Genomic DNA, 55,314 nt, shown 5'->3' with positions numbered 1-55,314 from the left:
CGGTGGCGCCTGTGGGCAATGGGGCCTTGCGCACGGACCCGGCACACCACACACGGTGCGGGGCCCGGACGGCACACCCTGCCACCGAGGACTTGAGACACACATGGCATTGCAGATCAGCGCCACCAACCCCGAGCATCCGACCCTGCTTCTCGACCTCCCCTGGCACCTCCCCCTCGAACAGTGGCCGGAGAAGCACCTGGTGCCACTGCCCCGCGGCCTGTCCCGCCACGTGGTGCGCTACGCGCGCGCCGGGAGCGAGGTGGTCGCCGTGAAGGAGCTCGCCGAGCGGCCCGCGCTGCGGGAGTACGAGATGCTGCGCGCCCTCGACCGGCTGGCGATCCCCGCGGTGGACCCGCTGGCCGTGGTCACCGGCCGCACGGACGCCGAAGGGCAGCCCCTGGAACCGGTGCTGATCACCCGTCACCTGCGGGGCTCGCAGCCCTACCGCTCCATGTTCGAGACCACCCTGCGGCCCAGCACGGTGCACCGGCTGATGGACGCCCTCGCGGTCCTGCTGGTGCGGCTGCACCTGGCCGGCTTCGCCTGGGGCGACTGCTCGCTGTCGAACACCCTCTTCCGGCGGGACGCGGGCGCCTACGCCGCCTACCTCGTGGACGCCGAGACCGGTGACGCACACCCGAGCCTGAGCGACGGGCAGCGCGAGTACGACATCGAGCTGGCGCAGCTGAACATCAGCGGCGAGATGTTCGACCTGGAGGCGTCGGGCGCGCTCCACCCGTCCCTCGACCCGATCACCTTCGGCGCCGAGATCGGCCGGCGCTACGGCGAGCTGTGGAACGAGCTGACCCGGGCGTCGGTGTATCCCAAGGGCAAGCGGCACTACATCGAGCGCCGCATCCGCCGCCTGAACGACCTCGGCTTCGACGTCGCCGAGATGCAGATCGGGCAGGCCTCGAACGGCGAGACGGTCACGTTCGTGCCCAAGGTCGTCGACGCCGGCCACCACCAGCGCCAGCTGCTGCGGCTGACCGGCCTGGACACCGAGGAGAACCAGGCACGCCGGCTGCTGGGCGACCTGGAGAGCTGGATCGCCACGCAGAAGGACTACGCGCCCGACGGTCTCGGGGCACGGCCCGAGGTGCTGGCCCACCGCTGGGTCCGCGAGGTCTTCCGGCCCACCGTCCGCACCGTCCCGGAGCACATCCGCGGCACCCTCGACCCGGCCGAGCTGTACCACGAGCTGCTCGAACACCGCTGGTACCTGTCCCAGCGCGCCCAGCACGACGTGGGCCTGGACGCCGCGGCGGCGGACTACGTGCGCGCCGCCGAGGCCGAGCAGGCCGCTCCGCCCGAGCCGGAGGCGAGCGCGCCGGCCGGTTCCTGAGCCCGCGGTGCCCGGCCGGCCGACGGCCTGGGATGCGATCTGCGCCGGCCGGGAGTGCCATGGTCGTGAGGACCGCGCCGGGATACGGCTTCCCGCGGCGCTCCCCCCGGCACCGATGAGTTCCGGGCGGAGCCGGAGTCACCCCTCAGGCCGAACCACCGCAGACCGAGAGCCGCGAGGAGAGCGACATGCCGACGATCACCCCCAACCTCTGGTTCGACACTCAGGGCGAGGAGGCAGCCCGGTTCTACGTGTCGATCTTCCCCAACTCCAGGATCACCAACGTCACCCACTACGGCGAGGCGGGCCCGCGCGAGGCGGGCTCGGTGCTGACGGTCGACTTCGAACTCGACGGCCAGCCGTACACCGCGATCAACGGCGGACCCGAGTTCACCTTCGACGAGGCGATCTCGCTGCTGATCAACTGCGCGGACCAGGAGGAGGTGGACTACTACTGGTCACGGCTGCTGGCGGACGGTGGCCAGGAGAGCCAGTGCGGCTGGCTCAAGGACAGGTTCGGCATGTCCTGGCAGGTCGTGCCCGCCGAGCTGGGGGAACTGATCAGCGACCCCGACGGGGGCCGTGCCCAGCGGGCCATGAAGGCCATGCTCGGCATGGTGAAGATCGACGTGGCGGCGCTGCGCGCGGCGGCCGACGGCGGGTGACGCCGCAGGCGGTCCGGATGCGGCCCCGTCCGTCCCCGCCGGGCGGGACCGCGACCCCCGTTCGGCCGGTCCCGCGGTGGGTAGCCGTGCCGGGACCGCGAGGAGAGGGTGCCAATGGCGGATCTGCTGGAGAAGAGCCCGGACGGGCCGCGACGGCTGCGGGAGCTGCTGTCGGGGGACGCACCGGTGGTCGCGCCGGGAGCGTACGACGCGATGAGCGCGCTGCTGATCGAGCAGGCGGGCTTCCCGGCGGTGTACATGACAGGGTTCGGGACGGCGGCGTCGCTGCTCGGGCGGCCGGACGTCGGGCTGCTCACGATGACCGAGATGACGGGTGCCGCGCGGCGGATCGTGTCCGCGGTGGGCCTGCCCGTGATCGCCGACGCCGACGACGGCTACGGCAACCCCGTCAACGTCGTGCGGACGGTGCGCGAGTACGAGGCCGCCGGCGTGGCCGCGATCCATCTGGAGGACCAGGTCGCGCCCAAGCGCTGCGGGCACCTGGACGGCAAGGAGGTCATCCCCGCCGAGGCCATGGTGGGCAAGATCGAGGCGGCGGTGGCGGCACGCCGGAACCCGGACTTCACGATCATCGCGCGGACCGACGCGGGCGCCGTCGAGGGCTTCGACGCGGCCGTGCGGCGGGCCCGCAGGTACCGCGAGGCGGGGGCGGACATGCTGTTCGTCGAGGCGCTGCGCACCGAGGCCGAGATCGGGGCCGCGGCGCGGGCCTTCCCCGACGTGCCGCTGCTGTTCAACTGGGCGGAGGGCGGCAGGACCCCGCCGATCGGCCTGGACCGGCTCGCCGAGCTGGGCTACCGGCTCGTCATCCTCCCCCTCACCACCCTGCTGGCGGCGGCCCAGGCGGTCACGGACGTGCTGGCGGGCGTGCGGCAGGTCGGTACCCCCGAGGAGGCGGTGAAGCACCTGCCGGGCCTCCGGGACGTCGTCGGAACCCTCGGCCTGCCGGACGTGCTGGCCCTGGGCGAGAGGTTCGACCACGGCTGAGTCCCACCCGCAAGCAGAGCGCGGCATCCCCCGCCGAGCGGCGCCGGGACCGCGGAGCGTGGAGCACGCCGCTGCGGGGCGTAGACCGCGCCACCGGGGAACCCGGGGTGCGGGATGCGGCCCCGGCCGGGCGTGCCGAGACTGGAAGCGGCGCGGCCGGCCACGGCCGCGGTCCCGCGACATCCGCCAGTGACGCAGGGAGCGACCCCATGCGATTCCAGGACCGCCGCCAGGCCGGCAGAGACCTCGCCGCCTGGTTCCTCGAATGGCCGGAGACCGAGCGCCTCACCGACGTCGTGGTGCTCGCGCTGCCGCGCGGCGGTGTGCCGGTCGCGGCGGAAGTGGCGCGGGCCCTGCATGTGCCGCTGGATGTCGAGATGGCCCAGAAGATCGGCATGCCGGGCCGCCCCAAGCTGGGTGTCGGCGCCGTGGTGCACGACGAGCCGCCGTCCTTCGACCACGAGATGCTGAACTACCTCGGCATCACGGAGGACGAGCTCCTGCCCGTCATCGACGACGAGCGCAGGGACATGCACCGCCGCGAGCGCCGCTACCGGATGGGGCGGCCTGCCCTGCACGTGCGGCACCGTACGGTCATCCTCGTCGACGACGGGCTCGCCACCGGGGCCACGGCTCGCGCGGCGCTGCGCCATCTGCGCACCCGGAACCCGAGGCGGCTGATCCTCGCGGCACCGGTCGGCAGCCCGGACGCCGTGGTGGACATGCGGGACTACGCGGACAACGTGATCTGCCTGCACATGCCCGAGCACTTCCGGGCGGTGGGCCAGTGGTACGCGAACTTCGACAAGGTCTCCGACGACGAGGTCGTGGACACCCTGCGGTCGTTCTACGCCGCAGCCTGACCGCGCACTGGACTCCGCACAGCCTGACCGGGCACCGCACTCGTGGCGTCGTTGCGCTCGTGACGAGGCACCTGCTGCCGGCCAGCGCGGAGAGGCTCGACGCCGGCGCGGAGATCGTGGTCGTACGCCGCGACAGCCTCGGCATCCGCCCCGGCACCCGGGCACGCCGTGGCGCGCCCCCGGGCTGTCCGGCGGCGCGCCACGGCGTGCTCCGAAAAGGGCGTACCTGGGCCGGTGGCGGAGGTCGCGCCCCGCGGGATCCTCCCCGCCCCTCACGGGGAGCGGGTCACTGCTGCTCGGCCTGGAACATCCAGTAGTGCTTCTCGAGCTCGCTGGTCAGCTGGATGAGGATGTCCTGCGTCACCAGGTCGCTCTTGTCCGTCAGGTCGATGCGCTCCCGCATGTTCCTGATCGTGGTGCCCAGCGCCTCGACCAGCACGGCGACGGCGTCGGCGTCCTTGACCCAGCCGTCCCCGATGCCGCTGAGCGCCGAGGTCTCGGCGACGGTGCTCGCCCTGCCGTCGGGCGAGACCCCGATCGCGGCGGCGCGCTCGGCCACGGTGTCGGCGTAGGTGCGGGCGGTCGAGACGACCTCGTCCAGCTGAAGGTGGATCGAGCGGAACCGCGGGCCCACGATGTTCCAATGTGCCTGCTTGGCGATCAGCGAGATGTCCAGGAGCTCCACCAGGGATCCCTGGAGCGCTTCTCCGGTGGCCTTTCGGTCCTCGTCGTGCAGCGGGCTCTGCATGGCGGCCATGCTCGTGCCTTCCTTCCTCGTGATCGAAATGCCTGTGATGGCGTTCCGGGACGCGGGTGCCCCGAAGCGGGCTGAGCATGCCCCGGGGCGTGCGCGCACGGCGCGGCCCCGGGGGCATGCGAGCCCACGTCACCGGTGGCCGGAGCCTCCGCTGCCGAAGGAGCCGCTCGCACCCGGGTGCCAGCGCCTGCGTCGCTGGTTTCTGCTGGTGGTGGAGCCGTGGCCGCGCAGGTCGTGCGGGAGCAGCCGGTCCTCACGACGTGACAGCTCGTACGGCTCCCGGCGCTCCTGCTGCTCGCGCACCGGACCGCCCTCCGGGAGGCGTGGCTGGTCCTCCTCCGACGGAGGCGGCGGCTCGTTGCGGCGGATCTTGATCCCGAGCGACACCGCCCAGATCAGGCCCCCCACCACGGGCAGCCCGACAATCAGGATGAGACCGGCGGCGAGGCCGCCGGAGAGCGCCAGGTTCTCCATGCTCAGTGCCATCATTGGACCGCGAGTACCCGGAAACCCGGTGTCTACCATCCTTCACCTGAGCGGTGCGTGCGTTCGCCGAACGCGATCCACCACTCACCGTCCGGAGCGGCCCGCGGTCACAGAGCAGTGGCTCCGGCGCCGCCCCAGAATGGTGGTAGGGACCCCAGAATGGACCGACGCCCCCACACGACCGGCCCCGACCGCGCCACCCGGCGCGCCGCCGCGCGCGTTCCGGAACGTCGCCGCCGTGTCCTGACGTACGAGCGGAACCAGCCTGCGATGGACAAGCACACGACAGAGCCGTCCGCACGCCCGACGACGTCGGACGAGGTGTTCGGCGCGCCCAGCTGGGTCAGCCTGATGGCCCGGGACCTCAACGCCTCGCAGGACTTCTACGGCGCGGTCATGGGGTGGGAGTTCCGGCCCGGGCAGCTGGGCGAGGACTTCCTGCTGGCGCTCGACCGCGGCTCCCCCGTCGCTGGCCTGGGCGCGCTGGCCACCGCGCTCCAGGTGTCGGTGACATGGATCCCGTACTTCGCCGTCACCGACCTCGACCAGACCGCGGCACGCGTGCGGGAGCGCAGCGGGACGATGGCGGTGGGGCCGCTCTCGTTCGTGCTGGGCCGCGGCGCGCTGGCCGCGGACCGCGACGGCGCCGCCTTCGGCCTCTGGGAGGGGCAGCTCCTTCCGGAGTGGGTGGAGTGGCGCGACCACGCCCCCGCCTGGGCGGGGCTGCACACCCGGGACGCGTTCGAGGCGGCGATCTTCTACGGGGAGGTCCTGGAGTGGGGGACGGAGCGCCCCGGCGCCTGCGAGGTCGAGTACGTCGACGGGGAGGTCGTGCTGCGCAGCGACGGGCACGTGGTCGCCCGGCTCTCCTCGGGCGCCCTGGAGAACGCGCCCGACCCGCTGGTGCGGCCCCACTGGGTGGTGCACTTCCGGGTGCCGGACGTGGCGCGCTGCATCGCCGCGTGCCACGCCCACGGCGGCTCGGTGACCGAGGAGCGGACGACGCCGCTCGGCCCCGAAGCCACCCTCCGGGACCCGGACGGCGGGATCTTCACCGTCAACGAGGTCATCCCGCCCGCGGGCCCGAGCTGACGGACGGCCGGTTCCTCGCCGGCACCGGCTCCGGGGCCCTGCCCGCCCGGACTGCACGGGCCCGGTCCTGGGTACTCGCACTTCCCCGGCCCCGCCTGCGGCCGACCCCGCCCGGGCGCCGGCCCGGCCCGGGCGGAAGCGGCCCCGGAGGAAGGAGACAACCGTGGCCGAGCAGCGGAAACGGGAAAGCACCGGCAGCGGCGGCACGCTGCGGACCTACCGCGCCAAACGGCACTTCGACCGGACCGCCGAACCCCGTGGCAGTGCCGAGGAGGGCGGCGAGCATCCCCTCTTCGTCGTGCAGATCCACGATGCCAGCACCATGCACTTCGACTTCCGCCTGGAGGTCGACGGCGTGCTGAAGTCGTGGTCGGTGCCGAAGGGCCCCTCGTCCGACCCGCACGACAAGCGGCTGGCCATGCCCACGGAGGACCACCCGCTGGAGTACCGCGACTTCGAGGGTGTGATCCCAGCGGGCGAGTACGGCGGCGGAACCGTGATCGTCTGGGACGACGGCACCTACCGCCCGCTCAGCCACGACCGCCGGGGCCGCCCGGTGCCCTTCGGCGAGGCCCTGCGGAAGGGGCACGCCAGTTTCCGGCTGGAGGGGTCCAAGCTGCGCGGCGGGTACGCGCTCACCCGGATCCGCGGCGGCGACGGGTCGGAGCGCGAGGCGTGGCTGCTGGTCAAGGAGGACGACCGGCTGGCCAGGCAGCACGGCGGACCGCCCGACCCGCGCCGGGCCCGCTCGGCGCGCAGCGGGCGCACCCTGCGGCAGGTCGCCGAGCACCCCGAGGCCGAGTGGCGGAGCGACCGGTCATGAGCTCCCTGGGCAACCCCTCGGAAAGCGGCGCCGCGGGTCCCGGCGCCGACCTGCTGACGCGGCTGCCCGAGGACCTGCGGGGCAGGCTGCGCGCCGCGCCCTCCGGAGTGGAGCTGGCCGCACAGCCCATGCTCGCCACCCTCTCGCAGCGCCGGGAGCTGTCCGCCGACTGGCTCCTGGAGCGGAAGCTGGACGGCGAGCGGGTCCTCGCCGTCCGCGAGGGCGGCCGGGTACGGCTGTTCTCGCGCACCGGCCGCCGCCTGAACGCCACCTACCCGGAGCTGGTGGAGGCCCTTGAGGCCCAGGAGTGCGAGGACTTCACCGCCGACGGCGAGGTGGTGGCGTTCTCCCACGGCCGTACGGACTTCTCCCGGCTCCAGCAGCGCATGGGGCTCACCAGGCCGGCGGAGGTGCGGGCCAGCCCCGTCTCCGTGTACTACTACCTCTTCGACCTGCTGCGGCTGGAGGGCGTGGAGACCACGCAGTTGCCGCTGCGCGCCCGCAAGGGCCTGCTGCGCGACGCGCTCGCCTTCGGGCGGCCGCTGCGCTGGACCGCCCACCGCAACGCCGACCCCGAGCACGGCGCCACCGCCGACCGGCTCCTGGAGGAGGCCTGCGCGCGGGACTGGGAGGGCCTGATCGCCAAGCGCGCGGCGGGCCGGTACCAGCGCCGCCGCTCCACGGACTGGCTGAAGCTCAAGTGCTCCCGCGGCCAGGAGTTCGTGATCGGCGGCTTCACCGAACCCTCGGGCAGCCGGGTCGGCTTCGGGGCGCTGCTGCTCGGCTACTACGACCACGGGCGGCTGCGGTACGCGGGCAAGGTCGGCACGGGCTTCGACCAGCGGACGCTGCTGAGGCTCAGCCGGACGTTCGGCGAACTGCGCCGAACGGGCTCGCCGTTCGCCGATCCGGTGCGCGAGCGCGGCGCCCACTGGGTGGAACCGCGGCTCGTGGCCCAGATCGCGTTCACCGAGTGGACCCGGGACGGCATGCTGCGCCACCCGCGGTACCTGGGGCTGCGCGACGACAAGGCGGCGGCCGACGTCGTGCGGGAGCGGCCCGCGGGTTAGGGCCGTCGAACGCCGGTTACCCGATGCCGCGAACGAGAGTTGAGGAGGCATCGATGACGGAGTTCGGCTACTTCCTGGCGTGCGAGGAGCACGGGCCCGGTGAGCTCGTCGAGCAAGCGCGCATGGCCGAACAGGCGGGGTTCACGGCGCTGTGGATCTCGGACCACTTCCACCCGTGGAACGACCGCCAGGGGCAGAGCCCGTTCGTGTGGTCGGTGATCGGGGCGCTCTCCGAGGCGGTGTCGCTGCCGGTGCAGACCGCAGTGACCTGCCCGACCGTACGGCTGCACCCGGTGCTCGCCGCGCAGGCCGCGGCGACCAGTGCGGTGCTGCTCGACGGGCGGTTCCGGCTGGGCGTGGGCAGCGGTGAGGCGCTGAACGAGAGCATCCTGGGCGGCGCGTGGCCGGAGGCCACGGTCCGCCTGGAGATGCTGGAGGAGGCCGTGGGGATCATCCGGCGGCTCTTCACGGGCGAGCAGGTCAGCCACCACGGCCGCTACTACACCGTGCGGAACGCCCGCCTCTACACCGTCCCCGAGGAGCCGGTGCCCATCGATGTCTCGGCGTTCGGGCCCCAGGCCGCCGAGGTGGCCGGGCGGATCGGCGACGGATTCATCACCATGGAACCCGACCCGGAGCCCATCGAGCGGTTCCGCCGCAGCGGGGGCGGCGCGAAGCCGGTGGCCGCGGGACTGAAGGTGTGCTGGGGGCCTGACCGCGACGAGGCCGTGCGCACCGCGCACCGGCTCTGGCCGAACGAGCAGCTCCCGGGCGAGCTGCCGCAGATCCTGCCCACCCCGCAGCACATGGACCAGGCGTCACAGCTGGTCGCGCCCGACCGGGTGGCCGAGAACGTGACGTGCGGCGGCGACGTGGACGCGCACGCGTCCACGCTCCGTGCCTACGTCGACGCCGGCTTCGACACCGTGTACGTCAACCAGATCGGCCCCGATCAGCAGGGCTTCTTCGACTTCTACCGCACGAAGGTGCTGCCGGAGCTGGCCGGGTGACCCGCGCTGACCGCCGGCCGGGGGACTTGAGCTGACCGGGCGGGCCGCGGGAGCGGAGCCGGGGGGACGGCAGCGTCCCCCCGGCTCCGGGCGCCCCTGCCGGGGCGGGCCGTCCCGGCTATCCGGTGCGCAGCCGCAACTGCACCTCGTTCTCCTGGTCTCCCGCCGCGGTGCCCAGGATCTCGACGGCGAACGCCGCCGACAGGGTGTCCCTGAGCTGGTCCACCGCGTGGTAGCCGCCCTGCACGTCCACCGTGACGGGCGCCGTCAGCCGGCGCGGGGCGGCGGAGCCGGGGCCGCCCCGGACGTCGAAGGTGCCCGCCCAGATGGTGGGCTGGGTGTCGGAGGCCGCGTGCGGGACGTCCGCCGCGCCGCGGTCGGAGGGGAAGAAGTCCCGCAGCGTCTCGAACACCGCGTGTGCGTCGCTCTCGGAGCAGCCGCTGACCTCCACCAGCACCTGCGTTCCCGACTGCCGCTCGGGCAGCGTGCCGTCGCCCATGGTCACCGCTCCTCTCGTTCCTGGCGAAGCCTCATGTTCCTTCGCTCCCTTCGGGTGCGTCGTGGCCGTCCCGGCCGCCCGTGCGACCGGCGCCGTCGGGGCCGGGCTCGCCTTCCGCGGCGAGCCGGGCGCGTTGCGGACCGACCGTGTAGACGGGGTCCTCGGCGGAAGCCACCCCGGCCGCGAAGACGCCGAACCGCGTGCAGGCCGAGCCCGCCAGCAGGGCGAGGCCGCTCAGCGCGGCCACCGGGCGGCTCCGGCCGGCCAGCAGGGCGCCGGCCGCGCCGGTCGTCACCAGCACCCGGGCGCAGCGCAGCAGCAGCCCTGCGCGACCGGTGCGGTAGGTCTCCGCGACCGGGCCGAGGCGCCGTTCGATCGCCTGGGTGAGGGCGTGTTCGGCGCCCGTGGCGAGCGCGGCGGCGTAGCGGGCCGGGCCCGTCTGGGCGGGCGGAGCGAGCACCAGCGCCATGCCGGAGGCGGCGGCCGTCGCGGACGCGGTGAACAGGTAGGGCAGTTCGCGGTGGGCGCCGTGCCAGGCCGGTACGGCGGTGTCCGCCGCCAGCACGCCCGTGTAGGCGGCGACGGCCGGGCCGAGCAGGCCCGCGACCGCGGTGGCCGCGGCGCCCGCGCGGGGCAGCCGGCCGGTGACCGCGGACAGTGCGGACGCTGCCGCCGCGGGCCCGTAGCCGGCGAGCAGCCAGGAGCCCACGCTCATCGGCGAGGTGGGCTTGAAGACGCGCAGCATGCCGGCGAACCGCTCGGGCCTGCCCAGGTCGTGCACGAGCGCGGCCGCCGAGAGCGAGACGGCGGCGGTGGAGGAGACCTTCATCGCGGTCGCCGTGCGGGTGCGCCCGGTGAGGTGGGCACCGGCGGCCAGCACGGATCCGGCGCCGGCGAGGCCGCCGAGGAAGAAGTAGCCGGCGATGTCGCGGGCGGCCCAGGAGGGAGCCTTGATGACGGGGCGCCCGTAGTACGAGGTGAAGTCCGCCCGCGGCACCATCGGCTCCTCGCCGCCGCGCCGGCGGCGGCCGCGGCGCCCGGTCCCCGCGCCGTCCGGGTCCGCCCGCGGTCCCTGCCGCAGGGCGCCGGGCGTCGCCTGGCGGCCGGGGCGCTCGCCCTCGATGCCGTGCCGGGTCACGTCGGAGTTGCTCATCGCCGTCCTCCCCTGGGCCCGCGGCGCCCGGAACCGGTCCTCCCGGCCAGCGCGTCGAGGGTGAACGACAGCGCGAAGGAGCCCAGCAGGCTCAGCGCCGCAACGCCCGCGTGCCGCCACATGGCCGGCAGGTCCCGCGTGGTGACGACCGGGTCCGGCGGCAGGCCGTAGACCTCGGGCTCGTCCAGCAGCAGGAAGAACGCGCCGTCGCCGCCGACGCCGTCCTCGGGATCGTGCCCGTACAGCCGGGCCCCTTCGACGCCAGCCGCCCGGAGCTGCCCGACCCGCTGTCCGGCGCGCTCGCGCAATTCGTCGAGCGGGCCGAACTGGATGGACTGCGTCGGGCATGCCTTGGCACAGGCGGGCTCCTGGCCCGCGGAGAGCCGGTCGTAGCAGAGCGTGCACTTGAACGCGCGGCCGTCCGAGGGGCGCTGCTCGATGACGCCGTAGGGGCAGGCGGGCACGCAGTAGCCGCAGCCGTTGCAGATGTCCTCCTGGACCACGACGGTGCCGAACTCCGTGCGGAACAGCGAGCCGGTGGGGCAGACGTCAAGGCAGGCGGCGTGGGTGCAGTGCTTGCACACGTCCGAGGACATCAGCCAGCGCATGTCGCCGTCCGCGGTGGGGGGCTCGGCTGCCGCCGCGCCTGCCGTGCCGTGCTGCGCCGCGTCGGCGAGCGGCAGTTCGGTGCGGCCGTCCGGGGCGGGCGGGCTCGCCGGGGCGGGCGGGCCCTGCTCGACGAAGGCGACATGACGCCATGTCGATGCGCCGAGGCCGCCGGTGTTGTCGTAGGACATCCCGCTCAGCGTCAGCCCGTCCTCGGGGACCGCGTTCCACTCCTTGCAGGCCACCTCGCAGGCCTTGCAGCCGATGCACACGGAGGTGTCGGTGAAGAATCCGACGCGCTCGGGCGGATCGGGGTGGCCGGCGTCCCGGGCCGGGTCGGGCTCGGGTCCGCTGAGCAGGTTCTGCGCCGCGCGCAGGGCGTCGACCGCCTGGGGCGCGTGGGTGCCGGTCACCGGTGGGCCTCCGTTCGCGAGGACGTGCCCGTCGTCTCGGTGATGCCGGCGCGGCGGCGGTAGCCGGCCACCAGCGCGGGCAGGGCCGGGCCGCGGGGCCGGCGTCCGGGGCGGATGTCGGCGGAGAGTGCCTTGTCCTCCTGGATGTGGGCGTTGGGGTCGAGGGTGATCGACGTCAGCTCGTTGGCGGCGTCGCCGGTGACCGTGCCGTTGGGGCCCCAGTGGTAGGGCAGCCCGATCTGGTGGACGGTGCGGCCCTGCACCCTCAGCGGCCTGAGGCGCCGCGTCACCATCACCCGTGCCTCGACGGCGTTGCGCGCGGTGACGATGGTGGCCCAGCCGGCGTGCACCAGGCCGCGCTCGGCGGCCAGCTCCGGGGAGACCTCGCAGAAGAACTCCGGCTGGAGTTCGGAGAGATGGGACGACCAGCGGCTCATTCCGCCCGCGGTGAAGTGCTCGGTGAGCCGGTGGGTGGTGACCACGTACGGGAAGACGTCCGCTCCGGGCTCGTCGCCGCTCGGGTGGTAGCGGTTGCCCTGGCGAGGCAGCAGCTGCCGTACCGGGTTGCGCGACTGGCGGGGGTAGAGGGCGTTGGGGAAGGGCGAGTCCTGCGGTTCGTAGTGGGTGGGCAGCGGCCCGTCCTCCAGGCCCGCCGGCGTGTACAGCCAGCCCTTGCCGTCGGCCTGCATGATGAACGGGTCGTCGCCGCGCAGCGCGTCCGGGCCCTTCGCGTCCTGCGGGGGGACGAAGCCGGGGGCGCGGTCGGGCACGAAGTCCGGTACGTCGTGACCGGTCCAGCGCCCGGCCTCGGCGTCCCACCAGACCAAGGCCTTGCGTTCGCTCCACGGGGTGCCGTCCGGTGCGGCGGAGGCGCGGTTGTAGAGGATGCGCCGGTTGGCGGGCCACGCCCAGGCCCACTCGTGGGCCATCCAGTCCTGTTCCGTGCCCGGTTTGCGGCGGGCCGCGTGGTTGACGCCGTCCGCGAACACCCCGCAGTAGATCCAGCAGCCGCACCGCGTCGAGCCGTCGTCCTTCAGCTCGGTGTACGCGGAGAGCGGGGCGCCGGTCGGGCCGTGGCCGTTGATCTCGGCGAGCACCTGCGCGGCGACGGGTTCCGCGAGATCGCCGTCGACCGGGTAGTCCCAGGTCAGGTCCTGGACGGGACGGTCCATGGGGTCGGTGGAGGCGGCGAGTGCCTCCTTGATGCGGCGGCCGAGGTGGTACATGAACCACAGGTCGCTGCGGGCGTCGCCCTCGGGCTCCACCGCGGCCTCGTGCCACTGGAGCCAGCGGTTGGTGTTGGTGAACGAGCCGGACTTCTCGGTGTGGGCGGCGGCCGGGAAGAAGAACACCTCGGTCCTGATGTCCTCGGTGCGCAGCTCGCCGGTCTCGATCTCGGGGCCGTCCTTCCACCAGGTCGCGGACTCGATCAGGGAGAAGTCGCGGACCACCAGCCAGTCCAGGTTGGCCATGCCGAGCCGTTGCAGGCGGGTGTTGGCGGAGCCGACGGCCGGGTTCTCGCCCATCAGGAAGTAGCCCTTGCAGGTCCCGTCGAGCTGCGCCATGACGGTGTCGTACGTGGAGTGGGAGCCGGTCAGGCGCGGCAGGTGGTCGAAGCAGTAGTCGTTGTCCCCGGTGGCCGCGTCCCCGTAGTAGGCCTTGAGCAGGCTGACGAAGTAGGCCCGCATGTTGCCCCAGAACCCCTTGTCGGTGCGGCTGGCCTCGATGAACCTGTCGAGGTTCTCGTGGGCGTGCGCGTGCGGCATCGGAAGGTAGCCGGGCAGCAGGTTGAACAGGGTGGGGATGTCGCTGGAGCCCTGGATGGAGGCGTGGCCGCGCAGCGCCTGGATTCCGCCGCCGGGGCGCCCGATGTTGCCCAGCAGCAGCTGGAGCACGCTGGCGGCGCGGATGTACTGGGAGCCCACCGAGTGCTGGGTCCAGCCGACCGCGTAGGCGAAGGCGCTGGTGCGCTCCGGTCCCGAGTTGGCGGTGAGCGCGTCGCAGACCTTGCGGAAGGTGGCGCGCGGGATGCCGCACACCTCCTCGACCATCTCGGGGGTGTAGCGGGCGTAGTGCCGCTTGAGGATCTGGAAGACGCTGCGCGGGTGCCGCAGGGTGGGGTCGCCCGGCGCGGCCGAGTCGGCGTGGGCGCCGCCGGAGCCGTGCGTCTCCGCGCCGCCGGCCTCGTGGATGAGGTCGTGCCGGCCGGTGCGCAGCTCGTCCTCCTGCTCGCGTGGGTGCCGGTCGAGCTGCTGCTCGTGCTGCTCGTCGACCTCGCCCGTCGGCTGCTGGACCTGGGCGTCCTCGTACTGCCAGCTGCGCGGGTCGTAGTGCCGGCGGTCGTCGTCGAGGCCGGAGAAGACGCCGACGCCGCCGTCGGGGTCATCGGTGTCCCTGAAGTCCTCGCCGACCAGGGTGGCGGCGTTGGTGTAGGCGACGAGGTAGTCGCGGAAGTACTTCTCCTCGGTGAGGACGTGGTTGATGATCCCGCCGAGGAAGGCGATGTCGGTGCCCGCGCGGATCGGCACGTGCAGGTCGGCCAGGGCGCTGGTGCGGGTGAAGCGGGGGTCGACGTGGATGATGGTGGCGCCGCGCGCCTTGGCCTCCATCACCCACTGGAAGCCGACGGGGTGGGCCTCCGCGAAGTTGGAGCCCTCGATGACGATGCAGTCGCTGTTCTGCAGGTCCTGCATGAACGTGGTGGCGCCGCCGCGGCCGAAGGAGGTGCCGAGGCCGGCGACGGTGGCGCTGTGGCAGACCCGGGCCTGGTTCTCCACCTGGACCACGCCGAGGCCGGTCAGCAGCTTCTTGATGAGGTAGTTCTCCTCGTTGTCGAGGGTCGCCCCGCCGAGGCTGGCGATGCCGAGGGTGCGGGCGGTGCGCACGCCGTCCTGCTCCCACTCCCAGGTGTCGCGGCGGGTGGCGATCACGCGCTCGGCGACCATGTCCATCGCCGTCTCGAGGTCGAGGGGCTCCCAGTCGGTGCCGCCCGGGCGGCGGTAGAGGACCTGGTGGCGGCGGGCGTCGGAGGTGGTGAGCTCCAGGGTGGCCGAGCCCTTGGGGCAGAGCCTGCCCCGGCTGACCGGCGAGTCGGGGTCGCCCTCGATCTGGACGACCTTCCCGTCCTCGACGTACACCTGCTGGCCGCATCCCACCGCGCAGTACGGGCAGACCGACTTGACCACGCGCTCCGCGCTCTCGGTGCGGGGCCGCAGGCTCCGGGTGTGCGCGGACATCACCGCACTGCCTCTGCCGAGCGGGTCCCCGTCGGCGAACTGCCGGTACAGAGGCCACTCGCGAACGCGTTCGCGGATGCCCATCGCATTCCTCCCGCACATTGGCTGTCTGTGACTGTGGCCGTGTGCCTCTTGCCAGGGTGGCCCGCGGCAGTGGCGCCGGCGAGGTGGCGGCGCGGCGGTCGGATTCCGGATCCGGCCCGGCCGTGCTGATCCGTCCGCCGCGCTGTCGTCACGCGGTTACCACGAACGGAGTAACCGAAACGGGCGGTTCCCGCCGTAGGTCCGCGCGGCTGGTGCGGTCCTCGGGCGGCCGTGCCGGGCCGGAGGCCGGTGGCGTCCTCGGCGTGGGGCGTGCCGCCGATCGGGCGGGCGACGGCCGGACGGCATACCCTTGCCCACCGGCGGTGCGCCTCAGCCGGAGAGCACTCCGGGCAGGGCCAGCGCCCCCAGCAGCACCGTGCCCGCGAGCAGCCAGGCGACGTAGTCGCCGACGTGGCCCGAGTGCAGTCGCCGCAGCGGCCTGGTCCAGTAGAGCCCCTCGCGCAGCGACCCGGTGCGCACCGCCAGGGCCGCAAGGCCGACGGCGAGCGCGGTCGACGTCAGGCCGAGCCCGACGCCCGCGGCCGACCAGTGCGGGAGCAGCGCGGGCGGCGTCCCGAGCGCCCGGCCGACGGCGGCCGCGCACCCCGGCACGGCTCCGACCAGCAGCGCGGCGGTCAGCAGTACCGCGGGCACGGTCAGCATGGTGAGCGGGACCCGGCCGAGCGGGGCGCCGGTCTCGGGTTCCTCGCCGGTGCCGCTCGTCTCGTACGGCCGGTCCGAGGCGGGCCGCGGCCCCCAGCCGAGGAAGACCCGGGCCGCGACCCGGAGCGCCGCTCCCCCGGTCGCCGCGGAGACCACCACGAAGAGCACGGTCAGCGGGCCGCCCGCGGCCTCCTCGGTGACCGCCTTGCCGAGGCCGCTGCCGAACGGCGGCAGCCCGGCGAGCGCGAGGCCGCCCACCGCGAACAGGCAGGCCACCGAGCGCAGTCCCCGCGCGCGGCCGTGCAGTTCGTGCTCGTCGACGCTGCCGTAGCGGTCGAGCAGGATCCCGGTGGCGGCGAACAGGGCCGCCTTCACACCGCTGTGCCCGAGAAGGTAGATCGCGACGCCGTCCCTGCCCTCGGGGGTGAGCAGCCCGACGCCGACCAGGAACAGGCCGGTGTGCGCGACGGTGGAGAACGCCAGCAGGCGCTTGAGGTGCCGCTGCTGCCAGCACATCACCGCCCCGACCGCCGCGGAGAGCGCCCCGAGGGTGACCAGGGCCCGGGTCACGGACGGCGCCGGGATGCCGCCCGTGCCGGCGAAGACGGTGTCGTGTACCCGCCACACCCCGTAGACGCCGAGCTCGACCATCACCCCGGACAGCAGCATGCACACGGGGGTGGGCGCGACCGCGTGGGCGTCGGGCAGCCAGAAGTGGAACGGCGCCGCCGCGGCCTTCACCAGCAGGCCGGTGAGGACCAGCACGAAGGCCGAGAGCACCAGGGCGTCGGGGCCGCCCTGCTGGTCCAGCCGGGCGCCGATCTGCCGCATGCCGAGCTCGCCGGTGCGGGCGTACAGCAGCACGATGCCCATCAGCGTGGCGTAGGCGCCCAGTGAGGTGACGACGCCGAACGTGAGCGCGCCCTGCACCGCCTTGGGGTCCTCCACGCGGTAGCCGGTCAGCGCGTAGGCGACCACGCTCATCAGCTCGAAGAAGACGAAGGCGTTGAAGAGGTCGCCGGTGATCGCGAAGCCGCACATGCCGGCCTGGAAGAGCAGGACGAGGGCGGGGAAGGTGCCCGCGTGGCGGCGCGGCGGCTCCTCGAAGTACCGCCAGGAGTAGACGAGCACGGCGACCACGAGCAGCGAGACCAGCGCGACGAGGCCGACGCCCGCGCGGTCCCCGATCAGGACGATGCCGACGCTCTCGCCGTGCCGGGGCGTCCAGCCGCCCACCCAGACGAGAAAGTCCCCGGGCGTGGCGAACAGCAGGGCGAGCGCGAGGCCCGCGGTGCCCGCGGAGGCGGCGAGAGCCAGCACCTCGGCGAGGGTGCGCGGCAGCCGGCGGCCGACGGCGACCAGCAGGGCGGCTCCGAACAGCGGGACGGCGACGAGCAGCGGCAGCAGACGGCTCATCCGCGCAGCTCGGAGAGCTCGTCCGGATTGACCGTGCCGTGCCGCTTGGCGGTCTGGATCACCAGGGCGAGGAGCAGCGCGGTGACGGTGGCGCCGACCACCACGTCCGTCAGGGTGAGCGCCTGGACCACCGGATCGACCACCGGCCGGGAGCCCGGGGCGATGTCGGAGAAGACGGCGGCGGTGCCGCCGCTGCGGTAGCCGACGGCGAGCAGCAGGACGTAGGTCGAGGACTGGCAGACCGCCAGGCATCCGACGGCATGGACCAGATGCCTGCTGGTGGCCAGCCCGTAGCAGCCGGCGAGGAACATCCAGCCGGCGACGAGGTACGGCAGTACGGACATCAGTCTCGGCTCTCCTCCACGATCTCCACGGCCTGGTCGAGGAAGCCGGCGAGCAGCACCACGACGGCGCAGCCGACCTCCATGCCGATGGCGGCGTTCAGCAGCGGCACCGTGCCCCCGGAGGGGATGGTGTTGAAGGTGCCGTAGGGCAGCAGGGTGTTGGCGAGGAAGGCGGATCCGCCGGCCAGGCCGGCGACGCCGATCAGCAGGTAGGCGGCCTCGCCGGCCGCGTCGCCCACCGCGTAGACCCCGATCGGGCGGATCCGCTCCAGCGCCCGGTAGTCGACCCCGATGTACAGCAGGTGCAGGGCCGTCGCCACCACCACGCCGCCCTGGAAGCCGCCGCCGGGGCTGAGCTGTCCGTGGGCGACGATGTAGAGGCCGGCGAGCGCGGCGACGGGCAGCATGACGAGGGAGTAGCGCCGCACCGGCCGGGCCACGGTCGCCGGCACCGGGCTGACGTGCCGTTCGCCGCGGGTCTGGCGGAGCAGGACCATGGTGCCGAGCACGGCGGCGAAGAGGATGCTCTCCTCGCCCAGGGTGTCGAAGGCCCGCTGGTCGAAGTTGATGGACGAGATGACGTTGGCGGTGTGCCGGGCGAGGGAGGCGTGCACCGCGCGCTCGCCGTAGGGGTGCCGCGCGGTGCCGAAGTGAGGCAGCCGCAGGCAGGCCGCGGTGAAGAGCGCGGCGAAGCCGGCTCCGCCGACGGCCAGCAGGAGCATCCGCAGCCGCCGGATCATCCGCCCGCCCCCTCGGACCGCCCGCCCGGCCGGCCTGAGCCCCGCCCGCCGGTACCGCGGCGCCCCGGGTCTCCGCAGGAGTCGGGCCCTCGGGAGGAGCCCCGCTCCGGGCCCGGCCGGGGCTCGCCGGGCCTGCGCCGCACCTTGCGGACGGACAGCAGGATCAGCAGCGGCGTGAGCACGGAGCCGACGGCCAGCTGGGACAGCGCGACGTCGGGAGCCTGCAGGACCGTGAACAGCACGGCGAGGGTCAGGCCCAGCACGGCCAGCACCATGGCCTGGCGTTCCGGGTCGCGGACGGCCACCGCCGCGGTGCCCGACGCGGCGACCAGCAAGAGGGAGATGACGACGAGTGCGTCGTTCACGGCGTGCCCCTTCCCGATTCCGGGCGAGCCCCTTCCTGGAGGCCGCCGGCCAGGGCGCGCGAGGCGACCACGTTGCCGGCGATCAGCAGTCCCCCGATCAGCAGCAGTTTCACGGTGGCCCGGCCTCCCCCGGCGGCCACCGCGAGCGCGATCACCGCGACGGCCGTGCCGGCGGCCGTGGCCGCGGTGAGGCGGGGCGCGCGCGGGCCCCTGTGCCGCAGTTCGTCGGCGAGCAGCCGGGCGAAGACGAGGGTGCCCACGGGACCGAGGATCGCGAGTTCGAGGCCCGCGTCGACGTAGGCGGAGCGCCCGTAGCCCTGGGCCAGCAGCAGGAGGGCCACGCACACCAGCGAGGTGGAGAGGTTCTGGGCGATGAGCCTGCGGCGCAGCGGGCCGGTCGCGACGCACGTGACGGCCACGCCCCCACCCCCGGCGAGCAGGATCGCGGCGGCCAGCAGCCAGCCGTTCACCGGCGGCTCACCGCCCGGCGGGCGCGGCGGGCCGCTTCGCCCGAGAGCAGCGCGGCCGCCGATCCGACGACGAGCTCCCACCGGTCGACGGTGGAGATCAGCAGCAGCCAGAGCACCAGCAGGGCGGCCGTCCACGCCGCCGTCTCGGCGACGGCCGCGGCCCATACGGGTCCTCGTGCCATGCGTCACCTCCGCCGGCCCTGGTGGCCGGGCCGCCGGGACGGCGGCACCGTCCCCCTCGGGCCGTGCTCCTCGTCGCGTCAACCTCGTCATCCAAGCACCGCGGATGTCCGGCCCGCGCGAGACGCGCGGGCGCCGGCACCGGCGGTGTGCCGCGTAGGGCGGGCATCCCCGCGCACCTCAGAATGGTGCGGTGGACGCCCGGGTCCGCGGCCCAACCCCTCCCGTTCCCCCTGCGCCGCCTCGCATGCCCCCGCGCCCGGCAGGAGCAGCCGTACCACCTCGCGCTGACCGCCCGTCACGTCCCCACGACGGCGCACAGGTGTCCCGACCAGGGCGAAAGGGAAGTGACCAAAGATGCGCGTGGTAACGGACCGCCTCGCCCCCGTGTGGAGGTGGGTGAAGAAACCCCTCCGGAATCCCGCGGTGGCCCAGGCCGTGCGGTCGACGGTGGCGGCGACCATCGCGTACGTCATCGCCAAGCAGTTCAGCAACCAGCCGGCCCCGCTGACCGCACCGCTCACGGCACTGCTGGTCGTCCAGGTCACGCTGTACGCGACCCTGAAGACCGGGGTGCGGCGGGTGAACTCGGTGGTGGCGGGCGTGGTCATCGCCATCGGGTTCAGCTCGCTGATCGGCCTCACCTGGTGGAGCCTCGCCCTCATCATCATCGCGTCGCTGGCCATCGGGCGCTACGTGCGGGCCGGGGAGTTCGAGGTCGAGGTGGCGATCAGCGCCATGCTCGTCCTGGGCGTGACCCAGGTGGCCTCCAACGCCTGGGACCGGGTGCTGGAGACTCTGATCGGCGCGCTGACGGGTCTGTTCTTCAACCTCTTCTTCGCGCCGCCGGTCTGGGTGGAGACGGCGGGCGACTCCCTGCTGGACCTGGCCCGGCGGATGCGCAGGCTGCTGCTCCACCTGGGCGAGCAGCTCGGCTCCCACACCCCCGTCGAGCATGCCGCGGCCCGGCTCGACGAAGCACGCCAGCTCGACCACGACATCTCGGACGTCGACGCGTCGCTGCGGCAGGCCGAGGACAGCCTGCGTCTCAACCCCCGGGTGAAGGAGGGGCGGCTGCACCGGGTGGTGCTGCGCACCGGCCTCGACACCCTGGAGATCTGCACCGTGGTGCTGCGCGTCATCGCCCGCACCCTCACCGACCTGGCACGCGAGCGCGAGGAGCAGTGGCTGCTGGAGCCGAACGTGTCGCTCGCGGTGCGCGAGCTGCTGGCGCACATCGCCGACGCGATCGTCAGCTTCGCGGTGCTGGTGACCACCCGCACCAGCGAGGACGCGGAGACCGCCGAGGCAAGGCTGCGCTCCGAGCTGGCCGCGGCCTCCGCCCGCCGGGACTCCGTCGCGCAGATGCTGCTGGAGCTCGTGCAGGGCAATCCCGAGCAGTGGCAGCTGCACGGCGCGCTGCTCACCGAGGTCAACCGCATCCTCGACGAGCTGGACATGGAGCACCGCTCGCGCAGGTTGATGGAGGAGCTGGACCGCAGTGCCCGGGTCCTGCACGAGCGCCATCCGCGCCTGATGCGCATGCGCCGGGTGGCGGACCGGCGCCTCGGCCGGCTGCGCAAGCGGTGGCTGGGCATCCGGGGCGCGTAGGGGTACGGACGCTCAGGGGTACGGAGAGGGCGGCGTCGGGTGCCGTCGGCGGGGCGTCACGTGCATGCCGGAGCACGCGGCGAGCCGGCGGGCTCAGCCGGGTGGCTCGTCCGGCACCGGATGCTCGGGGTGCACGGCACCGGAGTGGGGCGCGCCCCGCTTGCCGGTGCCGGACTCGTCGGTGTCGGGCAGGTCCTCGTCCGGCTCGTCCGGCTCCTCCGCCTCGCCGCCGGTACCCGCTTCGCCCGCCTCGTCTGCCTCGACTGCCTCGTTCGTCTCATCCGTGTCGCCGGGCCGCCCCTCGTCCTGCTGCCGGTCGCGGCGCAGGTCCCATGGGTCCTCCCGGCCGTGGAACTGCTGGTCGGGCAGGTCGCGGGGGATCGGCGCCGGCTTCTTGGGCCGTCCGCCGTCCGTCCGGCGGTCGGTGCCTTCCCTGCGCTGATCGGCCACGGTCCCGTCCTCCTTCGCGGCGGCGGCCCGCCGGCCGCCGCGTGGGCGTGTCGGTTCGGCCGCGGGTACCTCGGGAGGGGGAACGTGAAACAGCCCGCGGCGCGGCGATCGGGGAAGGCTCTTGCCGTCACCAGCAGAGGCAGAAGGGGTGCCCGGCCGGGTCCGCGTACACCCGGAACCTGCGCTCCCCGCCCTGATCGTCGAGATCCAGGGGCTCGGCGCCGAGGGCGAGCACCTCGCGCTGGGCCGCCTCGATGTCGGTCACGTCGAAGTCCAGGTGGAGCTGCTGGGAGTTGTCGTCGGCCTGCGGCCAGTCGGGCGCGCGGTGCCCGTCGGCGCGCTGGAAGGCCAGCCGGGCGCCGCCGGGCAGGTGGAGGTCGAACCAGTCCGCGTCGTACTGGCTGATCCGGCCGCCGAGGACCCGGGCGTAGAAGTCGGCGAGTGCCGCCGGCTCGCGGCAGTCCAGGGCGGTGAGGGTGTAGGTCGCGATGGGCATGGCGGTTGCTCCTCCGGGTTCTTCTCGCACGGCGGTCACCGGGCTTCTCCCCCTGTACCGGGCCGGACCGCGCTCCCCGGTCCGGCCCGGTACGGACGGAAGGCCCCTGGCGCACAGCGCCGGCAGGAACTCGCCGCCCGCCCGCTCGGCAAACGGTGTCGGCGGTCGCGGTGGCTCGGCGCCGACGCGATCCCGGTGAAGCCCGCCTCGGCGTCCGGCGCGGCCGTCCCCACGGGGGCTGACGCCGTCCCCACGGGGGCTGACGCCGTCCCCACGGGGGCTGACGCCGTCGCCGGGAGCTATGCCCTCCCCGATGTCCCCATGCTTGCGATGCGCGCCATGAGCACTGGGTTGCCCTCCGCAGCCGCGCGAAACGTCCCATCCAGGCCACCCGGAACCGGAGCACCCGGCTCCCCCGGCGGCCCCGGAAGGCCTCGCCCGAACAGCGGGAAGGCCCAGGGTGGGCCGGTGTACGTGTCCGAAACTTTTTGCCGAGCCACGGAGGTCAGCGGCCCAGGCACCTGGTGGAACAGGCCGTTCCGATGCGGAAACCCTGGCCAGGGCGGGTGATGCGGGGCAGGATGTGCCCAGTCCCCCAGCACCGGAGTGCAGCACAGAGGCAGGAGCGCATGGCCGACGACCTACCCCCCGCGGTCGGGCGGGCATCCGGCGGCGCGTCCCGCGGAGCCCTGCTACGGCCGAACGGAATCGTCCTGGGGCCCTCCTCTGACCAGGCCGCGTCGGACGGCGTGGCCGCCTCCGAGGGTGCCGAGCCGGGGCCGTACCCGGGGCCGTTAGCCCCGTCCCTGGTCACCGTGGCCGTGCTGACCGGGCCCGCGGCGGGCGCCGAGCTCACCTTCGCCGAGCGCGCCTGGTGGCTGGCGGGCCGCGCCGCGGAGTGCCGGCTGCGGCTGCCCCGGACCGACACGCGCGCCGACCGGTTCCACTGCCTCTTCGACGTGAGCCCACCGCATGTGCGGGTGCGGGACCTCGGCACGGCGCACGGCACCTTCGTCAACGGCGAGCGGATCGGGGCCGGCACGGACGGGACGCCCCTGCCGGAACCCGCGCGGTGGGCCCCGGCTGAGCGGGATCTCGCCGACGGGGACGAGGTGCGGCTGGGCACCACACTGCTGCGGGTGGCGATTCAGGCGCCGGACACGGGTCCGGCGGCCGGCACTGCGGTCGCCCCGGCTCCTGCCCCTGCTTCGGCTCCGGCAGCGGACACGGTCCCGGCAGCGGCTGCGCCTCCGAGGGCCGGCGCGGTGATCGCCCCTGTTCCGGCGTCCGGCGCGGTGGTCACCGCCGCCCCCGTTCCGGCGCCCGGCCCACTGCCCGCGTCCGGAGCGGGGGCCGGTTCCGGCCCCTGCGTCCACTGCCCGCCGGACTCCGACCTGCCCCCCGATCCCCTCCCGGACGCGAGGGCATGCGAGCGGTGCCGGGAGCGGGCGCCGGCCCTGCTGCGGGAACTGCTGGCCCGCGCGTCCGGCGACGGCGGGCTCGCCGAGCTGCGCGGCTACCAGGTGCTGCGGGAGCTGGGACGCGGCCGGCACGGCGTCGTCTGCCTCGCCCGGCACCGTGACACCGGCACGCGCGTCGCGCTGAAGCTGCTGCTGGCAGGGCCCACGGTCACGCCGCGCGCCCGTGCCGCCTTCCTGGCCCGGCTGGAGCGGCTGCGCGGCCTGCGGCACCCGGGCATCCTCAGCCTGTACGGGTCCGGGGCGCACGGCTCGGCGTTCTGCGTGGCCGTCGAGTACGCGGCGGGCGGCACGCTGGAGGAGCTGCTCTCGGCGCGCGGCGGGACGCTGCCGCCCGGCGAGGCGGTCGGCATCGCCGTCCAGGTGCTGGACGCCCTCGCGTCCGCCCACGCGACACCGCCGTGGTGGGACACCGGCGCCACGGGGCACGCGCATCTGGACGTCAGGCCCTCCAACATCCTCCTGACCGGGACCGCCGGCCCGCTCGGCGCGGGCGAAGGACCGGCAGCGCCCGCCGTCAAGCTCGCCGACTTCGGGCTCGCCGCGGCCTTCGACCGGGCCGGCCTGGCGGGCCTGACACGGACGGGTCCCCCGGCCGAACCGGTCGGCTACCTGCCCCGGGTCCGTCTGGTGGACGACGTCGGCGCCGGTCCCGAGTGCGACGTGTGGGCCACCGCGGCCGTGCTGTACCGCTTGCTCACGGGCGCCGCCCCGCGGGAGGTGCCACCCGGCGCCGACCCGCTGGCGGTGCTGCTGCGGGATCCGCCGATCCCGCTGAGGCGGCGCAACCCCGCGGTGCCGCGGCGGCTCGCCCAGGTGATCGACGCGGCGCTGATCGACAGCCCCCGGATCGTCACGGCCAGGGCGGGCGAGTTCCGCGAAGCGCTCAGCGCGAGCGTGGGCTGACGCCCCGGCCCCGACCGCCCGGCAGCATCTCCTGGACCTTGGCCTTGAGGCCCTGTTTGACCATGGCCGCCCGGTCGCTGTCGCCCTTCAGCACGGAGGCTGCGGCCGCCTCGATCTGGTCGAGCGAGGCGTGCGGCGGGATCGGCGGGACGGCCGGGTCCGTGCAGAAGTCCAGGACGAAGGGGCGCTCGCTGGCGAGCGCCTCCCGCCAGGCCTCCTCGACGCCGCCGGGCTCCTCCACCCGCACCCCGCCCAGGCCGACGGAGCGCGCGAAGTCGGCGTAGCGCACGTCGGGGATCGCTTGCGAGGGCAGGAACTGCGGAGCGCCCTCCATGGCCCGCATCTCCCAGGTGACCTGGTTGAGGTCCCTGTTGTTGAGCACGGCGACGACCAGCCGGCCGTCCTTCCACCGCCGCCAGTACTTGGCGATGGTGATCAGCTCCGCCAGGCCGTTCATCTGCATGGCCCCGTCCCCCACGAGCGCGATCGCGGGCCGCCCGGGGTGGGCGAACTTGGCGCCGATCACGTAGGGCACCCCGGGCCCCATCGTGGCCAGCGTCCCGGACAGCGAGCCGCGCATGGTGCCGCGCATCCGCAGGTGGCGGGCGTACCAGTTGGCGGCGGAGCCCGAGTCCGCCGTGACGATGGCGTCGTCGGGCAGCAGCGGGTCGAGCGCGTGCACGACGTGTTCCGGGTTGATGGGGTCGGCATCGACGGCGGCGCGCCGCTCCATCACCTCCCACCAGCGGGCGGTGTCCTGTTCGATCTTCTTCCGCCACGCGCCGTGCTTCTTGCGGTCCAGACGCGGCAGCAGCCGCTTCAGGGTCTCGGCCGAGTCGCCGACCAGGTTGACCTCGAACGGGTAGCGGAGCCCCACCATGTGGGGGTCGATGTCGATCTGCACGGCCCGCGCCTGGTCGAGACCGGGCATGAACTGCGTGTACGGGAAGCTGGAGCCGATGACGACGAGCGTGTCGCAGCCCTGCATCAGCTCGTAGGAGGGACGGCTGCCCAGCAGCCCGATCGGGCCGGTCACGTAGGGCAGCGTGTCGGGAAGGACGTCCTTGCCTAGCAGGGCCTTGGCGACACCGGCGCCGAGGGCGTCGGCGAGTTCCTCGACCTCCCGGCGCGCGCCGCTCGCGCCCTGCCCGACGAGCACGGCCACCTTCTCGCCCTCGTTGATCAGTTGCGCGGCGCGGTCGAGGTCGTCGTCTCCGGGCACCGGTGCGTACCGGGCCATGCCCAGGCTGGAGGGGACCATCTTGAACGCGTGCTGCGGCGGGGTGTAGTCGAGCTCCTGGACGTCGGCGGGGACGATCACGGCGGTCACGGTCCGCCGGGCGGCGGCCGTGCGCATCGCGCGGTCGAGCACGTTGGGCAGTTGCTCGGGGACCGTCACCATCTCGCAGAAGTCGGAGGCGACGTCCTTGTAGAGGCTCAGCAGGTCGACCTCCTGCTGGTACGAGCCGCCCATCGCGCTGCGGTGTGTCTGCCCGACGATCGCCACCACCGGGACGTGGTCGAGCTTGGCGTCGTAGAGGCCGTTGAGCAGGTGGATCGCGCCCGGTCCCGAGGTGGCGGCGCACACGCCGACCCGGCCAGAGAACTTGGCGTATCCGACGGCTTCGAACGCGGACATCTCCTCGTGCCTGGCCTGGATGAACTCAGGCTTGTCGCCGGCCCGCTCCCAGGCTGCGAGCAGGCCGTTGATGCCGTCGCCCGGGTAGGCGAAGACGTGCTCCACCCCCCACTCGCGCAGCCGCTCAAGGATGTGGTCGGACACCTTCGTCGTCACGGGATCTCTCTCCTCCTCGGGGAGTCGTCGGTCGGGATCGCGTCGGGTGAGCTCCCGAGTACCCCGGGAAACGGTGGTCAAGGCATCGGGTCGCGACCTGCCGGCGCACGCCCCCGGCGCGCACGCGCTGAAGCACGGGTGGCGCCGGCACCGGCGGACGTAGCATCGACAGAGGAACGGGACACACGCCCCGGGCACCAGCGCGACACGGCCGGGGACGGCGTGCGGCCACGCCGGCTCTCCGGGGAAGGAGCCCGACATGACCAGCAGCACCGTTCGCGAGCCGAGCGGCAACAGCGCGTACGGCAGGAAGCCCTTCAAGAGGTCCAAGAGCCACTTCGCGGACCGCATCACCGCCGACGGCCGGGACGGCTGGCCGGTGGAGGCCGGGCGCTACCGCCTGGTGGCGAGCCGCGCCTGCCCCTGGGCGAGCAGGGCGGTCATCTCCCGGCGCCTGCTCGGCCTGGAGGACGCCCTGTCGCTGGCCATCACCGACCCGGTCCAGGACGACCGGAGCTGGCGGTTCACCCTCGACCCGGACGGGCGCGACCCGGTGCTCGGCATCCGGTACCTCAGCGAGGCGTACGACGCCCGGGAGACGGGCTACCCGGGCGGGGTCAGCGTGCCCGCGATCGTGGACGTCCCCAGCGGGCGCCTGGTCACCAACGACTTCCAGCAGATCACCCTCGACCTCGCCACCGAGTGGAGGGACCTGCACCGGCCCGGGGCGCCCGACCTCTACCCGGAGCCGCTGCGCGACGAGATCGACGACGTGATGCAGGGCATCTACCGGGACGTCAACAACGGCGTGTACCGGGCGGGTTTCGCCAGCACCCAGGGCGACTACGAGGAGGCGTTCCGGGGGCTCTTCCACCGTCTGGAGGAGGTGTCAGGGCGCCTGGCGGACCGTCGCTACCTGGTCGGGGACACCGTCACCGAGGCGGACATCCGGCTGTTCACCACGCTGGTGCGCTTCGACGCCGTCTACCACGGCCACTTCAAGTGCAACCTGTGGAAGCTCACCGAGGATCCGGTGCTCTGGGCGTACACGCGGGATCTGTACCAGACCCCCGGCTTCGGTGACACGGTGGACTTCGACCACATCAAGCGCCACTACTACCAGGTGCACACGGGCATCAACCCGTCGGGCATCGTCCCGCTCGGCCCGGACCCGCGGGGCTGGCTCACGCCGCATCACCGCGAGGAGCTGGGCGGCCGGCCCTTCGGCGACGGCACCCCGCCCGGCCCGGTGCCCGCCGGCGAGGAGGTGCCCGCGGCGGGGCGCCCCTGAGCCTGGGCCCGCCACCGCCCGCCAAGGATGACCCATCCGATGCGGCGGCGTGGCCGGTGGACGGGTTCGGCCTTCGGCGGCTCCGTCAGCTCGTGGCCGGGGGCCTGCGCAGCACGTACAGGCCCACGCAGACCGCCAGCGCGATCACGCACCCCGTGAACACCAGGCCGGCGTCCCGCAGCCCCAGCCACACGGCCATCGCACCGACGCCCACCACCGGCAGCGAGATGCCCGTGTAGGCGACCACGAAGAACGACGAGATGGTGCCCGCCCGGTGGTCCGCGGGCGCCAGCCGCCCGACCGCGGTCAGGCCGGCCCGGAAGCCGAGGCCCTGGCCGAAGCCGCCGCACAGCGCGCCCGCCACCAGCAGACCCAGCGTCTGCAGCCAGAGCGAGCCGGCCAGCATCAGCAGGCCGAGGACCAGCATCAGGCACCCGGCGGGCAGCGCACGGCGGATGCCGAGGCGGTCGGTGAGCAACTGGCCGATCGTCGAGCCGAGGAAGACGGAGAAGACCACCGCACCGGACACGCCCAGATCGCTCTCGTGCAGGGTCTGCGCGAGGAAGCTCGGCGCCACCGCCGTGAAGAGCCCCAGAAGGGCGAACCCCGCGAAGGCCGCCAGCGACGCAGCCGTGAACACCCCGCGCACCTGGGGCGGCACCTTCAGTCCCGGCGGGCGCGGCGGCCAGGCCGGCCCGGCGCGGCCCGCGGTCTCCGGCAGGAGCAGGATCACCAGGGTGGAGAGCGCGAGCAGGGCGAGGTGCACCAGGTAGGGCAGCCGCAGCGGCGAGGGGGCGTGCTGCGCGAGCAGCCCTGACAGCAGTGGGCCGCAGCCGAGGCCCCCCATGTTGGCGGCGGTCGCCGCGAAGCCGGCCCGGGACTGCCGCCCCTCGGGGGCCAGTTCCATCACGGTGGCGGTGGCGGCACCGCTGAGCAGTCCCGCGGCGAAGCCGGACAGCAGCCGGCCGAGGAACAGCAGCGGCAGCCCGCCCTCGAAGACGAAGCACAGGGCGCTGCCCGCGGACAGCCCCATGGCGGCCAGCAGTACGGGCCGCCGGCCCACCCGGTCGGAGAAGTCGCCGAGGGCGAGCAGCACGCTGATCACCCCGACCGCGTACACGGCGAAGACCACCGTCACGATCAGCTCGGAGAAGCCGATCTCCGCCCGGTAGAGGCCGTAGAGAGGCGTCGGCAGCGTCATTCCTGCCATGCCGACGAGGAAGACCGCCGCGGCGGCGAGGTATCCCGGACGCCGCACCCCGGAATCACCCGTCTGCCGTCGATCATTCACGCGGTCCACGGTACGAGCCGGTGATCGGCACCGCGCACCGGGGGGCGCCCCGGTCGCCACTGTCGCAAAACCGGGGGCACCAACGGAGCAAAGCCGGGTAGACGCACGACCGAGGACGATCCGTCCGCCGCCACGGAAGGCGGCGGGGGGCCGGCCCGTCGGCCCGCCCGGTCGGGCAGCCGCCGTGGAAGGCGGCGGACCGGCGGCGAGGCCGACAGGCATGGGATCCGGTGACGCGGCGACCCGGAGCGGACCGTGCGGTGATCAGGCAGCGCACGGGCCCGCGTGACGGACGGACAGCCGACCGGCGAACGCGGTGATCGGGCACCGCAGTGGCCCGCCCGGCGAACGGACAACGGACCGGCTCGCGTAAGGCGCGGGCAAGGAACCCCTTGGCGTCACGGAAGGCGACGGATGGGGACGAGAGAGCACCTGGGGCAGGAGTGAGTGGAACATCTTCGGACCGCAAGACGCGGCTCACCGTTCTGGTGGCGCTGGGCGCCAACGTGGCGATCGCCATCGCCAAGGCCGTGGGCGGCCTGCTCTCGGGATCGCCCGCGCTGCTGTCGGAGGCGGCGCACTCGGTCGCCGACAGCCTCAACGAGATCTTCCTGCTGGCCGCGCTGCACCGCAGCCGCCGCCCGCCGGACAGCCGGCACCCCTTCGGTTACGGCAAGGAGCGCTACTTCTGGTCGCTGCTCGCGGCGGTCGGCATCTTCGTGATGGGCGGCTGCTTCTCCGTCTTCCAGGGCTTCGAGGCGCTGCGGAGCGGTGGCGGGGAGAGTTCCACGGGGTACGTGGCCGGGCTGATCGTGCTGGCCGTCGCTCTGCTCTTCGAGGGCGGTTCACTGCTGCGGGCGATCCATCAGGCGCGCAACGACCCGGGTTCGAAGGGACTGGAGGACCCGGCGCTGCGCACCGTGCTCGCCGAGGACGGCACCGCGGTGCTCGGCGTGACGCTGGCGTTGGCGGGGCTGGCGCTGCACATGGTCACCGGGCAGGTGGTCTGGGAGGCCTCGGCGTCGTTCGCCATCGGTGTGCTCCTCGTCCACGTCGCGTACCGGCTGGGCAGCGAGGCCCGGGACCAGCTCATCGGGCAGTCGGTCGATCCCGGGCTGCGACGGAAGATCCGGGACCTGCTGAGCGCCCAGCCGGAGATCGACAACGTCGAGTCGCTGCACACCATGCGGCTCGGTCTCGACTCCACGCTGGTGGCCGCGCGCATCGACCTCGCGCCCGGGCTGGACAGCGAGGAAGTGGAACTGGTCTCGGAGCGCATCAAGGCATCGATGAACGACGCCGTGCCGGAGGCCGACCCGATCTTCCTGGACGTGACCGAGTCACCGCCGGACAAGAGCGGCGCAGCGCACTGACACACCCCGGGGGCAGCGAGTGCCCGCCGCTCTCCCCCTGGGGGAGCGCCCTGGGGGAGCGCTCCTCCACCGCTTTGCGCCGCCGAGGGGAGCGTTCGGCCACCGCTTCTCGCCCTGGGAGGCTCGTCCACCGCTTTCCCCGGGGGGACGCTCGTCCATCGCCTTCCCCTCCCTGGAGCGCTCGTTCATCGCGTTCCCCCCGGGGGGCGCTCGTCCACCACCTTCCCGGGGAATCGTCCACCCCTTCGCACAAAGCGATCATCCGTCGAAGGAACGTCGCTTTTTCGTATAGCCGTACGACCTCTCGGGGGGATCCGCGGAGGCACCTCTCACTCTTCGCCGTGGCCCTTGCGCCGGGCGCTTGTTCCTGGTGAACGGCGTGTGCCAGGGTGGCACCGGTTCCGCAGGAATCGGCGCCGGGGCCTGTTAGCGGGCCCGGCACCGTTCCGGGGCGGCATCCCCCACCTGGCCAGGACCCGCAGGATTCCGCCCGTTCGGGGACTCCCGCGGTTCGGCCTCGCCGTTTCCGCCGTTGTTTCCGCGCGTTCCACCGCGGCCCGGAAGGAAAGCCTCTGTGCCCATGCACCACCCCCCGCACCCCTGCTATCCGCCCGATCGGGAACCGTTCCCGGAGGAGTCCGACGCCGTGCTCGCGGCGTCCCTCAGAGCACCCTCCTGGAGCGTCGACCCACGCCCCCTGGGAGTCCTGATGCAACGGCACTGGGAGCCGGTGCTCGACTACGCCATGCTCTGCACGGACCTGACGGGCGGCCACCCCGCCGCACTGGCCGCGGCCGCCCTGCACCAGGTACTCAGGGGCCTCGGCCGGCCCGGTCCCGCCGTGGCGCTGCGCCCCCGGTTACTGATGACGGTGCGCAGTACCGCCGAGGCGTGGGCGCTGGACGGGCAGCGCTCCCACCGGGCCGCGGAGCCCGGTGCCGCTCAGCCGGGACTCGGGGTCGCCCGTGACCGCGGGCTCGCGCTCATCTCCTTCGACGCCCTGCCACCGGCCGGGCAGTGCCTGCTGTGGCACACCGCGGTGGAGGCCGAGCCGGTCTCCGTGCCCGCGGCGCTGCTCGCCCTCGACACCGGCTCGGCCCTGACCGAACTGGAGCTGGCGCGCGGGCAGTTCAGGTCGGGCATGCTGCTCACCCACGCGGAGCGCGCCGAACAGCCGCTCTGCCGTCTCTACAACCGGCTGCTCGACGCCCAGATCCGGCGCGGCAGGACGCTGCTGCCCGACGTTCGCCAGCACCTGCTGGGCTGCCCGGACTGCGCGGCGGCCGCGGAGCAGCTCGGGATCTTCGAACGCCGCCTCGGCGAGCTGCTGGCGCAGGCCGTCCTGGGCCGTCCCGCCGCGGACTACCTCGCCTCCCGGACCGGCCGCCCTAGATCCGTCTCCGCCGAACCGGACCCCGCCGACCCCTCGCCCCCGCCCGGCGGCCACCGGCGGCCGGGCCGGCACCGCGTCGCGGCCGGCTCCCCGGCCCCCGCGCGGGAGCCGGCACCGCCGCGGGGCTACACCAGGGCGCTGCTCACCGGTGTCGGGCTGGCCTCCGCGCTGGCGCTGGGCGCGGCGGTGACGAGCACCCTGTGGCCGGCGGGCAGCGCCACCCGCGCGGGGTCGCCGGCCCAGGGCGGGGCTGTGCCCCGGCCCGGCTCCGGGGGCGGGGGCGGGGCCAGGCCCGCGGCACCGCCCCGGGCGCCCGCAGCCAAGGAGCCCCCCGGTTCCGCGGCGAGCCTGCCGGTGGAGGCCGCGCTCCGGGACACCCCGGCCCCCGGCCCCCGGCTCTCGCCGGGCAGCTCGTGCGACGACACGGCGGGACCGCGCCGCGACGAGGTGACGTGGGACGGGCCCGTTCCCCGGTGGATGCGGGACCGGTGGGTGCGGGACCTGATCGACTCCCCCGCCGTGGCGGCAGGCGACCCGGCCGCGTCGCCGGCGGCCGGCGGGAAGCGGCCGGGTGCGGGCGGACCCGCCGGGACCGGCGAGGAGCCACCCGGCGCGCGGCGGCCGCCCCCTTCCGGTGACCGGGCACCGGGCGCGGACCTGCCGGACGGGGCCGCAGCCGCGGTGCCCGGGGCCCGGCCGGGCGCGGGTGCCCTTCCCCCGGCACATCCGCGAACACCGGGTGGTTCCGGGAAGGCGGACGCGGTGCGGCCGGGTCCCGGCTGAGCCACGATGGAGGCAGGAGGTGCCATGCTGCCCGTCGAAGCACTCGACCGGATCGCATTCCTGCTGGAGCGGGCCCAGGCCCCCACCTACCGCGTGCGTGCCTTCCGCACGGCCGCCGCCACGGTCGCGGAACTGGGCGACGACGAGGTACGCGAACGCGCCCGTGCCGGCACCCTCACGTCGCTGCGCGGCATCGGCCCGCGCACGGCGCAGGTGGTTCAGGAGGCGCTGGGCGGCGCAGTGCCGGGCTACCTGGAGCGGCTGGAACGCGAGAAGGCACCCCTCGCCGAGGGCGGCGAGCGGCTGCGCGGCCTGATGCGCGGCGACTGCCACCTGCACTCCGACTGGTCGGACGGGGGCAGCCCCATCGAGGCCATGGCGACGGCCGCGGCCCGGCTCGGGCTCGACTGGGCGGTCCTCACCGACCACTCGCCCCGGCTGACCGTGGCCCGGGGGCTGTCCGCCGGCCGGCTGCGCGAGCAGCTTGAGGTGGTGGCCGGGCTGAACTCCCGGTGGAAGCCCTTCCGGCTGCTCACCGGCATCGAGTGCGACATCCTCGCGGACGGCTCGCTCGACCAGGAGCCGGAGCTGCTGGAGCGGCTCGACGTGGTGGTCGCCTCGGTCCACTCCCAGCTGCGGATGGCCGCGGACGCGATGACGCGGCGCATGGTCACGGCCGTGCGGGACCCCCACACGGACATCCTGGGGCACTGCACCGGCCGCCTGGTCGGCGAGCGGAAGCGGCCCGAGTCCGCGTTCGACGCCGAGGAGGTCTTCGCGGCCTGCGCGGAGACGGGTACGGCCGTGGAGATCAACAGCAGGCCCGAACGGCGTGATCCGCCGCGCCGGCTGCTGCGCCGTGCGCTGGCGGCGGGCGTGCTGTTCTCGGTGGACACCGACGCCCACGCGCCGGGCCAGCTCGACTGGGGGATCATAGGATGCGCCCGTGCCGAGGAGTGCGGCGTGCCCGCCGGGCGGATCATCACCACGTGGACCGCGGACGAGCTGCTGGAGTGGGCGAGGACCCGGCGGACGCCCTGACCGGGCGGAAGCAGGACCCCGTGGCTACGGCGGACGCAGGATGCCCCGACCCCGCGGACGAGGACGGGCCGGACCCCGCGGACCCGCCGGTGGGTGAGCCCCCCGGAGGACCGGAAACCTCCGGCGCGAGGCCCGCGGATCCCGGCGTGGCGGGCGAAGGATGTTTGCGGGGCCCGTGCGCGTTGTACACGAAACTAGGACGGTGCCGGGCCGCGGCCCGGCACCGTCCACTGCCACACATGCGATGACAGAGAGACGACAGAGGAACACAGAATGCCACTCAGCGGCGAATACGAACCCAGCACCAGCCAGCGGTCCCGCGACCAGGTCGAGCTGTACGAGGACTCGGGCGGCACCGAGGGGACCACCCTGCGCGACATGCCCGTGATCATCCTGACCTCGATCGGCGCGAAGAGCGGAAAGATCCGCAAGACGCCGCTGATGCGCGTGGAGCACGACGGCGTCTACGCGGTGGTCGCCTCGCTGGGCGGCGCCCCCGAGCACCCGGTCTGGTACCACAACCTGGTGGCGGACCCCCGCGTCGAGCTCCAGGACGGCCCCGTACGCCAGGACATGACGGCGCGCGAGGTCACCGGCGACGAGCGCGCCCAGTGGTGGGCGCGCGCCGTGGAGGCATACCCCGACTACGCCGACTACCAGACGAAGACCGACCGCCAGATCCCCGTCTTCGTGGTGGAGCGTGCCGCCGCGCCGCACTGACCGGCGCGGCCACGGGCGCCGGCGGCCGGCACGCGGACCGCGCGCCGCCGGGCCGCCGGACCCACCGCCCACGTCCGGTCCCTCGCCACCCGGCTGCGCCGTTCCCACCGGCCGGGGCGGGCATGCGGCGGACGGCAGGGGCTGAGACGGGGCAGGGCCTGAGACGGCAGGGGCTGAGGAAGGTCAGCAGCCCGGCTGAGGGCGGCCGCCCTCACGCCGCGGCGGCGCCCGCGCCGTTCAGCCCGGTCAGGACCCGGTCCGGGGTCAGCGGAAGCTCGCGGTAGCGCACGCCCGTGGCGTGGTGCACCGCGTTGCCGATCGCGGCCGCCGTGCCGACGATGCCGATCTCACCGATGCCCTTGCTGCCCATCGGGTTGAGGTGGGCGTCCTCCTCGTCGATCCAGTGCGCCTCTAGGTCGGTGATGTCGGCCTGCACGGGGACGTGGTACATGGCGAGGTCGGTCTCGGTGTAGTCGCCGAAGGCGGGCTCCATCGTGCTGTTCTCCATGAGGGCCATCCCGGCGCCCATGGTCATGCCGCCGAGGAACTGGGAGCGGCCGGTGCGGGCGTTGAGCACGTGCCCGGCGGCGAACACCCCGAGCATCCGGCGGATCCGCACCTCCCCGCTGTCGGTGTCGACCTGGACCTCGGCGAAGTGCGCGCCGAAGGCGCTCCGCGCGTGGTCCGCGCCGCGATCGGCGGCGTGCGCGGTGTCGGCGTGCGCTTCGAGACCCGCGGGCGGCACCGGGCCCCGGTGCTCAGCGAGGCGCGCCGCCAGGGCCGTGCAGGCCTCGTGGACGGCGGTTCCCCAGGACGCCGTTCCGGACGAGCCGCCGGCGAGCGGCGCCCTCGGCAGTGCGCTGCTGCCCACCTCGGTGCGCACCGCGGCGAGCGGCACGCCGAGCGCGTCCGCCGCGATCTGGGCGAGGACGGTGCGCGCGCCGGTGCCGATGTCGGCCGCGGCCACCCGCACCGTGTAGCTCCCGTCGGGGTGGGCGTACGCGGCGGCCAGCGACGGGCTGAAGTGCACGGGGTAGAGCGCGGAGGCGACGCCGGTGCCGATGAGCAGCGCACCCCTGCGGTCGCCGCCCGGCCGGGGGTCGCGCCCGGCCCAGCCGAACCGCTCGGCGCCCTCGCGCAGGCAGTCCCCGAGGTGCCGGCTGCTGAAGGGCCGGCCGCTGTCCGGCTCCCGGTCGGTGTCGTTGCGCAGCCGCAGTTCGACGGGGTCGACGCCCGTGGCCTCGGCCAGCTCGTCCATGGCGGACTCCAGGGCGTACATGCCGGGGCAGGTCCCCGGCGCGCGCATCCAGGACGGGGTGGGTACGTCGAGCGGGACGACGCGGTGCACGGTGCGGCTGTGCGCCGAGCCGTACATCATGCGGCCGGGCGTGGCGGACTGCTCCACGAACTCCTTAACCCGCGAGGTCTGGGTGGTGATCTCGTGGCTCAGGGAGATCAGCCGGCCGTCCGGTTCGGCGCCGAGCCGGACCCGGTGCAGGCCGGGGGGACGGTGGCCGACCGTCGCGGCGAGGTGCCGGCGCGGCAGCACGACCGCCACCGGCCTGCCGACCCGCCGGGCCGCCATGGCGGCGAGCACGGTGTGGGGCCGCGGTGTGCCCTTGGAGCCGAAGCCGCCGCCGACGTGCTCCGCGACGACGGTGATGTCCTCCTCCGGCAGCCTGAAGAGGTCGGACAGCGCCTTGGCGACCGCGCTCGCGCCCTGGTCGGAGTCGTAGACGGTGAGCCGGTCGCCGTGCCACTCGGCGGTGGCGGCGTGCGGCTCCATCGGGTGGTTGTGCTCCGGCGGCACCCGGTAGTCGGCTTCGACGCGCACCGGCGCGGCCTGGAAACCGGCGTCCGGGTCGCCCCGTTCGCGGGAGGCCGGGTAGCCGCCGTTGACGATCTCGGGGACGTAGGCGTCCGGGTGGTCGGCGCGCAGGGTGACGTCGTGCGGCTCGGTCTCGTAGTGGACGTGGACCGCGGCCGCGGCCTCGCGTGCGGCCTCCAGCGTCTCGGCGACGACCAGCGCCACGCACCAGCCGCGGTGCGGCACCCAGTCGTCCTGCAACACGTTCAGGATGGGGTCGCCCGCGTCCGACAGCCGCGGCGCGGTGGCGGGCGTGATGACGGCGAGCACGCCGGGCAGGTCCAGGGCGGGGCCGTCGTCCACCCCGACCACCCGGCCGCGGGCGACGGTGGCGGGCACCGGCCAGGCGTACGCGCGGCCGAAGGGGTGGTACTCCGCGGCGTAGCGGGCGGCACCCGTGACCTTCTCCCGGCCCTCGCGGCGCTCGACGGACGCGCCGAGGACCGTGCCGTCCGCGGAATCGGGCGGTGTGACCGTTCCGGAGCCCGTGCGGGCAGCGCCGGGGGCCGCTGTGCTGTGGCGCATCGAAGTTCCTTCCGTGGTCCGTCCGTGTCAGCGCCGGCCGGGTGCCGGAGTGCCGCCCGGGCGGCGGTGCCGGTCAGGGCCGGCCGGTGAGCCGGGTCAGGACCTCGCAGGCGAGGTTGCGTGCGAGGGGGACCTTGAAGGCGTTGTCCCGAAGGGGTTCGGCCATGGAGAGTTCGGCGTCGACGGCGCGCTTCACGGCCGCCCTGGTGGGCTCGGCGCCCTGGAGGGCCTCCTCGGCGTGGCGGGCACGCCACGGCCGGTGGGCGAGACCGCCGAAGGCGAGCGCGCTGCGCCGCACCACGCCGTCGTCCATGTCGACGAGGGCGGCCACCGAGGCCAGCGCGAAGGCGTACGAGGCGCGGTCGCGGACCTTGCGGTATGCCGCGGGCAGGCCCGCGGTGTGCGGCGGCAGCACCACCGCGGTGATCAGCTCGCCGGGCCGGATCACCGTGTCCTGCTCGGGCCGGTCACCGGGCAGCCGGTGGAACTCGGCGGCCGGCACGGACCGCTCGCCGTCGGTGCCGTGCAGCTCGACCGTCGCGTCGAGGGCGGCGAGGGCCACGGCCATGTCGGAGGGGTGCGTGGCGATGCAGTGCGGGGAGTGCCCCAGCACCGCATGGTCGCGGTGGCTTCCTTCGAGCGCGGCGCAACCGCTGCCCGGGTGGCGCTTGTTGCACGGTTTGCCGGTGTCCTGGAAGTAGGGGCAGCGGGTGCGCTGCAGGAGGTTGCCGCCGGTGGTGGCGGTGTTCCGGAGCTGCCCGGAGGCGCCGGCGAGGAGCGCCTGGGAGAGCACCGGCCAGCGGCCGCGGACCAGCGGATGCACGGCGACGTCGGTGTTGCGTGCGGTCGCGCCGATGCGGAGCGAGCCGTCGGGACGCTCCTCGATGCCGTCCAGCGGGAGCCGGCTGACGTCGATCAGGGTGTCGGGCGCGGTGACGCCGAGCTTCATCAGGTCGACGAGGTTGGTGCCGCCGCCGAGGTAGTGCGCGCCGTAGTGCCCCGCGTAGGCGGCGGTGGCCTCGTCCACGGTGGCGGCCCGTACATAGGCGCAGGGCTTCATGCGATCACGTCCTCGACGGCCTCGACTATGTGGGGGTAGGCGCCGCAGCGGCAGATGTTTCCGCTCATCCGGGCGCGGATCTCGGCCGGGTCGAGCGCGACGGGGGCGCCGGCCGGGTGGTCGGGGGCGGTGACGTCGGAGGGGTGGCCGGCCTCGGCCTCGGCGATCACCCCGATCGCGGAGCAGATCTGTCCCGGGGTGCAGTACCCGCACTGGAAGCCGTCCCGGTCGAGGAAGGCGCGTTGCAGCGGGTGCAGGCCCTCGTCCGTGCCGTCCTGCTCCGCGAGCCCTTCGACGGTGGTGATGTCGTACCCGTCCTGGGCGGCGGCGAGCAGCAGGCAGGCGTTGGCGCGGCGGCCCTCGACGAGCACCGTGCAGGAGCCGCACTGCCCGTGGTCGCAGCCCTTCTTGGGGCCGGTCAGGCCGAGCCGCTCGCGCAGCACGTCCAGCAGTGCCGAGCGGTTGTCGACGACGAGGGTGCGCGGGGTGCCGTTCACCCGCAGGGTGATGCGGGAGTGGGTCGGCTCCCGCGTCTCGCCGGCGGATCCGGTGTGCGGGGCGCCCGGCTCGTGGGGGGCGGCCGGGGCGTGGGTGCCTGGATGCAGCGTCACGGTACTCACCTCGCCGGGGGCGGTTCGCGGGACTCGCGGAGCTCTTCGGTGCTTTCGGGTGCCTCGGGGACGACGTGGACGGCGGCCTCCTCCGCCGACGCCGCGGCGCCGCTGATGCCGACGTCCTCGGCGAGCAGGTCCTTCTCGTCGTCCTCGTGTGCGCCTTCGTCGGGGGCGACCAGGCGTCCGGCCCGGTCGTCGCCGACCTCGTCGTCGCGGGGCTCGCCGTTGCCGCCGGGCTTGTCGCCGATGCCGTCGTCGGGAAGGGCGTCCTGAAGGGCCGGGTCCGGTTCCTCCTCGGCGAGGCGCTGGTCCAGGCTCTCCCCCTGGTTCTGCTCGCTGGCCGTCGTCCCCTGGTGCTCCACGGCCAGTGGCCGCTCGGGCGGGGAGGCTCCCTCGTCGTAGGGGTCGGCGCCCCGGTCGATCAGGGTGTCCTCGGGTTCCTCGATGCCCTCGTAGAGGGGCTCGTCGGGCTCGTCCGGCTGGTAGACGTCGTCGCCGGTCGGGTCGTAGAGGTCGTCGCCGTTCACGCTGTCGGCTGACATTGCAGGAAGGCCCCTTCGTACGGCTGCTTTCTCCCCGCCCCGCGTATCCAGCCTGCGGCCGGCCACACCTGCCGGCCGCGCGCGGCGGTGCGGTCAGCCGGTCCCCGGCGCCTTGACCAGGGCCTCGCCCGCGGCGGTGCGGTGGTAGAGCACGGAGCGCCCGCTGCGGCGCCGCCCCACGAGGCCGGCGTCCAGCAGGATCCTCAGGTGGCGGCCGACCGAGCCGAGCCCCTGACCGGTCAGGGCCACCAGGTGGGTGGTGCTCTTCGGTGCGTCCAGCAGGACGAGCACGCCTGCCCGGCCCGGTCCGATCAGCCGTTGCAGCGCCTTCGGCACGGCGGTCCGGTCCACGTCGGCGAGGACGCCGGAACAGGGGTGGACCACCGCGTACCGGTCGGGCGGCGGATCCGTGGCCCAGCAGACCCAGGCCTGGCCGTGGGTGACCGGGACGAAGAAGAGCCGGGTTCCGGACACCTCCAGGGGCGGGTAGTCCCGGGGGTTGACCTGGAGCCGGCTGCCACCGAGCCAGCGCATGCCGGGGCGCATGCTGTCCAGCACGGCCGCCCAGCCGCCCTGGCCGAGCTGGCCGGAACGCCCGACGATGTCCGCCTCGATGATCCGCCGGCGCCGCTCCCAGTCCGGCAGGACGGTGTTCCGCCACACCCATGTGAGCAGGTCGGCGGCGCGTTCGGGCAGGTCGGCGCGGTCGAGGACGGCGGGCAGCGGGCCGCGGAGCGCGACCCGCAGGTCCTGCCGGGCGGCGTCCGCGGACATGGCCCTGACCTGGCTTATCTCCGCGTCGAACGAGGGCTCGTGGACCCCGGTGGGGGTGGGCGTGATGAAGTCGGCGATCCAGTGCCCCCGCACTGCCGCCCGGGTGAGTGCGGCGGTGACGGGGTCGGCGGCGAGATGAGCGCGGTAGGCGCCCTGATGGGTGTCGAGCCAGGCACGCTCGCCGGGGTGCCCGGCCTGCCGGGTGTGCAGGGAGAGGAGGCAGGCGGTGGTCTCGGCAAGCGCGGAGACCAGGAACCTGCTGCCCGCGAGCGTGTCGGCGTTGACGTGCCACAACCCCAATGCTTTCGCCTCCCCGCGAAACATTAACGGCCGCGGGAGCCGCTCCGGGAGCCTTGCGGCCATGCGCACCTACGGGGATGTCTTCGCAGTGCCCGAGTTCCGCGTGCTCTTCTCGTCCGCGTCGGCGCAGGTCGCCGCGCAGACGGTGAGCGGGCTGGCGCTCGGCACCCTGGTCTACGGGGCGACGGGGTCGCCGCTGCTGTCCGCACTGAGCATGTTCGGCTCGTCGTTCGCACAGGTGGCGGGGGCGCTGATGCTGCTCTCCGCGGCCGACCGGCTGCCGCCGCGCGGCGCGCTCTCGGTCATGGCGCTCGTCTTCGCCGCGGGCACCGCGGCCCTGGCGCTGCCGGGCCTGCCGGTGTGGGGGCTGTTCTGCCTGGTGCTGGGCCTCGGTCTGGTCGCGTCGGTCGGGGGCGGGGTGCGCTACGGGCTGCTCAACGAAGTGCTGCCGAGTGAGGGGTACCTGCTGGGCCGTTCAGTGCTCAACATCTCGGTGGGTGTCATGCAGATCGCCGGCTTCGGCCTCGGCGGCGTGCTGACCGCGGCGCTCTCGCCGCGCAAGACGCTGCTGGTCGCGGCGCTGCTCTACCTCATGTCGTCGGTCCTGACCCGGTCCGGCCTGACCGGGCGCCCGGCGCGCGCCGCGGGCCGCCCCTCCCCCGGCGAGACCTGGCGGACGAACAGGCGGCTGTGGTCCTCGGTACCGCTCAGATACGTGTATCTCACGCTCTGGGTGCCCAACGGACTGATCGTGGGCTGTGAATCCCTCTTCGTGTCCTATGCGCCGCATCATGCGGGACTGCTTTTCGCCTCCGCCGCGTTCGGCATGCTCGTCGGGGACACGGTCGCGGGGCGGTTCGTTCCGGCGCGGCTGCGCACCCGGCTGGGAGCGCCGCTGCGGCTGCTGCTGGCGGCGCCCTACCTGCTCTTCGCCCTGCCGCTTCCGCTGCCGGTCGCGACCGGGGCGGCGGCGCTGGCGTCGATCGGGTTCGGGGCGAGCCTGCTGTTGCAGGACCGCCTGCTGGCGCTGACGCCGGACGACATGAGCGGGCAGGCCGTCCGGCCTGCTCGCCATGCAGGGCGTGAGCGCGGCAGTGGCCGGTGCCGTAGCCCAGTGGACGTCGCCCGGCACGGCGATGACGGGGATGGCGGTGGCGTCGACCGCCGTGACCCTGGCACTCGCGCCGGGGCTGCGGGGCGAGCCGTCGGAACTCCTCGGGACGGCCTCGGCGGGCACCCGGAAGGGAGCCCCGCTGCCGGAGCCGGACGGACGTCCAGGCGGGTCCGCCGCCCCGGCCGGTCGACGCGGGGAACCGTCGAAGGACGCACCGGCCGGGGGCGACCGGACCGCCGCCGAATCCTGACCGGAACCGGTATGGGAGCTGTTTTCGGCCCGCTTCTCGACTTCCCCGGACAATGATCGGTTTTCCATACCGCGACACGCTCGGCGCTTACCACGAGCCGGGAACTGGCAAGAGGCACCTTCCGGCCAGTCGGCCCTACCGCCACCGCGGCATGGTCCGGTTGGCCGGAAGTTCCTGGTGACAAAGCCTCCGGAAATCGATATTCGTCGTCTGATCACACCTTGTTGTGCGGATGTAACGCTCCGCACATCTTTGGCTGGCGATATAACGGGGGTTGCCGTGCACGACGAGATCCTGTGCCAGGTCACCGCATACGGGGTCTGCGGCGGCCGGCGCGTCGGCGTCCCGCTCGGCACCTACCGCGCCCCCACGCTGCCGCTGGCACTGTGGTGGCTGCGGGACCGTGCGGCCTGGATAGCCGATCGGCTCGATCCGAACCCGGACGACCCCTTCTTCCCGGTGGCGGCTCTCGCTCCGGTGGCGGACACCGTACCGGATGTCCCGAGCGAGTTACGCGCCTGGTGCTTCGATCCGGTGCACCAGGAAACCGTCGCGGAGGAACTCGCCGCCGGACACCTGATGCGATTCGCGACGCGGGACGACACGACGGAGTACGAACTGCTGGCGGAGTCCGTGGACGCCATGCGGATGCACCGCGCCATGCCCCTGCTCATGGCCGGCTGCCCCACCGGCACGGACTGAGAACCGCCGCCACCTCGGCCGACGCTCCCGGACGGCACTCGGCGGGCGCTCCGCGCCGCTTCGGGCCACCCGCCACCCGGACACCCGGAGCGTGGGCGGCCGCACCCATCCGGGCACTCTGGTCCGTACCAGAGTCTTGACATGAACATTGTTCACTTCTTGAATCGTGGAGGGCCACTCCCGGCCCGCCTCCCCCCACCCCATCGCACCGCCCGTACCTCCCCCACCCCCCACATCCACGGACGAGCCCTCGCCGGCTTGTCACGGGGAAGGACCCCCATGAGCAAGACCAACCCCGGCGTGCGCCGACTCGGCCTCAGGCTCCTCGTGCTGCTCGCGGTGCTGCTCGGCCTCGCCGTCGTGCCGGCCTCCGCGCAGAGCGGGGCCGGCGCCGCCCCGTTCAAGGTGCTGGCCTTCTACAACGGCACCTACGACGCCGCCCACATCGCCTTCGTCAAGGAAGCGAACGAGTGGTTCCCGAAGGCGGGCGCCGACCACGGCTTCACGTACACCGCCACGAACAACTGGGACATGCTCGCCGACAGCTCCGCCCTCGCGCAGTACCAGGTGGTGCTCTTCCTCGACGACGCCCCGCAGACGCAGGCCGAGCGCTCCGGCTTCGAGTCCTACATGTCGGGCGGCGGCGCCTGGATGGGCTTCCACGTGTCCGCCTTCACCACCGACGCGGGAAGCTGGCCCTGGTACTACGACCAGTTCCTCGGCAGCGGCAACTTCGTCTCCAACACCTGGGGCCCCACCACGGCCACCCTGCGTACCGAGGACCCCGGCCACCCGGCCACGGCCCACCTGCCCGCCACGTTCACCTCGTCGGTCAGCGAGTGGTACAGCTGGAGCAACGACCTCCGCGAGAACCCGGACATCGACATCCTGGCCTCCGTGGACCCGGTCAGCTTCCCGCTGGGCACCGACCCGAACCAGTCCTGGTACGACGGCTACTACCCGATCCTGTGGACGAACACGAAGTACAAGATGCTGTACGCGAACTTCGGCCACGACGCCATGGACTACGACACGAACACCCCGCTGTCGTCGACGTTCGACAGCGAGACCCAGAACACCTTCCTGCTCGACGGCCTCACCTGGCTGGGGACGGGGGCGGCCCCCGCCACGCGTCCCTGACCCCGCCTTCTCCGTCACCCACCGTGGCCGGACACCGCCCCACAGCGGTGTCCGGCCACGGGCACATCGGGGCCACTCGACATCCTTTGCTACCGCTGTGCAGGACTTAACCTGGTATTGACCCGCTATGGCGGACTATGGAGATAACGCGACCGGGCTGCGGCGCACCGTCTGCAATGCAGTCGGGCCTGGACCTGCTCTTCAACTGGAGTGATGGGAATGCACAGCCGTTTCCAGCCCGACAGGCGGTTGACCGCCCGAATGCTGGTGACACTCTTCCTGCTCGGCCTGCTGTACGTGGCGTTCGTGGCCGCGCTCGTCGTCCTGCTCAAGTCCGTGATCCTCGTGGTCGTGATCGCGGCCGTGGTGCTCTGGGCCCAGTACTGGTTCTCCGACAAGATCGCCCTCTACGCCATGCACGGCCGGGTCGTCTCCCGCGAGGAGGCACCGCACCTGCACGGCATCGTCGACCGCCTGTGCGCGGCCGCCGACATGCCCAAACCCGAGGTGGCCATCGCCACCACGGACATGCCCAACGCGTTCGCGACGGGACGCAACCCCAATCACGCCGTGCTCTGCGTGACCTCCGGCCTCCAGCGACGCCTGACGCCCGAGGAGCTGGAGGGCGTACTCGCCCACGAGCTGTCGCACGTGGCGCACCGCGACGTGGCGGTGATCACCGTGGCCTCGTTCCTGGGCGTGATCGCCGGGCTCGTGGTGCGGTTCGCCTTCTACTCGGAGCTCTTCGGCCGCGGCAGGCGCGACCAGAACACCATCGCCCTGCTCGCGATGGTGGTCGGCGTGTCGATCGCCGTGTACGCGATCAGTTTCATGCTGATCAGGGCCCTGTCGCGGTACCGCGAGCTGGCCGCGGACCGGGCCGGTGCGATGCTCACCGGACGGCCCTCGGCGCTGGCCTCCGCCCTGACCAAGGTCACCGGAGACATCGCTCGGATCCCCACCAAGGACCTGCGCACAGCGAAGGCGTTCAACGCCTTCTACTTCACGCCGGCCCTCGGCACGATCCCCGGCTTCAAGCAGCTCTTCTCGACGCACCCGAGCCTGGAGCAGCGGCTCGACCAGCTGGCCAGGATCTCGGCCCAGCTCGGCCCTGCCCCCGACACCCGGAGCTGAGTGCGAATGGGCTTTCTGGACACCCTCTTCGGGCGCAGCCGTCCGGCTGCGCCCGACCTGGACCAGCTGTTCGCACTGCCCTCGGCGGCGGTCACCCTGGAGGCCGCCGCCTCCTTCACCCCGACCGGGGTGGGTTCGGTGTGCTTCTCCAGCGTGGAGGGCTCCGAGTTCACGCAGGTCCACGACGGCGTGCGCGAGCTGCTGGACGCGGACAGCGAGCGCAGCGGCCCGCCGATCGCCTTCGAACGGGACGGCTACGGATACTCGTGGCTGATCTCCCGCCGGTCCCCCGAGGACCTGCCGGCCCTGGTCAGCGATCTGCACGCGGTCAACTCCGCGCTGTACGACTCGGGCTTCGGGCCGCAGTTGCTCTGCTCTCTCGCGGGCTTCCGTGACTCCGAGGGGCGGGGCCTGGCGCTGGTGTACCTCTACAAGCGCGGCTCGTTCTACCCGTTCGCGCCACTGCCCGGCGAGCGGCGCGACAACACCCTGGAGCTCCAGATCCGGGCGACCCTCGCCAACGATCTGCGCATCGAGTCCGACCTGACCCGCTGGTTCCCGCTCTGGGGGGCGCCGGGGCTGTAACGCGCGGACCCGGCGCCTGCGGGCGTACCAGCCTCACTTCCCGAGCTCGCCGGCCCGCGCGGCGCGCCGGGCGAAGACCCCGTCCCGGAGGTCTGCCATCTCGCGCAGCGCCGACGCACGCTCCCGGCGGGCGAGCCGGTCGAGGTAGAGGCGTCCGAGCAGGTGGTCCGCCTCGTGCTGGAGGCAGCGCGCGAAGTAGCCCTGCCCCTCGATCACCAGCTCCCTGCCGTCCTTGTCGACGCCGCGGGCGACGGCGTGGTCCGGCCGGGGCACCACCCGGTACGGGCCCGGCACCGACAGGCACCCCTCGGCTTCCTCGGCGAGGCTCCGCCGCGCGGCCGGCAGGTCGTCGAGCACCGGGTTGGCGAGGTGCCCCACGTGCCGGACGCCCCACTCGTCGGTGCAGTCCCAGACGAAGAGGGCGAGGTCCACGCCCACCTGGTTGGCCGCGAGCCCCGCCCCCTCGCACACGTGCAGGGTGGCGAACATGTCGTCGACCAGCCGGCCGAGCTCCGGGGAGCCGATGTCCGCGACCTCGCGGCAGGCCCGGTGCAGGACGTCCTCCCCCACCACGGTGACCCGGCGCACCGCGCCCCTGGCGGCCTCGGGAACCGTGCGGGGGTACGCGTCCACCGACTCTCCCTGCACGCGCACCCTGCGGTCCCGCCGACCCCCGCCATCCCCCGTGCCCCTGCCGCCGAACCCGACCGCCATGACCTCTCCTCACCCCTTCGACCGCCTCCCGGCGCGGCCCTGTCACGCTCCGGCGCGACGGGCGGCGAGCGGGTCCTCCACCTCACCGAGCGGTAGCTTGCAAAGTGCTTTGCAAAGTATCAGACTCCTCCGTGTGACCGAGGAGAGCCAGCAGGACAGCGCGCCGTCGCCGGAGACGGGCGGCCCCCGGCGGGGCGCCCCGGGCCGGGCTCCCCAGCCGCTGCCCGATAATCCGGTGCGCGTCGCGCTGCTCGACCTGCTCGCCGAGACCGGTACGGTGACGGCCACCGCCGCGGCCGCGCGCCTCGGGTACAGCTCGGGCCTGTGCTCGTTCCATCTGCGCCAGCTCGCCCGGCACGGCCTGGTCGAGGAGGCGCCGCACCGGGGCGGCAGGTCCCGGCCCTGGCGGCTGCGGTGGGACGCGCCGGACCGGCCCGGCAGGGCGGCACGGGAGTTCACGACGCTGGCCAGGGATCTGGAGGACGAGAGCCACCAGCGCTGGCTGGACCGGCGCGAGCGGCTGCCGGTCGAGTGGCAGGAGGACCACTCATTCTCCGCCGTCGTCCACCTCTCCCCCGCCGAGCTGGCCGACGTCGCGGCCAGGGTGCGGGAGCTGCTGGCCACCTACCGGGAGCGGGACAGGAACCCGGCAGCCCGGCCCGCGGACGCGGTGGCGGTGGCCGCCGTCACCCGGCTCTTCCCGCTGCTGTGACGGGCCACGGGCGCGGGGCGCGGCGGTGAGCCGGCCGTGGGGCGCCAGGCGGTGCGACGCACCGTCCCGCTCCGGCCGCTGTCCCGCGCGCAACACCTGCGAGGCGCGGGGGGCCGCGCTGTATCCGGCGCCGCTATATCCGCCACTTGCGGAGCTGCTCGGCGGCCGAGTAGACGTCCGCGTCGCCGTCGCGCACCCTGCGCACCAGGCTGGAGAGCGCTCCGTAGGGCGGATCGATGCCCTCGCCCGACTGGCCCATGTACTGCGCGGCGACCAGCGCGGCGTAGAGGGAGTTGAGGTGGGGCAGCGGATCCAGGCGCACGATGGCGTGCAGGAGCGCCGCCGCGCGCCACGCCGAGTCCGGGTCGGAGGCGGCGAGCGTCGGCATCTTGGTCTTGTGGCGGGCGACCGCCGCCACCAGGGCCGAGTAGTCGGCGACGGAGACATCCTCGGGCATGGCACGCTCCTGGACGTCCAGGAGCCATGACACGTCGATGTAGAGGGCCATCAGGCGACCGCGGCTCCCCGGTCACGACGCCGGGAAGGTGGCAGCTCGTCGGGGAACGCCTCGTCGAACTCGGCGCTCAGCTTCTCGCCCCAGGCGAGCGCGCCCGCCACGAACTGCTTCCGCTGGTGCTCCCGCACCCCGAGATCGTGCAGATACTGCTTCAGGCTCTTCCCCTCGGCGGCTGCCGCCGCACGGACCCCCTCAAGCTCCTCATCGGTGAACGACACATTAAGGGATGGCATGCTCCTCACGGTACCAATCAGGTGCCACACAGGGGAACGACCCTCCCCTCCCCACGCGATTCACCGGAACAGGGCAGGTGACGCGGGACTCGCGGGCGCGCTGTCGTAGCGTGCCCGCATGACCTCACACAGCACCGCGCCCGACCTGCCCACCACCGCACACGCCATCGCCTCGCTCTCGGCGGGGCCCGTCGACGCGGACACGTCCTTCGTCCCGGTCGACATCGCCCTGCCGGCGCCGGGCCCCCACGACCTGCTCGTGCGGGTCCAGGCGGTGTCCGTCAACCCGGTCGACACCAAGGTGCGCTCCTCTTTCGGGCCCACCGAGGCCCCCAAGGTGCTCGGGTTCGACGCGTCCGGGGTGGTGGTGGCGACCGGTTCGGCGGTCGTAGCGTTCTCCGTGGGTGACGAGGTGTACTACGCGGGCTCCGTCGGCCGTTCCGGTGCCAACACGGACTACCACCTCGTCGACGAGCGCATCACCGGGCACAAGCCCGCCTCCCTGGACTTCGCGGCGGCGGCCGCGGCGCCGCTGACCACGATCACCGCCTGGGAGTCGCTGTTCGAGCGGATGGCCCTGCGCAGGGACAGCACCGGCACCCTGCTGGTGATGGCGGGGGCAGGCGGCGTCGGCTCCATGGCGATCCAGCTCGCCCGGCAGCTCACGGACGTCACCGTGGTCGCCACCGCGTCACGCGGCGAGTCCGTCGCGTGGGCGGAGTCGCTGGGCGCCCACCATGTGGTGAACCACCACCACCTCCGCGACGAGCTGCGCAAGACGGTGCCCGGCGGCGTGAACCACATCCTGTCGCCGTTCTCCAAGGGCAACGTCCAGACGTACGCGGACCTCATGTCCGTGCACGGCCAGGTCGTCGCGATCGACGAGCCGCCGAGCCTGGACATCCTGCCGCTGAAGTCCAAGAGCCAGACGTGGCACTGGGAGCTGATGTTCACGCGCCCGCTGTTCGACCCGGAGAGCACGGCCCAGCGCGAGATCCTCGACGAGGCGGCCCGGCTGTTCGACGCGGGCATTCTCAAGTCCACCCTCACCAAGAAGCTCACGGGGATCACGGCGGACACGTTGCGCGAGGCCCATCGGGCGGTGGAGGGGTCCGGCATGATCGGCAAGGTGGTGATCGCGGCGGAGTGACCTTCTCCGCGGCGCGGTGCGTCCCCTCATCCTCCGCGGCGCGGTGTAAACCCTCCTCGGGCCGGTGGCTCTCCGCGGGCCTCGTGGCGGGCCGTCGCGCGGGTCTCCGCGCCCCTCTCCGACACCCGGGCCGCTCAAGCGGGCGGCACGCGGGGCTCGCCCCGGTACGTGCCGAAGGACCACTTGTTGCCCTCGGGGTCGGCGATGGCGAACTCGCGGCTGCCGTAGGGCTGGTCCTCGATCTCGCGGAGGATCCGCACGCCGGCGGCGGAGAGCCGCTCGTACAGCTCGTCCACCCGGTCGGTGACGACATACGCGCCGAGGGTGCCCGGCTCCAGGCACCAGGCGGTGGTGTCGCCGCGGTACGAGCCGAGCATGATCCCGCCGCCCTCCGGCCAGTCGAGCTGGGCGTGGGCGATCAGGTCGCCGTCCTCGTACACCGCGGTGCGCAGGAAGCCGACGGTGCCGACCAGGAAGTCGATCAGGGCCGGGGCGTCGTGCGCCTGGAGGGTGGGCCAGACGCTCGCCGGGCGCAGGGGACCCTGCGCGGACTGTGTGGTCTGAGTGGTCTGTGTGGTCTCGATGTCGTTCATGTCTCCCACTCTTCGCCGTACCGCTGCCCGCCGGCTTGGATATTCCGGCACTCCTCTGCGAGCCAGCGGGTGGGGCTGACACCGGTGTACTGGCGGAAGTCGCGCACCAGGTGGGAGTGGTCGTAGTAACCGCAGTCGGCGGCGACGCGCGCGAGGTCCTGCGGGGCCCCGGCGGCCACGGCCCTGGCGAGGGCGCTGCGCGCGTGCTGGAAGCGCATCAGCCGGGCCGCCTGCTTGGGGCTCACGCCCGTCTCGGCGCGGAAGACGGCCGTGAGGCGGCGCGGGCTGAGCGCGACGTGGCGGGCCAGGCCGTCGAGCGTTCCGGCTCCGCGGCGCCGAACGAGCCAGCGCCACGCCTCGGCCACCTCGGGCCGCACGGCGGGGGCGGACTCGGCGCCGGCGAGGCGCCGCCGGAGGTACCCGGCCAGGATCGCGAAGCGCGCGTCCCATCCGATCTGCTCGCACAGACGCTCGTGGACCTCCGCGGCGGCCGGCCCGAGCACCTGCGCACCCGAGGTGATGAGGTCGGCGGACAGCGCCGCGGCGGGCAGGCCCAGCAGGCGCCGGGCCGCGAGCGGATGCAGGGCGAGCTGGATGCCTGCCTGCCGCTCGGGCTGCACCACGTACGCGGGGCTCTGGTGAAGGCCGCCGAGCATGATGTCCTGGCGCTCGGCCGCGGGCCCCAGCGCCTCTTCGGGGGTGCTGCCGCCGACCACGGGGCCGTCCAGCGAGAAGATCAACGTCAGATAGGGCGACGGCAGCCCTCGGTGCAGTGAGGGCGCCAGGCCCGTGGAGCGGTAGCCCACCGCGGAGACCACCGCCGAGGCCGGCCCCGCCGCGCCCCGGACGAACTCGTACTCGCCGGTCTCCTGAGGGCGTCCGGCATCCGATGCGTCCGTCACGCCACTCCTCCCGCCGCGATGCCGTTGCCGCCGGCGTGGGAAACGCACCCCACACCGGCGCAGCCTGGAGCCCCTGCCGTCATTATGCGACGGGTGGTCGCGGCGGCGGGAGCGCTCGGCGGATCTCCGGTAGCCAATAGCTCTTTGTCAGAGCTAATCTTTCCGGGTGCCCTCAGAAGACTTCGCGGACGCGCTGTCGGACGCGCTGGCCGGGATCCAGCGGCTGATCCGGCGGCGGCTGCGCGGCTCCATGGCCGAGCCCCGGCTGCGCGGCGCGCAGGTGGAACTGCTGCGGCTCGTCGTCGCCCGGCCCGGCATCCGGGTGTCCGCGGCGGCCAAGGAGCTGTATCTCGCGGGCAATTCGGTCTCCACCCTGGTCAACCAGCTCAGCCAGGCGGGCTACCTGACCCGGGAGACCGACCCCGAGGACCGCCGCTCGGCGCTGCTGCGGCCCACCGCGGCGGCCGAGTCACGGCTGCGGGACTGGCAGGCGCGGCGCAGCGCGCTGGTGCGGGAGCAGGTGGCGCGGCTGGACGAGGCCGACCGTGCCGCCATCGCCGCCGCCGTCCCCGCGCTGCGCAGGCTCGCACAGAGCCTGCACGAGGAAGTGGAGGGCCCATGACCGACACACCGGAGAGGCACATGCAGAACCGGGGCGACACGCCGGACGAGGCCGGATCCGGGGCGCTCCCCGGCAAGGGCCCGGGACGTCCCGCCGGCCCTGGCGCCCCGCCCACCACACCCGTCCCGTCCGGCACGCCGGAAGGGCCGGCGGACGCGAACGCACCCTCGGGCGCGGATGCCGGCGGTGCCGCGGCAGGCGGGGGCGCCGCCGGTTCCCGCGGCGACACGCCGGGCACCGGTCGCGGCGCGGCGAGCCCAGGCCGCGACACGCCCGCCGGCGGGGAACCGGACGCCGTCAGCTGCACCCGCCTGGAGTACGCCTTCGGCGACACGAAGGCCGTCGACGGCCTGGACCTGGCGGTCGGCGCGGGCGAGGTCTTCGGCCTCCTCGGGCCGAACGGCGCCGGCAAGACCACCGCCATCCGCTGCCTCACCACGCTGCTGCCGGTGCCGTCCGGCACCGTGCGCATCTTCGGGCACGACGCCTCCCGGGAGCGTATGGCGGTGCGCCGCCTGCTCGGCTACGTGCCGCAGCAGCTCTCGGCCGACTCGGGCCTCACCGGCCGGGAGAACGTGGCGCTCTTCGCGAGGGTCTTCGACGTCCCACGCCGCGAGCGTGCCGACCGGGTCAGCCAGGCGCTGGCCGCCGTCGACCTGTCGGACGCCGCCGACCGGCTGGCCAAGACCTACTCGGGCGGCATGATCCGCCGCCTGGAGCTCGCCCAGGCACTGGTGAGCGCGCCGCGCCTGCTGATACTCGACGAGCCCACCATCGGGCTCGACCCGATCGCCCGCACCAGCGTGTGGGAGCACATCAACGCCGTACGGGCCGCCACCGGCATGACCGTGCTGGTGACCACGCACTACATGGACGAGGCCGACCAGTACTGCGACCGGCTGGCGCTGATGCACCGGGGCCGGATCCGCGCGCTCGGCACCCCCGGCGAGCTCAGGTCCGATCTGCGCAGCCGCTGGGCGAGCAGCGGGACCCCCACGAACCCGACGCTGGAGGACGTCTTCAGGGACGTCGCCGGCAGCGGCCTCGACGAGTCAGGAGACTTCCGCGATGTCCGACGCACCCGCCGCACCGCCTCGCGCGTCGGCTGACCCGAGGACCGGGGCGGACCGGTCGCTCGACCTGCTGGTGGACCCGCCCGTGGCACGCGCCGGGTGGCGGGTGCTGCCCGCACGGGTCGCCGCGATGTGCGCGGTCGAGCTGCAGAAGCTGCGGCACGACCGCACCGAGCTGTACACCCGCGCCATCCAGCCCGCCCTCTGGCTGCTGATCTTCGGTGAGACCTTCACCCGCATCCGGGCGATACCCACCGGGAACGTCCCGTACCTCGACTACCTGGCGCCCGGTATCATCGCCCAGTCCGCGATGTTCATCGCGATCTTCTACGGGATCATGATCATCTGGGAGCGGGACGCCGGGATCCTCACCAAGCTGCTGGTGACGCCCACCCCCAGGTCCGCGCTGATCACCGGCAAGGCGTTCGCGGCCGGCGTGAAGGCGCTCATCCAGGCAGTGGTGGTGGTCGTCATCGCCGCCCTGCTGGGCGTCGCGCTGACATGGAACCCGCTGAAGCTGCTCGGCGTGGCGGTCGCGGTGATCCTGGGCTCCGCGTTCTTCTCCTGCCTGTCGATGTCCATCGCGGGGATCGTGCTCACCCGGGACCGGCTGATGGGCATCGGGCAGGCCATCACCATGCCGCTGTTCTTCGGCTCCAACGCCCTGTACCCGGTGGCCGTCATGCCGGGGTGGCTCCAGACCATCAGCAAGATCAACCCCTTGAGCTACCAGGTCGACGCGCTGCGCGGGCTGCTCCTGGGCACGCCCTCGCACCTGGGTCTGGACTACGCGGTCCTGGTGTTCGCGGCGCTGCTGGGCATCACCGCGGCCTCCTCGCTGCTGCCACGGCTCGCCCGTTGACGCGGGTGCCGATCCGCGCGTTACGCGGACCGGCGCCGCCCGTCGGCGCCTGGCTCGGGCGCACCGCCGCTACCGGTCACCGCGGTACGTCCTGCGTCCGGAGTTGACCGAACTCGCCTACCCCGGACATCACACCCAACCGGTTCGTTTACGGTGTCGACCTCTCCTTGCCAAAGCCCCGAGACGTACACGGCCGAGGCCCTACCCTCACACCTGGGGGCGGCACGGCTAGGCGGCACGAAGAGAGCGGTGGAGCGTGGTCGTTGGACAGCGGCATACCGGAACCCTTGCGGTGCAGCAGATGCGTCCCGGAGACCACGCCTTCCTCTGCTACGGCGCGGCGGACGGCAGCGGCGCGCCGGCGCCGTCGGGAGCCGAAACGGCACGGTCCGGGCGTCCGGGCGGCTCGGAGACGGACGGCTGGGACGTGCTGTCGGCCTTCATCTGGTCCGGACTGGCCCGCGGCGAGAAGGTGCTCGTACTGCCCCCGCCGGGGCTGCGGGAGCCGATGGTGTGGGGCCGCCTCCAGCAGGCTCCGGGGCTGCTGCTCGCCACCGGCCGCACCTCGGGCCAGCTCAGCCTGACCAGCATGCGGAGCCTGCTGGGCACCGGCGGGGACTTCACCGCCGAGCGCCAGTGGCGGTCCCTGCGGGAGCAGACCGAGAGGGCCCACGACGAGGGGTACTCGGGTCTGCGCTGCTACATCGACATGGGGTGGGTCGCCGAGCTGGACACCCGCATAGACGTGGTCCTGGACTGGGAGCGGCGCGCCGGGCACCTGTTCGCCGACGGCTTCTACAGCGAGATCTGCGCGTACCACCGGGCGGACTTCCCCACCGACGTCCTCGACACCCTCTGCGCGGCCCACCCGTGCAACCTCCTGCCCGGTCTCGGCCAGCTCCGCGCCCTGCACGGCACCGGCAGCCTGCGCCTGGTCGGTGAGGCGGACATGGCCACCCGCGGGCTCTTCCGGCAGGCCCTCATCACCGCCCTGTCGGGCGCCACCGGATCGGCGCCCCTGACCGTCGACCTCACCGGACTGACGTTCCTCGGCAGCGAGTGCGCCGCCGACCTGGTCGAGGCACTGGGCCGGGGAACCGGAGGACACACCGTCAGGGCGCGTTGCACGTCACGTGACGCGGCCCTGCTGTTCCGCCTGGGCGCGGGCAGCGCCCACGTGGACACGGTCCCCCGCTGACGACGTGTGCCGGCCCAGGGTGCCGGAGCGGAAATAATTCACGGGGCGCGGTGGCCTTTGCGGGATAAGGTCCCGGGGACCCACACCACAGGCCGGAGGAGCGTGCAGAGCGGTATGGAACGGATCGGGCCACCGGCGATCGGCGGGGAGCGCGAGATGCTCCGCGCGTTCCTGGACTTCCACCGCGCGACGCTCGCCATGAAGTGCGAGGGCCTCGGCGACGAGGAGCTGCGCCGGCAGTCGATGCCGCCGTCCACACTCTGCCTGCTCGGTCTGGTGCGGCACATGGCCGAGGTGGAGCGCACCTGGTTCCGCCGGGTGGTGGCGGGCGAGGACATCCCTCTGGTCTGGTCCGACGAGGGCGACTTCCAGGCGGCGTACGACGCACGGGAGGCCACCGGTGCCGAGGCCTTCGCCGCCTGGCGGGAAGAGGTCGAGAAGGCACGCGCGATCGAGGCCGCGGCGGACTCCCTCGACAAGGTCGCGTACAACGCGCGGTGGGGCGAGGACGTCTCCCTGCGGATGGTGATGCTGCACCTCATCCACGAGTACGCGCGGCACAACGGCCATGCCGACCTCCTCCGCGAGGCCATCGACGGCACCGTCGGGGTCTGAGAGGGGCCGCGGGCGCGGTTCGAGGCTCGGTGCCCCCGAGGTTCCAGGGTCCCGGGGCTCCGGGGTCCCGAGCCGGCCCCGAGGTCCGCCGCATGCTCACGGACGCCAACCGACGGAGCCCACGCCCGCCTCGGCCGTGGTCTGATTCCGGTCGTTTCCGGCGGCTGATAATGAGCGGAGGGCGGCAGAGGCAGCCCTCCGATCCCCCGCCGGGTACCGCTTTCGCCGCTCCGCCGTGCCCCATCCGCATCTCCCACCGCGCGTACTTCTCCCTGCTCAACGACCCCGCGCAGGGGCCCGCAACGGCCCGTCAGCGCCCCGTTCGGCGTTTCTCCGCGGTCTATTGACGCGTACGCGTCCAGCTGTATGGTCTAGTCCAAGCAGCAGGACCTGCTCCGCCCCGCACGTGTATCCGCGGGGGCGGTTCATGGGTTTGTGCCGCCGTCCCTTCGCGCCTCTTGGCCCCACAACTCGAGAGGGCGACCCGCCGCGGATGCCCTGGTTCCGCACTCCCATTCGCGCGGGAAGACCTGATGTGAAGGAGTACGCATGCACGCAAAGAGAAAGGTGGCTGCCCTCGTAGGCGCCGCGCTCGCCCCGGTCATCGCAGTGAGCCTTCCCGCGGGCTCCGCGAGTGCGCACGGTTACATCTCCGAGCCGCCCAGCCGGCAGGCACAGTGTGCCGCGGGTGTGGTGAGCTGCGGTGACATCAAGTACGAACCGCAGAGCGTCGAAGGCCCCAAGGGCCTGACGAGCTGCAGTGCGGGTATCTCGCGGTTCTCCGACCTCGACGACAACAACAAGGGTTGGATCGTCACCAACGTCGGATCCTCGACCACCTTCAAGTGGACGTACACCGCACGGCACGCGACGAGCAACTGGCAGTACTACGTCGGTGGCCAGAAGATCGCCGAGTTCGCCGGCAACAACCAGCAACCCGGCCAGACCACCTCCCACCAGGTGAACTTCGGCAGCCTGCGCGGCCACCAGAAGGTGCTTGCGGTGTGGAACATCGGTGACACCTCCAACGCCTTCTACTCCTGCGTCGACGTGAACATCGGCTGAGACGTCCCCCTGCGCTCCACCACCGGGCACCGCGTCCGGCACCGCCGGCACGGTGCCCGGTGCACGCACACGCACGTCCGCACCACCCAACCCCCCACACGCACAGCGCCGCCCGCTCCGGGCGGCAGGCAGGAGTGACCATCGTGCGAAAGCGCATGATCGGACTGCTGACCGCGGTCGCATCCGTGTCCGCGGTGACGCTCTCGGTGCTGACCCTGGCGCCGACGGCCTCCGCTCGCAACGCGTCGGTCAGGGCCGACTTCGTGGTGAGCGAGTCCCAGTTCAACAGCATGTTCCCGAACCGGAACGGCTTCTACACGTACCAGGGCCTGACCGACGCCCTCAGCGCCTACCCGGAGTTCGCGCACGCGGGCAGCGCCACCGTGCAGAAGCAGGAAGCCGCCGCGTTCCTGGCCAACGTCGGCCACGAGACCGGCGGCCTCGTCTACGTGGTCGAGCAGAACACGGCCAACTACCCCCACTACTGCGACACGTCGCAGCCCTACGGCTGCCCCGCGGGCAACGACAAGTA

53 protein-coding genes and 2 pseudogenes (1 of these 55 only partly in view) are annotated in these 55,314 nt (G+C 73.5%); 29 read left to right on the top strand and 26 right to left on the bottom strand.

The annotated features are described in order from the left end of the window. The first annotated feature begins 103 nt into the window (after window positions 1–103). The 4 genes from Sm713_RS39300 (at window position 104) to Sm713_RS39285 (ending at window position 3,884) form a co-directional block, all read left to right on the top strand. Window positions 104–1,348, top strand: a complete 1,245-nt coding sequence (locus Sm713_RS39300) for a DUF4032 domain-containing protein (protein ID WP_212914696.1) — start codon at window positions 104–106, stop codon at window positions 1,346–1,348. Window positions 1,349–1,536: 188 nt separating this feature from the next. After that, entirely contained in the window at window positions 1,537–2,013 is a 477-nt protein-coding gene (locus Sm713_RS39295; protein WP_212914695.1) for a VOC family protein, read from the top strand. Between the two features lie 114 nt (window positions 2,014–2,127). Next, on the top strand, window positions 2,128–3,021 hold the full coding sequence (locus tag Sm713_RS39290; protein ID WP_212914694.1) for an oxaloacetate decarboxylase: 894 nt from the start codon (window positions 2,128–2,130) through the stop codon (window positions 3,019–3,021). A gap of 209 nt (window positions 3,022–3,230) precedes the next feature. Then, on the top strand, window positions 3,231–3,884 hold the full coding sequence (locus tag Sm713_RS39285; protein WP_212914693.1) for a phosphoribosyltransferase: 654 nt from the start codon (window positions 3,231–3,233) through the stop codon (window positions 3,882–3,884). A gap of 286 nt (window positions 3,885–4,170) precedes the next feature. Here the strand turns inward: Sm713_RS39285 and Sm713_RS39280 are convergent, their stop codons facing one another. After that, a complete protein-coding gene (locus Sm713_RS39280; protein WP_212915141.1) occupies window positions 4,171–4,632 on the bottom strand; it encodes a Dps family protein in 462 nt (153 codons plus the stop codon). A 138-nt stretch (window positions 4,633–4,770) separates the two neighbouring features. Further along, window positions 4,771–5,130, bottom strand: coding sequence for a DUF6479 family protein (locus Sm713_RS39275; protein WP_308293216.1), 360 nt, complete (start codon window positions 5,128–5,130; stop codon window positions 4,771–4,773). 267 nt (window positions 5,131–5,397) lie between these two features. On the opposite strand from Sm713_RS39275, the gene Sm713_RS39270 reads away from it, so the two are divergent. The 4 genes from Sm713_RS39270 (at window position 5,398) to Sm713_RS39255 (ending at window position 9,122) form a co-directional block, all read left to right on the top strand. Further along, window positions 5,398–6,219: a VOC family protein gene (locus Sm713_RS39270; RefSeq protein WP_212915139.1), complete on the top strand. Its 822-nt coding sequence runs from the start codon at window positions 5,398–5,400 to the stop codon at window positions 6,217–6,219. 163 nt (window positions 6,220–6,382) lie between these two features. After that, window positions 6,383–7,042: a DNA polymerase ligase N-terminal domain-containing protein gene (locus tag Sm713_RS39265; RefSeq protein WP_249416965.1), complete on the top strand. Its 660-nt coding sequence runs from the start codon at window positions 6,383–6,385 to the stop codon at window positions 7,040–7,042. Continuing rightward, the gene (gene ligD / locus Sm713_RS39260; protein ID WP_212914692.1) at window positions 7,039–8,112 is read left to right on the top strand and encodes a non-homologous end-joining DNA ligase; all 1,074 of its coding nucleotides are present in this window, start codon (window positions 7,039–7,041) and stop codon (window positions 8,110–8,112) included. Before Sm713_RS39265 ends, ligD begins: the two co-directional genes overlap by 4 nt. A gap of 53 nt (window positions 8,113–8,165) precedes the next feature. Next, complete coding sequence (locus Sm713_RS39255) at window positions 8,166–9,122, top strand: TIGR03557 family F420-dependent LLM class oxidoreductase (protein WP_212914691.1); 957 nt, start codon at window positions 8,166–8,168, stop codon at window positions 9,120–9,122. Between the two features lie 118 nt (window positions 9,123–9,240). Here the strand turns inward: Sm713_RS39255 and Sm713_RS39250 are convergent, their stop codons facing one another. From Sm713_RS39250 to Sm713_RS39205, 10 genes are all read right to left on the bottom strand, one after another. Beyond that, window positions 9,241–9,621: a hypothetical protein gene (locus Sm713_RS39250; RefSeq protein WP_212914690.1), complete on the bottom strand. Its 381-nt coding sequence runs from the start codon at window positions 9,619–9,621 to the stop codon at window positions 9,241–9,243. A gap of 31 nt (window positions 9,622–9,652) precedes the next feature. Further along, window positions 9,653–10,774, bottom strand: a complete 1,122-nt coding sequence (gene nrfD, locus Sm713_RS39245; RefSeq protein ID WP_212914689.1) for an NrfD/PsrC family molybdoenzyme membrane anchor subunit — start codon at window positions 10,772–10,774, stop codon at window positions 9,653–9,655. Beyond that, window positions 10,771–11,793 carry a 4Fe-4S dicluster domain-containing protein gene (locus tag Sm713_RS39240; RefSeq protein ID WP_374196120.1) on the bottom strand — a complete coding sequence of 341 codons (1,023 nt, stop codon included), beginning with the start codon at window positions 11,791–11,793 and terminating at the stop codon, window positions 10,771–10,773. The genes nrfD and Sm713_RS39240 overlap by 4 nt, the downstream gene beginning before the upstream one ends. Next, a complete protein-coding gene (gene fdh, locus Sm713_RS39235) occupies window positions 11,790–15,113 on the bottom strand; it encodes a formate dehydrogenase (protein ID WP_212914688.1) in 3,324 nt (1,107 codons plus the stop codon). Before fdh ends, Sm713_RS39240 begins: the two co-directional genes overlap by 4 nt. Before the next feature lie 330 nt (window positions 15,114–15,443). Further along, window positions 15,444–17,192 carry a complex I subunit 5 family protein gene (locus tag Sm713_RS39230; RefSeq protein WP_212914687.1) on the bottom strand — a complete coding sequence of 583 codons (1,749 nt, stop codon included), beginning with the start codon at window positions 17,190–17,192 and terminating at the stop codon, window positions 15,444–15,446. After that, window positions 17,189–17,536 (bottom strand): sodium:proton antiporter, encoded by a 348-nt coding sequence (locus Sm713_RS39225; protein WP_212914686.1) that lies wholly within the window; start codon window positions 17,534–17,536, stop codon window positions 17,189–17,191. Before Sm713_RS39225 ends, Sm713_RS39230 begins: the two co-directional genes overlap by 4 nt. Continuing rightward, window positions 17,536–18,276: a hydrogen gas-evolving membrane-bound hydrogenase subunit E gene (gene mbhE / locus Sm713_RS39220; protein WP_212914685.1), complete on the bottom strand. Its 741-nt coding sequence runs from the start codon at window positions 18,274–18,276 to the stop codon at window positions 17,536–17,538. Before mbhE ends, Sm713_RS39225 begins: the two co-directional genes overlap by 1 nt. Beyond that, window positions 18,273–18,641, bottom strand: a complete 369-nt coding sequence (locus tag Sm713_RS39215) for a DUF4040 domain-containing protein (RefSeq protein WP_212914684.1) — start codon at window positions 18,639–18,641, stop codon at window positions 18,273–18,275. Before Sm713_RS39215 ends, mbhE begins: the two co-directional genes overlap by 4 nt. Then, complete coding sequence (locus tag Sm713_RS39210; RefSeq protein ID WP_212914683.1) at window positions 18,638–19,111, bottom strand: MrpF/PhaF family protein; 474 nt, start codon at window positions 19,109–19,111, stop codon at window positions 18,638–18,640. Before Sm713_RS39210 ends, Sm713_RS39215 begins: the two co-directional genes overlap by 4 nt. Continuing rightward, on the bottom strand, window positions 19,108–19,293 hold the full coding sequence (locus tag Sm713_RS39205; RefSeq protein ID WP_212914682.1) for a hypothetical protein: 186 nt from the start codon (window positions 19,291–19,293) through the stop codon (window positions 19,108–19,110). The genes Sm713_RS39210 and Sm713_RS39205 overlap by 4 nt, the downstream gene beginning before the upstream one ends. 355 nt (window positions 19,294–19,648) lie before the next feature. On the opposite strand from Sm713_RS39205, the gene Sm713_RS39200 reads away from it, so the two are divergent. After that, complete coding sequence (locus Sm713_RS39200; protein WP_212914681.1) at window positions 19,649–20,902, top strand: aromatic acid exporter family protein; 1,254 nt, start codon at window positions 19,649–19,651, stop codon at window positions 20,900–20,902. Window positions 20,903–20,995: 93 nt separating this feature from the next. Here the strand turns inward: Sm713_RS39200 and Sm713_RS39195 are convergent, their stop codons facing one another. Together Sm713_RS39195 and Sm713_RS39190 are read right to left on the bottom strand one after the other, a co-directional pair. After that, window positions 20,996–21,352, bottom strand: coding sequence for a hypothetical protein (locus Sm713_RS39195; protein WP_374196119.1), 357 nt, complete (start codon window positions 21,350–21,352; stop codon window positions 20,996–20,998). Window positions 21,353–21,479: 127 nt separating this feature from the next. Continuing rightward, window positions 21,480–21,848, bottom strand: a complete 369-nt coding sequence (locus Sm713_RS39190) for a VOC family protein (RefSeq protein ID WP_212914680.1) — start codon at window positions 21,846–21,848, stop codon at window positions 21,480–21,482. A 629-nt stretch (window positions 21,849–22,477) separates the two neighbouring features. Between Sm713_RS39190 and Sm713_RS39185 the strand changes: the two genes are divergently transcribed. Next, window positions 22,478–24,232 carry a protein kinase gene (locus tag Sm713_RS39185; RefSeq protein WP_212914679.1) on the top strand — a complete coding sequence of 585 codons (1,755 nt, stop codon included), beginning with the start codon at window positions 22,478–22,480 and terminating at the stop codon, window positions 24,230–24,232. On the opposite strand, the gene Sm713_RS39180 is transcribed toward Sm713_RS39185, so the two are convergent. Then, a complete protein-coding gene (locus Sm713_RS39180) occupies window positions 24,213–26,027 on the bottom strand; it encodes a thiamine pyrophosphate-requiring protein (protein ID WP_212914678.1) in 1,815 nt (604 codons plus the stop codon). The two genes, Sm713_RS39185 and Sm713_RS39180, sit on opposite strands and share 20 nt — an antisense overlap. Window positions 26,028–26,286: 259 nt before the next feature. On the opposite strand from Sm713_RS39180, the gene Sm713_RS39175 reads away from it, so the two are divergent. After that, window positions 26,287–27,318: a glutathione S-transferase family protein gene (locus Sm713_RS39175; protein ID WP_212914677.1), complete on the top strand. Its 1,032-nt coding sequence runs from the start codon at window positions 26,287–26,289 to the stop codon at window positions 27,316–27,318. Window positions 27,319–27,403: 85 nt separating this feature from the next. On the opposite strand, the gene Sm713_RS39170 is transcribed toward Sm713_RS39175, so the two are convergent. Next, complete coding sequence (locus Sm713_RS39170; protein WP_212915135.1) at window positions 27,404–28,528, bottom strand: MFS transporter; 1,125 nt, start codon at window positions 28,526–28,528, stop codon at window positions 27,404–27,406. A 524-nt stretch (window positions 28,529–29,052) separates the two neighbouring features. Between Sm713_RS39170 and Sm713_RS39165 the strand changes: the two genes are divergently transcribed. The 4 genes from Sm713_RS39165 (at window position 29,053) to Sm713_RS39150 (ending at window position 33,919) form a co-directional block, all read left to right on the top strand. Further along, a complete protein-coding gene (locus Sm713_RS39165) occupies window positions 29,053–29,982 on the top strand; it encodes a cation diffusion facilitator family transporter (RefSeq protein WP_212914676.1) in 930 nt (309 codons plus the stop codon). Window positions 29,983–30,562: 580 nt separating this feature from the next. Beyond that, on the top strand, window positions 30,563–32,158 hold the full coding sequence (locus Sm713_RS39160; RefSeq protein ID WP_212914675.1) for a hydrolase: 1,596 nt from the start codon (window positions 30,563–30,565) through the stop codon (window positions 32,156–32,158). A 24-nt stretch (window positions 32,159–32,182) separates the two neighbouring features. After that, a complete protein-coding gene (locus tag Sm713_RS39155; protein WP_212914674.1) occupies window positions 32,183–33,199 on the top strand; it encodes a PHP domain-containing protein in 1,017 nt (338 codons plus the stop codon). A 273-nt stretch (window positions 33,200–33,472) separates the two neighbouring features. Then, entirely contained in the window at window positions 33,473–33,919 is a 447-nt protein-coding gene (locus tag Sm713_RS39150; protein WP_212914673.1) for a nitroreductase family deazaflavin-dependent oxidoreductase, read from the top strand. A gap of 211 nt (window positions 33,920–34,130) precedes the next feature. On the opposite strand, the gene Sm713_RS39145 is transcribed toward Sm713_RS39150, so the two are convergent. The 5 genes from Sm713_RS39145 to Sm713_RS39125 form a co-directional block, all read right to left on the bottom strand. Beyond that, entirely contained in the window at window positions 34,131–36,311 is a 2,181-nt protein-coding gene (locus Sm713_RS39145; RefSeq protein WP_212914672.1) for a xanthine dehydrogenase family protein molybdopterin-binding subunit, read from the bottom strand. 73 nt (window positions 36,312–36,384) lie between these two features. Continuing rightward, window positions 36,385–37,371, bottom strand: coding sequence for a xanthine dehydrogenase family protein subunit M (locus tag Sm713_RS39140; protein WP_212914671.1), 987 nt, complete (start codon window positions 37,369–37,371; stop codon window positions 36,385–36,387). Beyond that, the gene (locus Sm713_RS39135; protein ID WP_249417135.1) at window positions 37,368–37,880 is read right to left on the bottom strand and encodes a 2Fe-2S iron-sulfur cluster-binding protein; all 513 of its coding nucleotides are present in this window, start codon (window positions 37,878–37,880) and stop codon (window positions 37,368–37,370) included. Before Sm713_RS39135 ends, Sm713_RS39140 begins: the two co-directional genes overlap by 4 nt. Window positions 37,881–37,987: 107 nt before the next feature. Beyond that, a complete protein-coding gene (locus Sm713_RS39130; RefSeq protein WP_212914670.1) occupies window positions 37,988–38,527 on the bottom strand; it encodes a DUF5709 domain-containing protein in 540 nt (179 codons plus the stop codon). A 93-nt stretch (window positions 38,528–38,620) separates the two neighbouring features. Next, window positions 38,621–39,601 (bottom strand): helix-turn-helix transcriptional regulator, encoded by a 981-nt coding sequence (locus tag Sm713_RS39125; protein ID WP_212914669.1) that lies wholly within the window; start codon window positions 39,599–39,601, stop codon window positions 38,621–38,623. Between the two features lie 61 nt (window positions 39,602–39,662). Between Sm713_RS39125 and Sm713_RS39120 the strand changes: the two are divergent. The 5 genes and pseudogenes from Sm713_RS39120 to Sm713_RS39100 all read left to right on the top strand — a co-directional run bounded on the left by Sm713_RS39120 (window position 39,663) and on the right by Sm713_RS39100 (window position 44,526). Further along, window positions 39,663–40,965, top strand: a pseudogene (locus Sm713_RS39120) (MFS transporter). A 279-nt stretch (window positions 40,966–41,244) separates the two neighbouring features. Then, the gene (locus Sm713_RS39115; protein WP_212914668.1) at window positions 41,245–41,667 is read left to right on the top strand and encodes a hypothetical protein; all 423 of its coding nucleotides are present in this window, start codon (window positions 41,245–41,247) and stop codon (window positions 41,665–41,667) included. 279 nt (window positions 41,668–41,946) lie between these two features. Next, a pseudogene (locus tag Sm713_RS39110) lies at window positions 41,947–42,804 on the top strand (ThuA domain-containing protein); the annotation flags it as partial. 222 nt (window positions 42,805–43,026) lie between these two features. Further along, window positions 43,027–43,941 (top strand): zinc metalloprotease HtpX, encoded by a 915-nt coding sequence (gene htpX / locus Sm713_RS39105; RefSeq protein WP_212914666.1) that lies wholly within the window; start codon window positions 43,027–43,029, stop codon window positions 43,939–43,941. Window positions 43,942–43,947: 6 nt separating this feature from the next. Continuing rightward, a complete protein-coding gene (locus tag Sm713_RS39100) occupies window positions 43,948–44,526 on the top strand; it encodes a hypothetical protein (RefSeq protein WP_212914665.1) in 579 nt (192 codons plus the stop codon). 33 nt (window positions 44,527–44,559) lie between these two features. Here the strand turns inward: Sm713_RS39100 and def are convergent, their stop codons facing one another. Continuing rightward, window positions 44,560–45,174 carry a peptide deformylase gene (gene def, locus Sm713_RS39095; RefSeq protein WP_249417134.1) on the bottom strand — a complete coding sequence of 205 codons (615 nt, stop codon included), beginning with the start codon at window positions 45,172–45,174 and terminating at the stop codon, window positions 44,560–44,562. Window positions 45,175–45,475: 301 nt separating this feature from the next. On the opposite strand from def, the gene Sm713_RS39090 reads away from it, so the two are divergent. After that, the gene (locus Sm713_RS39090) at window positions 45,476–45,952 is read left to right on the top strand and encodes a helix-turn-helix domain-containing protein (RefSeq protein ID WP_249417133.1); all 477 of its coding nucleotides are present in this window, start codon (window positions 45,476–45,478) and stop codon (window positions 45,950–45,952) included. A gap of 133 nt (window positions 45,953–46,085) precedes the next feature. Here Sm713_RS39090 and Sm713_RS39085 read toward each other — a convergent pair whose 3' ends face one another. Both Sm713_RS39085 and Sm713_RS39080 read right to left on the bottom strand, forming a co-directional pair. Then, window positions 46,086–46,460, bottom strand: a complete 375-nt coding sequence (locus Sm713_RS39085; protein ID WP_212914662.1) for a toxin Doc — start codon at window positions 46,458–46,460, stop codon at window positions 46,086–46,088. Next, a complete protein-coding gene (locus Sm713_RS39080) occupies window positions 46,460–46,702 on the bottom strand; it encodes a hypothetical protein (protein ID WP_212914661.1) in 243 nt (80 codons plus the stop codon). Before Sm713_RS39080 ends, Sm713_RS39085 begins: the two co-directional genes overlap by 1 nt. 118 nt (window positions 46,703–46,820) lie before the next feature. Here Sm713_RS39080 and Sm713_RS39075 point away from each other — a divergent pair, with 118 nt between their 5' ends. Beyond that, entirely contained in the window at window positions 46,821–47,852 is a 1,032-nt protein-coding gene (locus Sm713_RS39075) for a zinc-binding alcohol dehydrogenase family protein (RefSeq protein ID WP_212914660.1), read from the top strand. A 134-nt stretch (window positions 47,853–47,986) separates the two neighbouring features. On the opposite strand, the gene Sm713_RS39070 is transcribed toward Sm713_RS39075, so the two are convergent. Then, complete coding sequence (locus Sm713_RS39070) at window positions 47,987–48,445, bottom strand: VOC family protein (RefSeq protein ID WP_212914659.1); 459 nt, start codon at window positions 48,443–48,445, stop codon at window positions 47,987–47,989. Continuing rightward, window positions 48,442–49,347 carry a helix-turn-helix domain-containing protein gene (locus tag Sm713_RS39065; RefSeq protein ID WP_249416963.1) on the bottom strand — a complete coding sequence of 302 codons (906 nt, stop codon included), beginning with the start codon at window positions 49,345–49,347 and terminating at the stop codon, window positions 48,442–48,444. The genes Sm713_RS39070 and Sm713_RS39065 overlap by 4 nt, the downstream gene beginning before the upstream one ends. 166 nt (window positions 49,348–49,513) lie before the next feature. Here Sm713_RS39065 and Sm713_RS39060 point away from each other — a divergent pair, with 166 nt between their 5' ends. From Sm713_RS39060 to Sm713_RS39030, 7 genes are all read left to right on the top strand, one after another. Continuing rightward, window positions 49,514–49,969, top strand: a complete 456-nt coding sequence (locus Sm713_RS39060) for a MarR family winged helix-turn-helix transcriptional regulator (protein WP_212914658.1) — start codon at window positions 49,514–49,516, stop codon at window positions 49,967–49,969. 20 nt (window positions 49,970–49,989) lie between these two features. Then, window positions 49,990–51,078, top strand: coding sequence for an ATP-binding cassette domain-containing protein (locus Sm713_RS39055; RefSeq protein WP_374196146.1), 1,089 nt, complete (start codon window positions 49,990–49,992; stop codon window positions 51,076–51,078). Then, window positions 51,038–51,904, top strand: a complete 867-nt coding sequence (locus tag Sm713_RS39050; RefSeq protein WP_212914657.1) for an ABC transporter permease — start codon at window positions 51,038–51,040, stop codon at window positions 51,902–51,904. The genes Sm713_RS39055 and Sm713_RS39050 overlap by 41 nt, the downstream gene beginning before the upstream one ends. Before the next feature lie 301 nt (window positions 51,905–52,205). Next, window positions 52,206–53,102: an MEDS domain-containing protein gene (locus Sm713_RS39045; RefSeq protein WP_212914656.1), complete on the top strand. Its 897-nt coding sequence runs from the start codon at window positions 52,206–52,208 to the stop codon at window positions 53,100–53,102. Between the two features lie 114 nt (window positions 53,103–53,216). Then, entirely contained in the window at window positions 53,217–53,717 is a 501-nt protein-coding gene (locus Sm713_RS39040) for a DinB family protein (protein WP_212914655.1), read from the top strand. Between the two features lie 549 nt (window positions 53,718–54,266). Beyond that, window positions 54,267–54,782, top strand: a complete 516-nt coding sequence (locus tag Sm713_RS39035; protein ID WP_212914654.1) for a lytic polysaccharide monooxygenase auxiliary activity family 9 protein — start codon at window positions 54,267–54,269, stop codon at window positions 54,780–54,782. Between the two features lie 155 nt (window positions 54,783–54,937). Further along, on the top strand, window positions 54,938–55,314 hold the 5' portion of the coding sequence (locus Sm713_RS39030; protein WP_374196145.1) for a chitinase. Its footprint extends 343 nt past the window's final position; 377 of the gene's 720 nt are visible here — the first part of the coding sequence; its start codon is at window positions 54,938–54,940; the stop codon falls past the right edge of the window.

The organism is Streptomyces sp. TS71-3, assembly GCF_018327685.1.
Taxonomy (GTDB): domain Bacteria; phylum Actinomycetota; class Actinomycetes; order Streptomycetales; family Streptomycetaceae; genus Streptomyces.
The sequence above is the reverse complement of the archived record's forward strand: the minus strand, read 5'-3'. Positions and strand labels throughout refer to the sequence as shown.

What these genes read in the sequence shown, in the direction of transcription:
- Sm713_RS39085 (WP_212914662.1), bottom strand. Translation starts at nt 46,460, where the DNA reads ATGGCCCTCTACATCGACGTGTCATGGCTCCTGGACGTCCAGGAGCGT.
- Sm713_RS39190 (WP_212914680.1), bottom strand. Translation starts at nt 21,848, where the DNA reads ATGCCCATCGCGACCTACACCCTCACCGCCCTGGACTGCCGCGAGCCG.
- Sm713_RS39255 (WP_212914691.1), top strand. Translation starts at nt 8,166, where the DNA reads ATGACGGAGTTCGGCTACTTCCTGGCGTGCGAGGAGCACGGGCCCGGT.
- Sm713_RS39200 (WP_212914681.1), top strand. Translation starts at nt 19,649, where the DNA reads ATGCGCGTGGTAACGGACCGCCTCGCCCCCGTGTGGAGGTGGGTGAAG.
- Sm713_RS39070 (WP_212914659.1), bottom strand. Translation starts at nt 48,445, where the DNA reads ATGAACGACATCGAGACCACACAGACCACTCAGACCACACAGTCCGCG.
- Sm713_RS39230 (WP_212914687.1), bottom strand. Translation starts at nt 17,192, where the DNA reads ATGAGCCGTCTGCTGCCGCTGCTCGTCGCCGTCCCGCTGTTCGGAGCC.
- Sm713_RS39075 (WP_212914660.1), top strand. Translation starts at nt 46,821, where the DNA reads ATGACCTCACACAGCACCGCGCCCGACCTGCCCACCACCGCACACGCC.
- Sm713_RS39290 (WP_212914694.1), top strand. Translation starts at nt 2,128, where the DNA reads ATGGCGGATCTGCTGGAGAAGAGCCCGGACGGGCCGCGACGGCTGCGG.
- nrfD (WP_212914689.1), bottom strand. Translation starts at nt 10,774, where the DNA reads ATGAGCAACTCCGACGTGACCCGGCACGGCATCGAGGGCGAGCGCCCC.
- Sm713_RS39145 (WP_212914672.1), bottom strand. Translation starts at nt 36,311, where the DNA reads ATGCGCCACAGCACAGCGGCCCCCGGCGCTGCCCGCACGGGCTCCGGA.
- Sm713_RS39080 (WP_212914661.1), bottom strand. Translation starts at nt 46,702, where the DNA reads ATGCCATCCCTTAATGTGTCGTTCACCGATGAGGAGCTTGAGGGGGTC.
- Sm713_RS39300 (WP_212914696.1), top strand. Translation starts at nt 104, where the DNA reads ATGGCATTGCAGATCAGCGCCACCAACCCCGAGCATCCGACCCTGCTT.
- Sm713_RS39295 (WP_212914695.1), top strand. Translation starts at nt 1,537, where the DNA reads ATGCCGACGATCACCCCCAACCTCTGGTTCGACACTCAGGGCGAGGAG.
- Sm713_RS39100 (WP_212914665.1), top strand. Translation starts at nt 43,948, where the DNA reads ATGGGCTTTCTGGACACCCTCTTCGGGCGCAGCCGTCCGGCTGCGCCC.
- Sm713_RS39055 (WP_374196146.1), top strand. Translation starts at nt 49,990, where the DNA reads ATGCAGAACCGGGGCGACACGCCGGACGAGGCCGGATCCGGGGCGCTC.
- Sm713_RS39155 (WP_212914674.1), top strand. Translation starts at nt 32,183, where the DNA reads ATGCTGCCCGTCGAAGCACTCGACCGGATCGCATTCCTGCTGGAGCGG.
- Sm713_RS39045 (WP_212914656.1), top strand. Translation starts at nt 52,206, where the DNA reads ATGCGTCCCGGAGACCACGCCTTCCTCTGCTACGGCGCGGCGGACGGC.
- Sm713_RS39175 (WP_212914677.1), top strand. Translation starts at nt 26,287, where the DNA reads ATGACCAGCAGCACCGTTCGCGAGCCGAGCGGCAACAGCGCGTACGGC.
- Sm713_RS39205 (WP_212914682.1), bottom strand. Translation starts at nt 19,293, where the DNA reads ATGGCACGAGGACCCGTATGGGCCGCGGCCGTCGCCGAGACGGCGGCG.
- fdh (WP_212914688.1), bottom strand. Translation starts at nt 15,113, where the DNA reads ATGGGCATCCGCGAACGCGTTCGCGAGTGGCCTCTGTACCGGCAGTTC.
- Sm713_RS39275 (WP_308293216.1), bottom strand. Translation starts at nt 5,130, where the DNA reads ATGATGGCACTGAGCATGGAGAACCTGGCGCTCTCCGGCGGCCTCGCC.
- htpX (WP_212914666.1), top strand. Translation starts at nt 43,027, where the DNA reads ATGCACAGCCGTTTCCAGCCCGACAGGCGGTTGACCGCCCGAATGCTG.
- mbhE (WP_212914685.1), bottom strand. Translation starts at nt 18,276, where the DNA reads ATGATCCGGCGGCTGCGGATGCTCCTGCTGGCCGTCGGCGGAGCCGGC.
- Sm713_RS39170 (WP_212915135.1), bottom strand. Translation starts at nt 28,528, where the DNA reads ATGGCAGGAATGACGCTGCCGACGCCTCTCTACGGCCTCTACCGGGCG.
- Sm713_RS39040 (WP_212914655.1), top strand. Translation starts at nt 53,217, where the DNA reads ATGGAACGGATCGGGCCACCGGCGATCGGCGGGGAGCGCGAGATGCTC.
- ligD (WP_212914692.1), top strand. Translation starts at nt 7,039, where the DNA reads ATGAGCTCCCTGGGCAACCCCTCGGAAAGCGGCGCCGCGGGTCCCGGC.
- Sm713_RS39140 (WP_212914671.1), bottom strand. Translation starts at nt 37,371, where the DNA reads ATGAAGCCCTGCGCCTATGTACGGGCCGCCACCGTGGACGAGGCCACC.
- Sm713_RS39185 (WP_212914679.1), top strand. Translation starts at nt 22,478, where the DNA reads ATGGCCGACGACCTACCCCCCGCGGTCGGGCGGGCATCCGGCGGCGCG.
- Sm713_RS39250 (WP_212914690.1), bottom strand. Translation starts at nt 9,621, where the DNA reads ATGGGCGACGGCACGCTGCCCGAGCGGCAGTCGGGAACGCAGGTGCTG.
- Sm713_RS39035 (WP_212914654.1), top strand. Translation starts at nt 54,267, where the DNA reads ATGCACGCAAAGAGAAAGGTGGCTGCCCTCGTAGGCGCCGCGCTCGCC.
- Sm713_RS39150 (WP_212914673.1), top strand. Translation starts at nt 33,473, where the DNA reads ATGCCACTCAGCGGCGAATACGAACCCAGCACCAGCCAGCGGTCCCGC.
- Sm713_RS39270 (WP_212915139.1), top strand. Translation starts at nt 5,398, where the DNA reads ATGGACAAGCACACGACAGAGCCGTCCGCACGCCCGACGACGTCGGAC.
- Sm713_RS39160 (WP_212914675.1), top strand. Translation starts at nt 30,563, where the DNA reads ATGCACCACCCCCCGCACCCCTGCTATCCGCCCGATCGGGAACCGTTC.
- Sm713_RS39285 (WP_212914693.1), top strand. Translation starts at nt 3,231, where the DNA reads ATGCGATTCCAGGACCGCCGCCAGGCCGGCAGAGACCTCGCCGCCTGG.
- Sm713_RS39225 (WP_212914686.1), bottom strand. Translation starts at nt 17,536, where the DNA reads ATGTCCGTACTGCCGTACCTCGTCGCCGGCTGGATGTTCCTCGCCGGC.
- Sm713_RS39280 (WP_212915141.1), bottom strand. Translation starts at nt 4,632, where the DNA reads ATGCAGAGCCCGCTGCACGACGAGGACCGAAAGGCCACCGGAGAAGCG.
- Sm713_RS39130 (WP_212914670.1), bottom strand. Translation starts at nt 38,527, where the DNA reads ATGTCAGCCGACAGCGTGAACGGCGACGACCTCTACGACCCGACCGGC.
- Sm713_RS39050 (WP_212914657.1), top strand. Translation starts at nt 51,038, where the DNA reads ATGTCCGACGCACCCGCCGCACCGCCTCGCGCGTCGGCTGACCCGAGG.